General features: G+C 28.7%; 54 protein-coding genes and 1 tRNA gene (2 of these 55 only partly in view). 25 read left to right on the forward strand and 30 right to left on the reverse strand.

Annotation, left to right across the window (positions count from 1 at the left end):
- On the forward strand, positions 1–1,344 hold the 3' portion of the coding sequence (locus IEW75_RS09270; RefSeq protein WP_229714421.1) for a CocE/NonD family hydrolase. The gene continues 465 nt to the left of window position 1, outside the view; only the last 1,344 of its 1,809 coding nucleotides appear in the window; its start codon lies off the left edge, out of view; it ends in the stop codon at positions 1,342–1,344.
- 876 nt (positions 1,345–2,220) lie between these two features.
- Here IEW75_RS09270 and IEW75_RS09275 read toward each other — a convergent pair.
- Entirely contained in the window at positions 2,221–2,550 is a 330-nt protein-coding gene (locus tag IEW75_RS09275; protein ID WP_134246748.1) for a Dabb family protein, read from the reverse strand.
- Between the two features lie 7 nt (positions 2,551–2,557).
- Positions 2,558–3,160 carry a class I SAM-dependent methyltransferase gene (locus IEW75_RS09280; RefSeq protein ID WP_134246747.1) on the reverse strand — a complete coding sequence of 201 codons (603 nt, stop codon included), beginning with the start codon at positions 3,158–3,160 and terminating at the stop codon, positions 2,558–2,560.
- Positions 3,161–3,247: 87 nt separating this feature from the next.
- On the opposite strand from IEW75_RS09280, the gene IEW75_RS09285 reads away from it, so the two are divergent.
- Together IEW75_RS09285 and trxA are read left to right on the forward strand one after the other, a co-directional pair.
- Positions 3,248–4,486, forward strand: a complete 1,239-nt coding sequence (locus IEW75_RS09285; protein WP_229714422.1) for a multidrug effflux MFS transporter — start codon at positions 3,248–3,250, stop codon at positions 4,484–4,486.
- Positions 4,487–4,544: 58 nt separating this feature from the next.
- Positions 4,545–4,835 (forward strand): thioredoxin, encoded by a 291-nt coding sequence (trxA, locus tag IEW75_RS09290; RefSeq protein ID WP_134246746.1) that lies wholly within the window; start codon positions 4,545–4,547, stop codon positions 4,833–4,835.
- A gap of 124 nt (positions 4,836–4,959) precedes the next feature.
- Here the strand turns inward: trxA and IEW75_RS09295 are convergent, their stop codons facing one another.
- The 4 genes from IEW75_RS09295 to IEW75_RS09310 form a co-directional block, all read right to left on the reverse strand.
- A complete protein-coding gene (locus IEW75_RS09295; RefSeq protein ID WP_134246745.1) occupies positions 4,960–5,142 on the reverse strand; it encodes a CPXCG motif-containing cysteine-rich protein in 183 nt (60 codons plus the stop codon).
- 10 nt (positions 5,143–5,152) lie between these two features.
- Positions 5,153–5,920, reverse strand: a complete 768-nt coding sequence (locus IEW75_RS09300; protein ID WP_229714423.1) for a sulfite exporter TauE/SafE family protein — start codon at positions 5,918–5,920, stop codon at positions 5,153–5,155.
- A 63-nt stretch (positions 5,921–5,983) separates the two neighbouring features.
- Positions 5,984–6,691: a YiaD family glycine zipper/OmpA-like lipoprotein gene (locus tag IEW75_RS09305; protein ID WP_134246744.1), complete on the reverse strand. Its 708-nt coding sequence runs from the start codon at positions 6,689–6,691 to the stop codon at positions 5,984–5,986.
- Positions 6,691–7,170, reverse strand: a complete 480-nt coding sequence (locus IEW75_RS09310) for a lipocalin family protein (protein ID WP_134246743.1) — start codon at positions 7,168–7,170, stop codon at positions 6,691–6,693. The genes IEW75_RS09305 and IEW75_RS09310 overlap by 1 nt, the downstream gene beginning before the upstream one ends.
- A gap of 170 nt (positions 7,171–7,340) precedes the next feature.
- On the opposite strand from IEW75_RS09310, the gene IEW75_RS09315 reads away from it, so the two are divergent.
- Positions 7,341–8,033, forward strand: a complete 693-nt coding sequence (locus IEW75_RS09315) for a pseudouridine synthase (protein WP_134246742.1) — start codon at positions 7,341–7,343, stop codon at positions 8,031–8,033.
- A 215-nt stretch (positions 8,034–8,248) separates the two neighbouring features.
- Here the strand turns inward: IEW75_RS09315 and IEW75_RS09320 are convergent, their stop codons facing one another.
- The 3 genes from IEW75_RS09320 to IEW75_RS09330 form a co-directional block, all read right to left on the reverse strand.
- Positions 8,249–8,695: a hypothetical protein gene (locus IEW75_RS09320; protein ID WP_134246741.1), complete on the reverse strand. Its 447-nt coding sequence runs from the start codon at positions 8,693–8,695 to the stop codon at positions 8,249–8,251.
- A 168-nt stretch (positions 8,696–8,863) separates the two neighbouring features.
- Positions 8,864–10,024, reverse strand: a complete 1,161-nt coding sequence (locus tag IEW75_RS09325) for a PAS domain-containing sensor histidine kinase (RefSeq protein WP_134246740.1) — start codon at positions 10,022–10,024, stop codon at positions 8,864–8,866.
- 62 nt (positions 10,025–10,086) lie between these two features.
- Positions 10,087–12,093, reverse strand: coding sequence for an alpha-ketoacid dehydrogenase subunit alpha/beta (locus IEW75_RS09330; RefSeq protein WP_134246739.1), 2,007 nt, complete (start codon positions 12,091–12,093; stop codon positions 10,087–10,089).
- A gap of 193 nt (positions 12,094–12,286) precedes the next feature.
- Between IEW75_RS09330 and IEW75_RS09335 the strand changes: the two genes are divergently transcribed.
- A complete protein-coding gene (locus IEW75_RS09335; RefSeq protein ID WP_134246738.1) occupies positions 12,287–13,528 on the forward strand; it encodes a glycosyltransferase in 1,242 nt (413 codons plus the stop codon).
- On the opposite strand, the gene IEW75_RS09340 is transcribed toward IEW75_RS09335, so the two are convergent.
- Positions 13,491–14,072 (reverse strand): RNA polymerase sigma factor, encoded by a 582-nt coding sequence (locus IEW75_RS09340; protein ID WP_158283760.1) that lies wholly within the window; start codon positions 14,070–14,072, stop codon positions 13,491–13,493. The two genes, IEW75_RS09335 and IEW75_RS09340, sit on opposite strands and share 38 nt — an antisense overlap.
- 122 nt (positions 14,073–14,194) lie before the next feature.
- Here IEW75_RS09340 and IEW75_RS09345 point away from each other — a divergent pair, with 122 nt between their 5' ends.
- The 4 genes from IEW75_RS09345 to IEW75_RS09360 all read left to right on the forward strand — a co-directional run bounded on the left by IEW75_RS09345 (position 14,195) and on the right by IEW75_RS09360 (position 21,741).
- Positions 14,195–15,355 carry a FecR family protein gene (locus IEW75_RS09345; protein WP_134246736.1) on the forward strand — a complete coding sequence of 387 codons (1,161 nt, stop codon included), beginning with the start codon at positions 14,195–14,197 and terminating at the stop codon, positions 15,353–15,355.
- 152 nt (positions 15,356–15,507) lie between these two features.
- Positions 15,508–19,005: a SusC/RagA family TonB-linked outer membrane protein gene (locus tag IEW75_RS09350; protein WP_158283759.1), complete on the forward strand. Its 3,498-nt coding sequence runs from the start codon at positions 15,508–15,510 to the stop codon at positions 19,003–19,005.
- 10 nt (positions 19,006–19,015) lie between these two features.
- Positions 19,016–20,434, forward strand: a complete 1,419-nt coding sequence (locus tag IEW75_RS09355) for a RagB/SusD family nutrient uptake outer membrane protein (protein ID WP_134246734.1) — start codon at positions 19,016–19,018, stop codon at positions 20,432–20,434.
- A 155-nt stretch (positions 20,435–20,589) separates the two neighbouring features.
- The gene (locus tag IEW75_RS09360) at positions 20,590–21,741 is read left to right on the forward strand and encodes a TlpA disulfide reductase family protein (RefSeq protein ID WP_134246733.1); all 1,152 of its coding nucleotides are present in this window, start codon (positions 20,590–20,592) and stop codon (positions 21,739–21,741) included.
- Between the two features lie 117 nt (positions 21,742–21,858).
- On the opposite strand, the gene IEW75_RS09365 is transcribed toward IEW75_RS09360, so the two are convergent.
- The 7 genes from IEW75_RS09365 to IEW75_RS09395 all read right to left on the reverse strand — a co-directional run bounded on the left by IEW75_RS09365 (position 21,859) and on the right by IEW75_RS09395 (position 27,123).
- Positions 21,859–23,031: an MFS transporter gene (locus IEW75_RS09365; RefSeq protein WP_134246732.1), complete on the reverse strand. Its 1,173-nt coding sequence runs from the start codon at positions 23,029–23,031 to the stop codon at positions 21,859–21,861.
- A gap of 41 nt (positions 23,032–23,072) precedes the next feature.
- Positions 23,073–23,480: a hydroxyisourate hydrolase gene (gene uraH / locus IEW75_RS09370; RefSeq protein ID WP_134246731.1), complete on the reverse strand. Its 408-nt coding sequence runs from the start codon at positions 23,478–23,480 to the stop codon at positions 23,073–23,075.
- Between the two features lie 31 nt (positions 23,481–23,511).
- A complete protein-coding gene (locus IEW75_RS09375) occupies positions 23,512–24,036 on the reverse strand; it encodes a heme-binding protein (protein ID WP_134246730.1) in 525 nt (174 codons plus the stop codon).
- A 66-nt stretch (positions 24,037–24,102) separates the two neighbouring features.
- Entirely contained in the window at positions 24,103–24,669 is a 567-nt protein-coding gene (locus tag IEW75_RS09380) for a Crp/Fnr family transcriptional regulator (protein ID WP_134246729.1), read from the reverse strand.
- 53 nt (positions 24,670–24,722) lie between these two features.
- A complete protein-coding gene (locus tag IEW75_RS09385; protein ID WP_134246728.1) occupies positions 24,723–25,163 on the reverse strand; it encodes an acyl-CoA thioesterase in 441 nt (146 codons plus the stop codon).
- Between the two features lie 472 nt (positions 25,164–25,635).
- Entirely contained in the window at positions 25,636–26,130 is a 495-nt protein-coding gene (locus IEW75_RS09390; protein WP_134246727.1) for a CAP domain-containing protein, read from the reverse strand.
- Positions 26,131–26,673: 543 nt separating this feature from the next.
- On the reverse strand, positions 26,674–27,123 hold the full coding sequence (locus IEW75_RS09395; RefSeq protein WP_134246726.1) for a MarR family winged helix-turn-helix transcriptional regulator: 450 nt from the start codon (positions 27,121–27,123) through the stop codon (positions 26,674–26,676).
- Between the two features lie 546 nt (positions 27,124–27,669).
- Here IEW75_RS09395 and IEW75_RS09400 point away from each other — a divergent pair.
- On the forward strand, positions 27,670–28,068 hold the full coding sequence (locus IEW75_RS09400; RefSeq protein WP_134246725.1) for a NifB/NifX family molybdenum-iron cluster-binding protein: 399 nt from the start codon (positions 27,670–27,672) through the stop codon (positions 28,066–28,068).
- A 126-nt stretch (positions 28,069–28,194) separates the two neighbouring features.
- On the opposite strand, the gene IEW75_RS09405 is transcribed toward IEW75_RS09400, so the two are convergent.
- Positions 28,195–28,674, reverse strand: a complete 480-nt coding sequence (locus tag IEW75_RS09405) for an Lrp/AsnC family transcriptional regulator (RefSeq protein ID WP_134246724.1) — start codon at positions 28,672–28,674, stop codon at positions 28,195–28,197.
- Between the two features lie 72 nt (positions 28,675–28,746).
- Positions 28,747–29,865 carry a M14 family zinc carboxypeptidase gene (locus IEW75_RS09410; protein WP_134246723.1) on the reverse strand — a complete coding sequence of 373 codons (1,119 nt, stop codon included), beginning with the start codon at positions 29,863–29,865 and terminating at the stop codon, positions 28,747–28,749.
- Positions 29,866–30,229: 364 nt separating this feature from the next.
- On the opposite strand from IEW75_RS09410, the gene IEW75_RS09415 reads away from it, so the two are divergent.
- On the forward strand, positions 30,230–30,622 hold the full coding sequence (locus IEW75_RS09415) for a helix-turn-helix domain-containing protein (RefSeq protein ID WP_134246722.1): 393 nt from the start codon (positions 30,230–30,232) through the stop codon (positions 30,620–30,622).
- A 131-nt stretch (positions 30,623–30,753) separates the two neighbouring features.
- Here IEW75_RS09415 and IEW75_RS09420 read toward each other — a convergent pair whose 3' ends face one another.
- The 5 genes from IEW75_RS09420 to IEW75_RS09440 form a co-directional block, all read right to left on the reverse strand.
- Positions 30,754–33,192 (reverse strand): M1 family metallopeptidase, encoded by a 2,439-nt coding sequence (locus IEW75_RS09420; RefSeq protein WP_229714424.1) that lies wholly within the window; start codon positions 33,190–33,192, stop codon positions 30,754–30,756.
- Positions 33,193–33,312: 120 nt separating this feature from the next.
- Positions 33,313–33,861 (reverse strand): GFO_1091 family lipoprotein, encoded by a 549-nt coding sequence (locus IEW75_RS09425; protein WP_134246720.1) that lies wholly within the window; start codon positions 33,859–33,861, stop codon positions 33,313–33,315.
- Between the two features lie 12 nt (positions 33,862–33,873).
- On the reverse strand, positions 33,874–34,413 hold the full coding sequence (locus IEW75_RS09430) for a GFO_1090 family protein (protein WP_134246719.1): 540 nt from the start codon (positions 34,411–34,413) through the stop codon (positions 33,874–33,876).
- Between the two features lie 4 nt (positions 34,414–34,417).
- Complete coding sequence (locus tag IEW75_RS09435; RefSeq protein ID WP_134246718.1) at positions 34,418–34,843, reverse strand: PG0215 family putative anti-sigma factor; 426 nt, start codon at positions 34,841–34,843, stop codon at positions 34,418–34,420.
- A complete protein-coding gene (locus IEW75_RS09440) occupies positions 34,830–35,339 on the reverse strand; it encodes a GFO_1088 family ECF-type sigma factor (protein ID WP_134246717.1) in 510 nt (169 codons plus the stop codon). The genes IEW75_RS09435 and IEW75_RS09440 overlap by 14 nt, the downstream gene beginning before the upstream one ends.
- Before the next feature lie 136 nt (positions 35,340–35,475).
- Here IEW75_RS09440 and IEW75_RS09445 point away from each other — a divergent pair, with 136 nt between their 5' ends.
- A complete protein-coding gene (locus IEW75_RS09445) occupies positions 35,476–36,960 on the forward strand; it encodes a GFO_1087 family putative carboxy terminal peptidase (RefSeq protein ID WP_134246716.1) in 1,485 nt (494 codons plus the stop codon).
- Positions 36,961–37,096: 136 nt separating this feature from the next.
- Here IEW75_RS09445 and bcp read toward each other — a convergent pair whose 3' ends face one another.
- Complete coding sequence (gene bcp / locus IEW75_RS09450) at positions 37,097–37,558, reverse strand: thioredoxin-dependent thiol peroxidase (protein WP_134246715.1); 462 nt, start codon at positions 37,556–37,558, stop codon at positions 37,097–37,099.
- Positions 37,559–37,675: 117 nt separating this feature from the next.
- Here bcp and IEW75_RS09455 point away from each other — a divergent pair, with 117 nt between their 5' ends.
- Positions 37,676–38,332: an endonuclease III domain-containing protein gene (locus IEW75_RS09455; RefSeq protein ID WP_134246714.1), complete on the forward strand. Its 657-nt coding sequence runs from the start codon at positions 37,676–37,678 to the stop codon at positions 38,330–38,332.
- A gap of 8 nt (positions 38,333–38,340) precedes the next feature.
- On the forward strand, positions 38,341–38,490 hold the full coding sequence (locus IEW75_RS09460) for a hypothetical protein (protein ID WP_188704026.1): 150 nt from the start codon (positions 38,341–38,343) through the stop codon (positions 38,488–38,490).
- 529 nt (positions 38,491–39,019) lie between these two features.
- Here IEW75_RS09460 and IEW75_RS09465 read toward each other — a convergent pair.
- Positions 39,020–39,604, reverse strand: a complete 585-nt coding sequence (locus IEW75_RS09465) for an RNA polymerase sigma factor (protein WP_134246712.1) — start codon at positions 39,602–39,604, stop codon at positions 39,020–39,022.
- Positions 39,605–39,831: 227 nt separating this feature from the next.
- Between IEW75_RS09465 and uvrA the strand changes: the two genes are divergently transcribed.
- A complete protein-coding gene (gene uvrA / locus IEW75_RS09470; RefSeq protein ID WP_134246711.1) occupies positions 39,832–42,618 on the forward strand; it encodes an excinuclease ABC subunit UvrA in 2,787 nt (928 codons plus the stop codon).
- Positions 42,619–42,670: 52 nt separating this feature from the next.
- On the opposite strand, the gene IEW75_RS09475 is transcribed toward uvrA, so the two are convergent.
- The 3 genes from IEW75_RS09475 to bshB1 form a co-directional block, all read right to left on the reverse strand.
- The gene (locus IEW75_RS09475) at positions 42,671–43,360 is read right to left on the reverse strand and encodes a tetratricopeptide repeat protein (protein WP_134246710.1); all 690 of its coding nucleotides are present in this window, start codon (positions 43,358–43,360) and stop codon (positions 42,671–42,673) included.
- A gap of 119 nt (positions 43,361–43,479) precedes the next feature.
- Positions 43,480–43,555: transfer RNA gene (locus tag IEW75_RS09480), tRNA-His, on the reverse strand.
- A 54-nt stretch (positions 43,556–43,609) separates the two neighbouring features.
- A complete protein-coding gene (bshB1, locus tag IEW75_RS09485) occupies positions 43,610–44,332 on the reverse strand; it encodes a bacillithiol biosynthesis deacetylase BshB1 (protein ID WP_134246709.1) in 723 nt (240 codons plus the stop codon).
- A 103-nt stretch (positions 44,333–44,435) separates the two neighbouring features.
- On the opposite strand from bshB1, the gene IEW75_RS09490 reads away from it, so the two are divergent.
- The 8 genes from IEW75_RS09490 to IEW75_RS09525 all read left to right on the forward strand — a co-directional run bounded on the left by IEW75_RS09490 (position 44,436) and on the right by IEW75_RS09525 (position 55,596).
- The gene (locus IEW75_RS09490) at positions 44,436–44,957 is read left to right on the forward strand and encodes a MarR family winged helix-turn-helix transcriptional regulator (RefSeq protein WP_134246708.1); all 522 of its coding nucleotides are present in this window, start codon (positions 44,436–44,438) and stop codon (positions 44,955–44,957) included.
- Complete coding sequence (locus tag IEW75_RS09495; protein WP_134246707.1) at positions 44,954–46,075, forward strand: efflux RND transporter periplasmic adaptor subunit; 1,122 nt, start codon at positions 44,954–44,956, stop codon at positions 46,073–46,075. Before IEW75_RS09490 ends, IEW75_RS09495 begins: the two co-directional genes overlap by 4 nt.
- Positions 46,076–46,081: 6 nt before the next feature.
- A complete protein-coding gene (locus IEW75_RS09500; RefSeq protein WP_134246706.1) occupies positions 46,082–49,261 on the forward strand; it encodes an efflux RND transporter permease subunit in 3,180 nt (1,059 codons plus the stop codon).
- Complete coding sequence (locus IEW75_RS09505) at positions 49,248–50,564, forward strand: TolC family protein (RefSeq protein ID WP_134246705.1); 1,317 nt, start codon at positions 49,248–49,250, stop codon at positions 50,562–50,564. The genes IEW75_RS09500 and IEW75_RS09505 overlap by 14 nt, the downstream gene beginning before the upstream one ends.
- 375 nt (positions 50,565–50,939) lie before the next feature.
- Positions 50,940–53,669, forward strand: a complete 2,730-nt coding sequence (gene ppdK / locus IEW75_RS09510) for a pyruvate, phosphate dikinase (RefSeq protein ID WP_134246704.1) — start codon at positions 50,940–50,942, stop codon at positions 53,667–53,669.
- 87 nt (positions 53,670–53,756) lie between these two features.
- A complete protein-coding gene (locus tag IEW75_RS09515) occupies positions 53,757–54,521 on the forward strand; it encodes a Rossmann-like and DUF2520 domain-containing protein (protein WP_134246703.1) in 765 nt (254 codons plus the stop codon).
- Positions 54,505–55,032, forward strand: a complete 528-nt coding sequence (locus IEW75_RS09520) for a KdsC family phosphatase (RefSeq protein WP_134246702.1) — start codon at positions 54,505–54,507, stop codon at positions 55,030–55,032. The genes IEW75_RS09515 and IEW75_RS09520 overlap by 17 nt, the downstream gene beginning before the upstream one ends.
- Before the next feature lie 129 nt (positions 55,033–55,161).
- Positions 55,162–55,596 (forward strand): DUF2147 domain-containing protein, encoded by a 435-nt coding sequence (locus tag IEW75_RS09525; protein WP_134246701.1) that lies wholly within the window; start codon positions 55,162–55,164, stop codon positions 55,594–55,596.
- A gap of 159 nt (positions 55,597–55,755) precedes the next feature.
- On the opposite strand, the gene IEW75_RS09530 is transcribed toward IEW75_RS09525, so the two are convergent.
- Entirely contained in the window at positions 55,756–56,397 is a 642-nt protein-coding gene (locus IEW75_RS09530) for a protein-L-isoaspartate(D-aspartate) O-methyltransferase (RefSeq protein WP_134246700.1), read from the reverse strand.
- 86 nt (positions 56,398–56,483) lie between these two features.
- On the opposite strand from IEW75_RS09530, the gene IEW75_RS09535 reads away from it, so the two are divergent.
- Positions 56,484–57,443: a Gfo/Idh/MocA family protein gene (locus IEW75_RS09535; protein ID WP_134247191.1), complete on the forward strand. Its 960-nt coding sequence runs from the start codon at positions 56,484–56,486 to the stop codon at positions 57,441–57,443.
- Position 57,444: 1 nt separating this feature from the next.
- Positions 57,445–57,671: the 5' end (the start) of a PhzF family phenazine biosynthesis protein gene (locus IEW75_RS09540; protein ID WP_229714425.1), read on the forward strand. 550 nt of this gene lie beyond the right edge of the window; 227 of the gene's 777 nt are visible here — the first part of the coding sequence; the start codon lies at positions 57,445–57,447; its stop codon lies beyond the right edge, outside the window.

Consider the following 57,671-nt stretch of genomic DNA (forward strand, 5'->3'; position numbering starts at 1 on the left):
TCTATGAAAGAAAAAGTGCATCCAGCGTTAAAAACTATAGTACCATCTGTTGCTGCAGCTCCAGGTATTGCTGAACCTATGGAAAATGGTGTTTATTTTAACTTTCATTATCCTTGGTGGCATTACGTTACCAATAACAAAACACTTGATACAGTTTCTTATTATAATGGAAAACGTTGGAATGATTTGTATTTCGATTGGTATAAAAAAGGAGTGGCTTATAAAAATTTGGATAGTTTAGATGGTACACCAAATCCAGAATTCAATCAAAAATTAGAGCATCCAACATTTGATGCTTATTGGAAAAAAATGACACTGTTTAAACAGGATTTTTCTAAAATTAATATTCCTATCTTAAGTACTACAGGTTATTATGATGGTGGACAGTTTGGAACTATGCACTATTTAAAATCTCATTATCAGTACAATACAAATGCAGAGCATTATCTTTTGATTGGGCCTTATTCACATTTTGGAGCGCAAGAACTTCCAGAAAAGAATATTTTGGGTTATACCATAGACCCTATAGCACAGATAAATATTAAAAATTTAATTTTTGATTGGTTCGACTATATTTTTAAAAATGCCAAAAAGCCTGTTTTGTTAAAGAATAAAATCAATTATCAAGTGATGGGTGCAAATACTTGGAAGCATGTATCATCGCTAGATAAAATTACTACTGATACATTAAAGGTATATTTGAGTAAACAACGTTCTGGTGTGGCGTTTAAATCGACCTATAATACAGGAAATATGGGAGTAAACGAACACTTTAGTTTATCTAATATTTCTAATGAAACAAGTTATATAGAACAAGAGATTGATTTTTCTGATCGTAGTCAATTTTCTTGGAATTTAAGTGGAGATCGAAACATTATATCAGAAACTTTAACTGTTGGCCAAGGATTTTCATTTGTCACAGAACCCTTCGATGAAGATTTAGAACTTAGTGGTTCTGTAAGTGGAGTTTTAAATGTGTCCATCAATAAAAAAGATTTTGATTTTAACGTTTTACTATACGAACAAACGGCTAACGGATCTTTTTTTAGCTTGACACTACCATTTACAACAAGAGCAAGTATGTCTAAGGATATAGAAAACAGAAACTTATTGACTCCAAATAAAAAGACCTCAATTCCCATTCATAATTTTAGAATGACTAGTAAAAAAATTAAAAAGGGAAGTAGAATAGTTGTTCTATTAAATGGTATCAAACATCCTTTTTCACAATTAAACTACGGTACAGGAAAAGATGTGAGTGAAGAAAGCATTAATGATGCTGAAGAGCCTTTAAAAATTAAATGGTATACTGATAGCTATATTCATTTTCCGGTTAATATGTAAAATAGAATCTCGATGTTTAACTTGGCCTCATAAAATTTTGGTCAAAACAATAGGAGAAATAAGGGTCCATATTTTAGGGGTTTAGTAATACAGTTTCTTAAGAATTTCAATTATACAAGTGTCTTAAAAACAATCTTAATCAGTTACAATGTTTCCTAAAATATAGCGAATGAGCCGTTAATTGTTTCCAAAATTATATGCAGCCTTGAATTTTTGTTTCTTTTGTTTCAATACAAAAGATAATGAAACATTAAAAAAATGATTAATTTAAGTTCTAAAGTTAACAAGTGTATAGAAATTTATTTTTCTTAAATTTTATACTCTTGTGGCAATCCACGAGAATCGTCTAAAATTTTTTATTACGTACATTTTATCGAATACGCGATTTTTAAATATAGCAAAAAGGCAAGCTTTTATTTTGGCGTTGGCAAGCGGCTGCAAATTGTGGTTTAAAAATAATTGCATTAGCAATTTTGTTTTAAGCAAACAATAAAGTGGTTGGTAGCGGCTATTTTACATAATGGCAAATTATAGTTACAAATGACTTTCCTTATAAATCTAAAATCTTAATCCGTGAGAATTTCTTATTTGAATTTTTAATTACCCAAGTACTGAATATCGTTAAGAATAAATACAGTTTCTGGGATATTTTACATAATAGAGAATTATAGCTATCAAATAAAATTCTAGAACTTTAATCCGTAATTTCTTTTAACATAATTGTTGACGATATAGACCTAAAGGCACTATATCTACAATTATGTGTAAATAGCCTGAAAAACGGCTATACAGAAATTACTATATATTTGTACTATAATTTATATTATGTTAAATAGAGTTTTTATATAGCTCCTCTATTAAAACGAAAACTGCTAATTAACTTTCTGAATCGTAAATCAAAACACGTTCCCATAATTTAGAAGCTTCAGCTATAAATAATTTATGAGCAGGTTCAATTTGATAATTGTTATGTTCTTCCAAATTATTAAAAGTAACCTTTAAACAATATGTATAACTGTTATCAATAACTGGTCTGTTTGTATCTGCTGGTTGGCCAAAATGTTTATTTTTGGCATAAACAGATGAATTTAAAAATTTGTGCATTGCCGTTTCAAATTCATTTCTATCAGTTTTATTGTTTGGGTTTTTCAACCAAAAGAAAACTAAGTGAATAAATTGTTCTTCAATTGCATTCGTTGATTTCATAAAGTATTTATTTTTCTTTTTTAATAACTAATGTGGTGATACTTCTTTTATTGTGTACAATGGTTGTTTTTACATCCTCTAGCCAGCTAATACAATAATTAGCTTGTAAATCTGCAAGAATTTGAGGTGTTAACAAAAAACGTGTTGAACCATCAGGTAATTTATATACGCCACTTTTTATAGATTCTAACTGGTTTTCAATTCCGAAATTAGATGCAACTCTTATAAATAAACTTCCCTGAGGTTTTAATACCCGCAATAATTCTTCAAACATTTGTAAAAATTCATTTAAATCTTCGGCAAAATGCAATACAGCATTACAAATTAAATGATCAAAACTATCTGATGTATAAGGCATTTGCTTAATGGAACTTTGTATAAAGTTTGCTTGCTGTTCCACATACAATTCTTTACAAATTTGCAATTGATCCTGATTGGTATCTGTGCCATGGATTTCAAAACCGTTGTTATAAAACCATTTCAGGTTTCTACCGCTTCCACAACCGGCATCTAAAATTTTTGCTTTTGGCTGGTATCTTTCTTTTAAAATTTGATCTAAAATATAAATATCAATTCCTTCTATGTTTTTTTTTAAGGTTTGTAAATTCATAACCACACTTTTATAGTTGCAAATTACAAATTCTTATTGAACTATTACTTTTTACAATAGTAAAACACATTTACTAAAATACATTTAATGTACATTTGCAAAATGTTAAAAAAGAATTCCTCTCAATTAGAATTTATTGCATTAATGGCCTCTTTAATGTCCGTTGTGGCCTTAGCTATAGACGCTTTATTACCTGCACTGGATTTAATTGGAATTTCAATTGGTACAGAAAATATAGTTGATAATCAGCTATTAATTACTATGATTTTTTTAGGACTTGGACTTGGTCCGTTATTTTTTGGTCCTATTTCAGATAGTTTAGGTAGAAAACCCATTGTTTTTATGGGGTTTGGTATTTTTATTTTAGCCAGTTTTATTTGTGTGTATTCTGAAAGTTTAGAAATGATGGTTGCAGGTAGAATTTTACAGGGAATTGGCCTTTCCGCTCCAAGAACAATAAGTATTGCAATGGTGCGTGATACTTTTAATGGAGATTATATGGCGCGTATTATGTCGTTTATAACGGTAGTTTTTTTATTAATTCCTATTATTGCTCCTGCAATGGGTAAATTTGTACTGGACCATTATAATTGGCAAGCTATTTTTTATATTCAATTGATTTTTAGCTTAATAGTTTCGTTTTGGTTTTGGAAAAGACAACCTGAAACTTTATTAAAAGAGCAACGTTTAAAATTTACAAGTCATATATTTATAGATGGGGTAAAAGAAATTTTAAAAGCTAAAAGAACTATTGGTTTTACTGTAATTTCAGGATTTGTTACAGGCTCTTTTATGGTTTATTTAAGTACTGCCCAACAAATTTTTCAAATTCAGTACGATTTAAAAGAGCAATTTCCATATATTTTTGCTGGAATTGCAATAGCTATAGGTACAGCAACTTTTTTAAACGGAACCCTGGTTATAAAATTTGGAATGGAAAAAATGGTTACTGCCTCGCTGGTTGCATTTTTTGGGATTTCCTTAATTTATATCATTTTATTTTCTAGCTCAGCAAACCCAGAAATAGGTGTTTTATTAACTTTTTTAGGACTGCAGTTTTTCGCAATCGGATTTTTATTTGGAAATCTAAGAGCTTTAGCAATGGAACCAATTGGTCATATTGCTGGGATTGGTGCGGCAATTACAGGGTTTATTTCAACAATTATGGCTGTTCCGATAAGTACTATTATCGGTAGATTTGTGTCCAATACTGCCCTGCCTCTATTTATTGGATTTTTATTTTGTAGCTTTTTAGCGCTATTGATACTAATTTATTTGAAAGTATCTAAAAATAAAGCACAACTTTCACTTAAAGATTCTATATAAACAACCATCTTTTAATTGTTGATTTTGTAACTTTAAGTATCATTAAAAAAATATTAAAATGAAAAAATCATTCAACGATATTATAAATCAGAAAGTTCCTGTTTTGGTTGATTTTACTGCAGATTGGTGTGGACCTTGTAAATCTATGGCTCCTGTTTTAAAACAATTAAAGATTGAATTAAAAGATGCTGTTAGCATTATCAAGATAAATGTGGATAAAAATCAATCGTTAGCAGCTAAATATCAAGTACAGGGAGTTCCTACTTTTATAGTATTTAAACAAGGAAAACAAGTTTGGAGACAATCTGGAATGCAATCAATTTCTCAATTAAAACAGGCTGTTAAATAAATAGAAAGTTTGAGTATCGCGTTAAATTCCTACCTTCGAAATAATTGAAATTCTGCTTTAGATAAAGCTTGTAACATATTAATAAACAGCGTTAAACATTAGCAAGTTATTGCTAAATTTTAGGCTACTGCTCTATATTTGTAATATTCAAACCAATTAATTCAGAATTACTAAATATAGGATTTATTTCTATTGGATTGCAACATATTTCGCAATCTTCAATATATGTTTGGTTGTTTATTGAAGCATCAAACAACATAGAAATTTCTTCCCAACAATACGGACATTGAAAAAAATGTTCTTCCATAAAAGTATATTTATTTAAACAATAGAATTAATGCACCAATAGCTGTAACTATAATAATAAATTTTCTGTACAATTCATTATTAATCAATTTTACTACTTTAATTCCTATAAAAAAGCCTAAAATTATTGCAGGAACTAAAAATAGATTAATAGCTAAACTTTCAACAGAAATTGTTTTCCATACAAAAATATGAAATGGTAGTTTAAAAATATTTATGATAAAAAATAACCAAGCTGCAGTTCCAATAAATTCATTTTTTGGCAATCGCATTGCTAAAAAATAAATGTTTGAAAACGATCCAGCTAAATTTCCAATCATAGATGTAAAACCGGACAAAAGTCCCATTGAATTTGAGAAAAGTCGAGTTTTAGGAATTGCAGTTGATTTTCGCCTGTCCATAATAATCATAAACACTACAATACCTAATATTAAAAAAGCCATTAGGCGTTTAAAAAGTTCATCGGAAATATCATTACCCAACCACACTCCTATCAAAACACCTATTACCATGGTTGGCATCAGCTTTTTTAAATATTTCCATTGTGAATATCTGTGGTAGTAAATTACTGCCAAAAGATCCGCAAAAAGCATCATCGGAATCAATGTTCCAGTTGAAGATTTCCCTCCAAAAACAATTGCCATTAATGTTACAATTACAACTCCAATTCCTTTTATCCCAGCTTTACTGGTACCTAAAAGAAAGGCTGCTAAAAAAGCAAAAAACCAACTAACTAGTGTTAGTTGGTAGGTATTAATTAGTTCTATAAAATTTTGCAAAATTATTATGTATCGAAGATTTAAAAAAGACTACCTAAGTTTGGATAGTCTTTTTAGTTTTAATTAATTTCCGGCTTCATTTTTAGCGTCTTCCTTCATTTTTTCATTAGGAACAATTGCAATATTTACTCTTCTATTTTTAGAGCGACCTTCTACAGTTGAATTATCTGCAATTGGTTGTTCTTCTCCAAACCAGTTTGTTGTAAATCTTGTTGAATTTAATCCTTTACTAGTGAAAAAATTAGTAACGGCAAAGGCTCTATTTTTTGAAAGTGTCATATTATAAGCATCTGCTCCAGTGCTATCTGTATGTCCTACAACAATTACATTCGTATCTGGATATTCCATTAAAATACCCGCTAATTTGTTTAATAATGTTTCTGAAGCGCTATTAATATTGTATTTATTTGTATCAAAATACACGCCACTATTTTCATCAAAAGTAACTACAATTCCATCATCTACACGTTCAACAACAGCTCCAGGAATTTCCTCTTCAATTTGTTGAGCTTGTTTATCCATTTTTTTACCAATAAGAACTCCAGCAGTTCCTCCTACTACTCCACCAATAACGGCTCCTAACTCTCCACCACTACCCTTTTTACCTGTGTTATTTCCAATAATTGCTCCTAAAATCGCACCACCAGCAGCACCAATTGCACCACCTTTTTGTGTATTACTAGCATTTTTAGTAGCCTCGCAACCACTAATATTTAAAGCTAACATTATTGCTAATACTCCGAATCCTATTTTTTTAATCATTAATTTCATTATTCGTTATTTTTTAAAAAATTCATATAAATTTTAAATGGTTTTCCTTCTAAAATTACTGTTTGTTCCCATTGCATGTTTGTCTCTGACAACTGTGTTAAATTTAACCTAAAACCTTTATCGTCAGCTGATTTGTATTTTTTATCTGTAGGTTTTAATAAAAAGTCGTACAAACCTGTTGTTGGATCAACTTCTTGTATTGTAAATACAAAATTACGGTCACCAACCACACAGTCCTCATTGTTAATAGTGTAGATTCCAGTATTATTATTAGGTATAAATCTCCAAGTACTTCCTTCAAAACATACCGTAGGAGCGTCGTTTAATAGTATTACATGAAATGTACCTTTCTCACTGTAAGAAATTTCGTTTAAAGTCCAATAACCTTTAATTACTTTTTTTGATTGAATAACCGTTTTTGGAGTTCCACAAGAAAATAATGTGCACGCCAAAACAGTTAGCATTAGTAGTTTTTTCATTTTTTTTTAGCTTTTAGTTGTTATAAAAAAGTTAGTCTTAAATGTACTAAAAATTTTGCTCAAATTTATAAAAAAAAGAATATTTGATTGAAAAATATTTAAAGCTTTTAATTACTTTAAAATCTTAACTTCAAGATATAATATGTTTAATGAAAATGTATATTTACCCTATGAAAATTGAAATTCTTTTTGAAGATAATTATTGTGTTATTGTTAATAAACCAAATAATGTATTAATCCATAATTCCTATTATGCAAGAAATATTAAAGATGCTACTTTATTAAATTTATTAAAGGAACAATTAAATTTAGAGTTATTTCCAGTGCATAGATTGGATAGAAAAACCTCTGGCGTGTTGGTGTTAACAAAACAAAAAGAGTATGTTGCAGTTTTTCAAGAGTTATTTAATTCTAATGCTATTAAAAAAAGCTATTTAGGCATTGTTCGTGGCTTTGTTGAAGAGGAATTAAATATTACTTCTCCTGTTAAAAATCCAGATACTAAAGTTTATAAAGATGCCTCTACTATTTGTATTCCGTTGCAAAAAATTGAATTGAATATTGCGGTTCATCCTTATGAATTTTCCAGATATAGTTTGGTGAAATTACTTCCAGAAACTGGTAGAATGCATCAGCTTAGAATTCATATGAATAAAATTAGCCGTCCAATTATAGGAGATTATAAATATGGAGACAGGTTTCATAACAGAATGTTTGAAAATGAATTTAACTGTAATAATTTATTTTTACATGCAGACTCCATACAATTTTCACATCCTATTTTAAATAATAAAATTAATGTAAAAGCTACCTTACCAACTGATTGGAGCACAATTTTTAAAGATTTTAATTGGAAGTTTTAAAAAAACCGTTCTCAAATTAAAAGTTAACTTTTAAATCTGTATAAAAAATCATTATATATGTAAATTTTCACCCCAAATAAATCAACATATTTTTAATGGTTTTTAACAATTTTAAAGAATGAAAATCACGTTCATAATTATTCTTGTAATAAATTGTTGTCTACTATTTTACTATACAAATTTGCAAAGAACTAAAACCTGAAAACGGTTAATTTTTAAGATGTTAAAAATTTTTTTTGTTTGCCTTTTTTCATAATAAATAATACTAACTCATACACTTGCTCTTTGATATATTTAAAATTTTGAATATAATTTTTGACTTCTTCTTTTAAAAAATTGTGATCTTTTCTAAAATCAGCTTCTTTTTTTAAATAAATATGTTCCATTAATAATGACAAATTTACATTGTGATCTTTTATTGAAACAATTAACTCATCTCCTAAAATACTTTCGTGTTCTATACCTTTCAGTAATAATTTCGCTTGATTAAAATTATCGGATTTACACAATCCAATAATATGATCAGAAATTAATTCATTTAAAAATTTTTGTTCAATTTTTATAAATTCAATTTCTGAAATCCATTCTTGAGTTTTTTTGTGTAAATACTCAATACTACTTTTATACCTTTTTTCTGAATGGTTGGAGGTGTTATCTTTCATATTAGTAATTTTTATTATTTCATAGAAAATTAATCTTGATCTTTAATTGTTACTAAATTAATTTATGAAATCAATTTTAATGTTGATTTGTATCAGTTTTATTAATGATTGTTATCATATTTCAACACTTAATTGTTTTAGTTAAAATAATTATTGTTATAAAATTTGTTACTCTTCAATAGCTAATTTTGGTAGTGTTACATAAAAATTCGTACCTTTATTTTCAGTACTTTCAAAAGAAATATTACCATTTAATCTTTCTAAATACCCTTTAACAATATTTAACCCTATACCAGTACCTGGGTAAAAAACAGCATTCTTAGCTCTAAAAAAACGTTGAAAAATAAAGTTTTGTTCGTTCTTAGGAATTCCAATGCCTTTATCTTCTATATTAAAATAAATATTTTCAGCATCTGCACTAATTTTAATATGTATGTCTTTTTTTGAATATTTTATTGCGTTGAAGAGTAAGTTTTTTAAAATTATTTTTATAATCTTAGAATCCTGATGTATATAATCACTTATATTATTAGAAAATATAATTTGCTGTTTCTTCTTTAAAAATGGTGATGTATTGTTTATAATATCTTTAACTAAATCGCTAAATTTAAATCTTGTATATAATGGAGTAATGTTTCCCGTTTCTATAATTTCAAGTGTTAATAAGTTATCTATCATATTATTTAAAAAGATAATTTTAGATTTAACTTTTAAAAAATGTTCATCTCTTTTATCTATTCTATTTAAGTCGGCATATTTTATTATAAGTTCTGAAGAAGTAATAATTGCACTTAAAGGAGTTTTAAACTCATGGGAAGCTAATGTTATAAATTGAGTTTTAAGATTATTTAAGTCTTTCTCTTTATTTAAGGATTCTTTTAACTTTTTAATAACTTCTTCTAATTCAATAGTTCTAAGTCTAACTTCTTCTTCTAATTGATAATTTAAAATGTCCTTTTTTAATTCTATTTCTTTTCTAGCAGTAATGTTTGAAATTAATGCTTTATAATAGATTTGTCCCTCAAATTCCATTTTACCAAAACTCATTTCAATTGGAATTTCAAAACCTTCTTTTGTGATGCCAAAAGTTTCTATTAATGATTTAAATTTATTAGAATTTTTACCTTCTATAAATTCATTTATTAAACTAATAGATTTAAAAAGTACGTGGATGTTATTTTTGTAAATTTCTTCAGAAGTATAGTTAAAGATAGCCAATAAAGGAGTATTTGCTAGTACAATTTCTTTTTTTAAATTGAACACAATAATACCGATTTGCATCGAGTCAAAACAAACTTTAAAGAATGCTTTATTGTCCTTCAACAGCATACTAATAACATTTTATGCTAAAGTTAAAAATTACATTAAGTTAAATGTATGATTTTTGTCACTTAATAATTTAAGAGTTCCATTATTGCGTCAAAAAGTCTATTTTTTGGCAAGTAATTGTTTTCTAAAGAATTGGCAAAAGGAATAGGAGTTTCTATACTTCCTATTCTTTTAATTGGCGCATCTAAATACTTAAAGCAGTTTTCTGCTATTAATGCCGAAATATCAGATGCAATTCCTCCAAACAAAGTGTCTTCTTGTAAAATAAGTACTTTCCCTGTTTTTTTTACCGAAGCATAAATGGCTTCAACATCTAAAGGCTGTAAGGTTCTTAAATCTAAAATATCTGCAGAAATAGTATGTGTTTTTACAACTTCTAAAGCCCAGTGCACCCCTGCTCCATAGGTTATAATACTTATACTAATACCTTTATTTAGAAGTGCTGCTTTTCCAAAAGGAATTGTATAATAAGCTGTTGGAACGTCTTGATAGATTGTTCTATACAACAACTTATGCTCAAAAAATAGTATTGGATTTTCGTCTTCTACAGCTGTTGCAAGTAATCCTTTTGCATCATAAGGAAAAGCGGGATATACAACTTTTAATCCTGGTGTTTTAGTAAACCAGGCTTCGTTTGTTTGGCTATGGAAAGGACCTGCGTTCACACCAGCTCCACAAGGCATTCTTAACACAACTGAAGCTCCTTGCCCCCATCTATAAAACGATTTTGCTAATAAATTTATTACAGGGTTAAATCCAGAAGTAATAAAATCTGAAAATTGCAATTCAACAACAGCTTTTATATTACCGTTAATTGAGAGTCCGTATGCAGCCTCAATAATAGTAGATTCGCAAATTGGTGTATTTCTTATTCTCTCTGCTCCAAATTCTTCTAAAAATCCATCTGTTATTTTAAAAACACCTCCATATGCTGCAATATCTTGCCCCATTATAACAAGATTATTATGTTTGCGCATACATTGCTTTAAACTTAAAGAAATAGCGTCTATTAAGCGAATATTTTTAGTTTCAGATGAAGGTTTTGTTTCTATATAGTTTACGTGTTTGTAAACATCAGATAATTCATTTTCCACGGAAGAAGTAATTTTTTCTTCATTAAAAGCAATTTTTAAATGCTCATTAATTTCAAGTACTATATTTTCTTTAATTATAACATCTAATTTTTCGGAAAGAATATTTTCTTTTTTTAAAAACTCGTGAAAATTTTCAATTGGATCTTTTCTTGCCCATTTGTCCATTAAATCCTGAGGAACGTACTTTGTTCCACTCGCCTCTTCGTGTCCACGCATTCTAAAAGTTTTAAATTCTAATAAAATGGGACGTGGTTTTTTTCTAACACTTTTTGCTAATTTAGATACTTTTGTATGTACTTCTAATATATTGTTTCCATCTATTATATGGCTTTCCATACCATAACCAATACCTTTATCGGCTATATCTTTACATTTAAATTGTTGGCTCGATGGTGTTGATAATCCATAGCCATTATTTTCAATGCAAAATAATACAGGTAAGTTCCAAACAGCTGCAACATTTAGTGCTTCATGAAAATCACCTTCACTGGTACCTCCTTCACCGCAAAAAACGGCAGTTACTTTTGCTTCCTTTTTTAATAAACTTGCTAAAGCAATACCATTTGCAACACCTAATTGTGGTCCAAGATGAGAAATCATACCAACAATTTTAAACTCTTGTGTGCCAAAATGAAATGAACGATCTCGACCTTTTGTAAACCCACTTTTTTTACCTTGCCACTGCGAGAAAAGCCTGTGTAATGGTATTTCTCGAGATGTAAATACACCCAAATTTCGGTGCATAGGTAAAATATATTCATCTGAAGTTAAAGCACTGGCAACACCTACTGAAATTGCTTCTTGACCAATACCTGAAAACCATTTAGATATTTTGCCCTGACGCAATAAAATCAACATTTTTTCCTCAATTAAACGAGGTTTTAACATTGATTTGTACAATTCAATTAATTGTTTATTTGAATAGTTTTTTCTATCGTAAACTATTTTCTTGATTAAGTTATCTATTGGTCGCATTTAGTTGGTATCGTATTACCAAATGTAACAATAATGTTATTAATTAAAAAGAGACTTTTTAAAAGTATTTTAGTGAATGTTGTTTTGCTTTATCCATTAATTTATTTTAGTAATAAATGTTTACAAAATATTAAAAATAAACCTTTTTTATAAAATTAATTTTCAATCTAATTCTTATTAATACATTTGAAAAATGAAAAAAGCATTAATTATAGGATTTGTTTGGCCAGAACCCACCACTACAGCTGCTGGTGCTAGAATGTTACAACTAATATCTGTTTTTAAAAATTATGGATTAGATATTCATTTTGTAAGTACTGCGGCAAAAACACTACAATCTTATAATTTTGAAAAAGATGGAATTGAAACTTCGACTATTGAATTAAACAATAGTAGTTTTAATGATTTTATTATAAATTTTAATCCCGATATTGTATTGTTTGACAGGTATTTAACTGAAGAGCAATTTGGTTGGAGAGTTTCTGAAAATTGTCCAAATGCGTTAAAAATTCTTGATACTGAAGATTTACATTTTTTAAGATTTGCTAGAGAGAAAAGCTTTAAAAAAAGTATTGAATTGAATCATACCTTGCTAAATAATGATATTGCAAAAAGAGAAATAGCTAGTATCTATCGTTGTGATTTAACTTTAATAATTTCAAAATATGAGATGGAATTATTACAAGCTCAGTTTAAAATCGATTCAAATTTACTTTGCTATACTCCATTTTTATTAGAAAAAATACAAAAAGATAGCTTCAACAAATATCCTTCATTTAACCAGAGAGTTGATTTTATGACGATTGGTAATTTTAAACATAAACCTAATTTAGAAGCAGTTAAAACACTTAAAAAACACATCTGGCCAAAAATAAAATCAAAAATACCAAAAGCGAAAATTCATATTTATGGCGCTTATGGAAATAATGAAAGTATTACACAGTTACATAATAAAAATGAAGGATTTTTAATCGAAGGATGGGTTGATAATAAAGAAAAGGTATTTTCAAATGTCAGAATTTGTTTAGCTCCCCTACAATTTGGGGCAGGATTAAAAGGAAAACTTATAGATGCAATGCTTTATGGAACACCCTCTATAACAACTTCAATTGGTGCTGAAGGAATACTTGAAGATTTACCTTGGGCAGGTTTTATTGAAAACGATTTTAATAGTTTTATTGAAAAAGCGGTTACATTATATAAAACTGAAGAAACATGGTTAAAAAAACAGCAAAATGGTTTTGAAATTATTAATTCTAATTTTTCAAAAAGGAAATTTGGGAATGAATTAATATTAAAAATTGAAACTACATTTAATAATTTGAAAAACCATAGAGATAATAATTTTATTGGTGCTATGCTGCAATATCATACTTTAAAAAGTACAAAATATATGTCTAAATGGATTGAAGAAAAGAATAAAAAAGTAGACTAATAGTAGCTGAGTTAATATATTTTCTGATAATAGAAAATGCACGTCCCATTTGGTTTTCAACCGTTTTAACCGATAAATTTAGGTGTTCAGCAATTTCTTTATAACGATAACCTTCGTATTTATTCAACATAAAAATTTCTTTACACCTATTTGGCAATGTTTCTATTGCAGTATGTAAGATCTTCATCTGTTTTTCGTTATTTTCAGCAATTTCAGATTCAATCTCATTCACCAAAGAATATCTAATTTGTTCTAAATTTTCGTTTATGCGTTTATGCTTTCGGTAATAATCTAAAAATGAAAAATAAGCAGCTTTATACAAATAACTTTCTAATGAAGTGTTTATTTCAATTTCCCTTCTCTTAACCCATAATTTAATTAATACATCTTGCACTATATCTTCAACAATAGTTTTTTCTGAACAAAAATTTGAAAGATATCGACACAGTTTATTATAAAAAATACGATAAACACTTTCGTAAGCTTTTATATCATCGTTCTTTATTTTCGTAAATAACTCTGTATAGTTTTGATGTATGCTCAAAGACTGAAATTTATTTTTACAAATATTACATTAAAATTAACATAAAAAAAATAAAAATCTTTGGGGGTTTTAATTTTTACCCTCGTCTTAATTAAAGTGAAAGGATAAAATAAAGAGATATTATGGCTATTAGCGAAATACATAATTTAATAATAAAATATTTAAATGATGAACTAAATGATTCTGAAAGAGAAACTTTAGTTAATTGGTTAAATAATTCTGAAAACAAGGCAGTTTTTAAGAAATATATTGTCTTAAATAGATCGTTAAATTACAAATATCAAAAGTTTAATTATAAAGATCCTTTAGATAGTGCTTTAGAAGAGATTACAAAAAAGAACGCTAAAGCACCTAAAAAAATAATAAAATTAAGAAGCTTATTTAAATATGCGGCCATTTTTATTGTTGTAATTGGTACGGGTTTTTACTTTTTTAAAAATAATTTTAACAAATCAAACACTCCTAAAATTGTAAACGAAATTAAAATTGGTACAGATAAAGCTACCTTAACTCTTGAAAATGGTACAAATATTGCCTTAGAAAAAGGAAAAGTATTTAATTCTGGAACTGTTAATAGCGATGGTGAAAAAATAATTTACAATTCAAATTCAACAACTACTACAGAAGAAATTACGTATAATTATTTAACCATTCCTAGAGGTGGAGAGTTTTATATTGTACTAGAAGATAATACAAAAGTTTGGTTAAATTCAGAGTCTCAATTAAAGTATCCAGTTGCTTTTGTCAAAGGAAAAACCCGTGAAGTTGAATTATTATATGGTGAAGCATATTTTGAAGTTTCTCCTAGTACAAATCATAATGGCGATAAATTTAAAGTACACACACAACAGCAAACAATTGAAGTTTTAGGAACTCAATTTAATGTAAAAGCTTACAAAGAAAACAAAGAAATTTACACAACACTTGCCGAAGGAAAAGTAAAAGTTGAAATAGACGGTATTACCAAAATGTTAAAACCTTCTGAACAAACAACCTATAATAAAACAACAAAATCTATTAACGTTACAACTGTTGACGTTTCTTACGAAACTGCTTGGCGTACAGGGTATTTTAACTTTACAAATAAAGCTTTTGTTGAAGTTGCTGAAGTTTTAGCAAGATGGTATAATATTGAGTTTCATTTTGAAAATAAAACTTTAGAACAGTTTAAAATTAATGGAGTTATTAGTAAAAATCAAAATGTAGAATACTTTTTATTTACACTTAAAAATATTGAAAATATAAACTATAAAATAAAAGACAATCATATATATATAAAATAAAAAAGGGAGTGAAGTTCTCGTATCCTACCACTTAAACTTCATCCCTATTTAGCGATTAATTAACTAATTATTAACCAATCAATAGCAAATTTATGGAATTTAAATTTACCAATGTTCTTTTTTATTCAAAGAAGAACTTATTCAAAACAATTATGAGATTATCTATTTTCTTATTTTGTGCTTTTACTTTTGGATTTACTCCCAATAGTAGTTTTTCTCAAAATGCACAAATCAACATTAAATCAGATCTAAATTTAACTGTAGACGAAGTCTTTAATTTAATTAGACAACAAACAGATTACACGTTTGTATATTCTACAGATTTATTTAAAAATGCTTCAAAAATTGAATTAAAAAAAGGAAGTATTAACACTTCTAAACTATTAAATAAAAGTTTAGACAACCTTAATTTAACATATCTTTTTTTAGACAATAAAACTATTGTATTAACTAAGAAGGCTGTAAAAACTGCTGCAGCAGGAGTTGAAGAATTAGAAGAAATTCAGCAAAAAATAACAGGTACTGTTACTGATTCATCTAATCATCCGCTTCCAGGAGTTAATGTTTTGGTAGGTAAAAAAGGTAATAATATTGTTAAAGGTGTTGTAACAGATTTTGAAGGTAAATATACTATTGAAGGTGCTAAAGGAGAAATTATTAGGTTTTCATATATGGGTTTTGCTACACAAGAATTTGTTATTCAAAACCAAACGATAGTTAATGTAATTTTAAAAGAAGCTACAGGTAAATTAAACGAGGTTGTATTGGTAGGATACGGTTCTCAAAAACGAGAAGAAGTTTCAAGTGCAATTTCTTCTGTTAAAGCTAAAGAATTAACACAAAACATTGTTGGTGTAACAAGTTTTGATAACGCTCTAAGTGGTTTAATTAAAGGTGTTAATATTTCTCAAAGCACCGGAGAATTGGGTTCTGGTGTAGATATTAATATTAGAGGTATTACGTCTCCATTTGCCGGAGCAGATAACAATCCTTTATTTGTAATTGATGGTGTTCCAGTTCAAACAAACCCAAACATATTTGGTAGTAATGATAACACATCGTATGTAAATACTGCGAATCCTTTACAATCTATAAATCCAAGTGACATTGAAAGTATAGACGTTCTAAAAGATGCCGCTGCAACTGCAATTTATGGTTCTCGTGGTGCAAATGGTGTTATTATTGTAAATACTAAAAGAGGTACAAAAGGTGAAAAAATGAGTATTGCAGTAAATACTTCTACTACTTTTGCCAGACCAATAAAAACACATGATTATTTATCTACAGACCAATGGAAGTCTTTTAATGATGAGTTTTTTAAATATTCTGCACAAGCTGCAAATGAAAACCCATATATAGATTTATTTTTCTTAAGTGACTACTCATATATGGCTAATTTACCTATTGATTGGTGGACATATACTATTGGTTATGAAGGACCTAATGAAGATTATTATGGAACGGAAAATACAACATGGGCTGATGTAGTTTTTAGAGACCCAGCAATTACAAACCAATACAATGTATCTGTTTTAGGAGGTACCGATAAAACAAATTATTCTCTTTCTGCTGGATATACAGACCAAGAAGGATTAATTTTAGAAGAAAACTATAAACAGTATAGCTTTAAATTAGGTTTAGATTCTCAAATTAATAAGATAGTTAAAGTAGGAGCTACTGCTAATATTGGAGTTTCTAACATTAAATCTGGTTATAGAAGTTTAAATGGCGATTTAGGAAATGAATTATCTGCAAGACCTGATATTGCTCCAAGAGATGAAAATGGCGATTTTACGAGAGTAAAATCTGTTGAATATGGTTTTTTTGAAACTTTACAACCGAATCCATTAGCTTTAATGACAGGTAGTATAAATGAAACTAAAGGATTTACATTATTAGGAAATACCTATGCAGAATTTGAAGTTGTAAAAAATCTAAAAATTAAGTCAGATGTAAATGTTGCTTTATTTGCAACAGATGATTATAGTTTTAGACCAGTTTCTATTGTTGGAACTATTAGCGATCTTTATGGAGAAACTAGATCAAGTTTATCAACTAGTAATGTTGTTACTACTAACGTAGTTTCTAATTTAACAGCTAATTATACAGCTTCAATTAATGAGCACGATTTTAGTGTCTTAATTGGTGCTGCTTGGGATAGAAATTATTCAGATAGAGAAACTTTTAGATTAGAAGGTTTTCCTGATGATGAAGTATTAACTAATGTTACCTCTGGAGAATTAGTGACAAGTAAAGCAGGTACTAAATATGAAAGTGGTTTAAACTCTCTTTTTAGTCGTTTAACATATAGTTACGATGATAAATATTTTGCAACTGCAAATTTACGTACAGATAGATCAATTAAATTTGGACCAGAAAATCAACGTGCTTTTTTCCCATCGTTAGCGTTAAGTTGGAAAGTTTCAAACGAATCTTTTTTACAAAATAACACCACACTAAATAGCTTGCGTTTAAGAGCAAGTATTGGTAAAACAGGATCAAACAATGTTGGAGATTTTGCATACCTACAATTTTTTGCTCCAGGTATTAATAGCGATGCTAATTATGGCGGAAACCAAGCTATTGGACTTACAGGTGTTTTACCAAATGAAGCTATTAAATGGGAAACTACTAACGAAATGAATGTTGGTTTAAACTTTGGTTTATTCAACAATAGAATTAGAGGTAGCTTAGATTATTATAATAGAAAAACGACCGATGCGCTTATGCCCTCTCCTTTTCCTTTTGAAACTGGGGCTGATACCTATACAGCAAACTTTGCTGATTTAACAAATAAAGGATTTGAATTAGACTTAGGTGGAGATATTATTAGAACTGATGAATTACAATGGGCTGCTAACTTTAATATTTCTCAAAATAAAAATACCTTAGATAAATTCAATCAAAACGGAATCTCTTCGTTTTTAATCGATAGATATGAAATTGGTAGAGAAGTGAATATAATTAAAGGGTATGTTGTAGAAAAAATATTTCAAGATCAAACAGAATTAGATAACCTTAATGCTGGTTCTTCAACTGGTTTCTACCAAGAATATGGAACAGGTCTTGGAGATTATAAATATAAAGATCTTAATAATGATGGCAGAATTACTTCGGCCGATAGAGAATATTTAGGAAGTTCTCAACCAGATGTCTTTGGTGGTTTTAATACGGAAGTAAACTATAAAGGATTTTCTTTAGGAGCTTATTTTAATTATTCTTTAGGTGGTGAAAGTTTATGGGCTAGTTATGGAAATAAATTGTCTTACTCACCAAATATAAATACATATTCAATGTTTTATGAAAATACATGGACACCAGAAAGAATAGATGCTGAATATCCTAGATTTATAATTACAGATCCTAACTTTAATAGTAGAATTTCCAATAAAACGGTATATGACACTTCGTTTTTACGTTTAAAAACATTACAGTTTGGTTATCAATTCCCTCAACAAATAATTGAGAAATTTTCAGCTACAGGATTGTCAATATTTGTTACTGGCTCTAATTTATGGACTTTAACTGATTTCCCTGGATTAAATCCAGATTCTAAAGATGGTGGTTTCGCATCAGTAACTAGTACAGACAATAGAGATCCTTATCCGGTTGCTAAAACTTGGTCTTTGGGTGTTAATCTTAAATTTTAAAATTAAAATTATGAAACTAAAAAATATAAAATTTACAATCGTTTTATGTATTCTTATTAGTTCAGTTAGTTGTAGTATCGACAATATTGAACCAATAAATCAATTAACAGAAGAGAATGTAATTCATAACGAAAAATCAGCAGAAGCAATGTTAAACACCTCATATATAAAATTTAGAGAGTTCTTTTTCTCTAACTTTTATGCAGGTTTAATGGGTGCTGGAGGCGAACAAACCATTGGTAATTTCTATGGAAGCCAAGGGTTTAATCAAAATACCGTACAAGATGATAATATTCTTTTAGCAGATAATTATAATAATTTATACACTGCTATTAACAATGCAAATTTCGCAATTGATGGACTTGAAAAAGGTAAAGCTACTGATATTGGAGAAGTAAGAACAAACGAATTAATTTCTGAAGCAAAAACAATTCGTGCTTTCTCTCACTTTTTATTGTTACGTCAGTTTGGTCAGTTTTTCGATTTAAATTCTGATTATGGAATAGTTTTAAGATTAGAACCAGCTAGAAAGTTTGAGAGTTTACCAAGAAATACGGTACAAGAATGTTATGATGCTATTTTAGATGATTTAAAGTTTGCCTCTCAAAACGGCTCAAGCGGGGTTGCACATTATTATTTCTCTGCCGTTACAGCAAAAGCTTTACTTTCTAAAGTATATTTATACACGGGAGATTTTACAAATGCTGCAAGTACGGCCTTAGAAGTTATTAATAATGCTGATGGTTATAATTTAGCAGATGACTATGGTACAATTTTTACCTCTAATTTTGGAGAAGAAATATTGTTTTCAGTTTATGGAAATTCTGTAGAAGGAGAATATACATACGCTGATGTTTCTTTTGGAAGATATAACATTTCACCTAGCCCCTATTTTAGAGCTTTAGCAGATGCACAGGATGGAATCCCAGGTGATGGAGATCCAAGTTATAATACCGCTGGATACGATGCTCGCTTCTTATATGCTTACAATGCTTTTGACACTGCTGGTCCTAATTCAAACGGAAAAATTCCATTTTCAAGCAATAGTACCGAAGGAGTAAATACTATTATTTATTTACGTTTAGCAGAATTTTACTTGGTATATGCTGAAGCTGAAGCAAGACGTGCTGGAGGAGATTTAGATGATGCATTGGCTAAACTTAACATTTTAAGAGACAGAGTTGGAATGCCATTAAAAACACTTTCAACAAAAGAAATGTTGTTGCAAAATATTAGAGAAGAGAAAATGTTAGAATTATTTTCCGAAACAGGAGAAACTTGGTACGACCTAATTAGATATGATAGATTAGGAGATGTTGATGCTTCAACAATAAAATCAACATTAAACTCTGTTGAACAATATGTATTGCCAATTCCAAGAACAGCATTAGCTGGAAATTCAGAATTAATTCAAAATCCAGGATATTAATAAAATTAAAGCTGTTTAGAAAGTCTTTAAACCTTGCTCGTCATATTGAAAATTAATCTTTTTTAGAAACTGAAATAATAGTATGACAAAAATTTAACTTTCTAAACAGCCTTAGAATTAAATTTTATTTACAATATCTTAAAATCTCATAAAATATGAAAATTATAAAAAATAGTTATTTAGTATTATTACTTGCACTTGCAGTTACAAGCTGTACCCCAGAGAAAACAAGTTTTACCATCTCCGGAACTATCGAAAACACTAACAATGAAGAAGTTTCAATAGTACTATTTAATAATGAAACTAAGACAGATACTATTGCTATTTCAAATCTAGTAGATAGTAGTTTTCAGCTTACAGGAAATGTAGAAAAACCGACCAAAGTGTTATTATTTGTTGGGCACACAAATATTCCAATGATATTAGAAAATGATACGTACAATGTTGTTTTAAATGATACTCAAAAATATGTAAAAGGTGGTAATTTAAATCAAATTGTATATGGTTATTTGCAACAAACAGATTATCAGAATGCGAAAAGTGATGCCAAACAAACAGCTGAAATTGTTTTTAAAGATATCGACTGGCTAGATAAAGAAGCAGTTGAATTTGCACGTGCAAAAAATAATGAAAAAACAGCTATAACTTATAAAATTCAGAATAAGTATATGCAAACTATTTTAGAAGGTGACTATTCTGAATTGGCAAAAATCTATACATTAAGCGACAACTACGATTGGAAAAATTATGATGCTGATAAAAGAATTGAACTTTATAAAACATACAATGAGGCTTTAAGTCAATCACATCCTGTTGCAAATGAAATGATACAAACATTAACAGATTATAAAATTATCGAAGAAAAAAAATTATCTATAGCACCAGGAAAACCTTTTAAAGAAGTTATTGCAAAAGATATAAATAACGAAGAAATTGCGCTTTCTGAAACTATTAAAAATAATAAATATACCTTATTAGAGTTTTGGGCAAGTTGGTGTGGACCTTGTCGTGGTGAGTTTCCTCATCTTAAAAAAGCATACAAAACTTACAATTCTAAAGGATTTGAAATTTATGGTTTATCGCTTGACGATAAAGAAGATAGATGGTTGAAAGCACTTAAAGAAGAAGATACACCTTGGATAAATGTAGTAGATTTCAAACATTTTAAAAGTGATGCTGCTGTGGCCTATTTTGTGCAAGGAATTCCAGCGAGTTTTTTAATTGCAAACGATGGTACAATTGTAGCCTCTGGAGATGATATTAGAGGTTTTGCTTTAGATGAGAAATTAGAAGAATTATTTAAATAAAATTAATAAACATCTTAAATTAAACTTTGTTTTCATGAATTAATTAAAGGATCTTAATTAGATGTTTAAAAAGAGTTGATTTATTTCAACTCTTTTTTTATATAACAAATTAAGAACTTATAATAGTACTTTTCGTTTTAAAGAAATTAAATGTACCATTAGTATCATTAACGAAAAACTTAATCCAACTATTGATACACCATACCATTTAAAATAGCTCCAAGCAATAGCTCCTAAAAAGGTCCCGAGAGATCCACCAATAAAGAAACTAACCATGTAAATGGTGTTAATACGGTTTTTTGCTTCCAGGTTATTTGAAAAAATACAACTTTGATTAGTTATATGTAACGATTGAAACCCCATATCAATTAATAAAACACCAATTACTAAACCAATAATTGAAGTAGCAGAAACTAAAAAAACACACCAAGAAATTACAAGTATTATTGTAGCAATGGTAATAAGTTTGTTTTTATTATTATCAGTATTCCTTTTCCCTATGATATTAGCAGTTAAAGCACCAACAATGCCTAAAGCACCAAAAGAACCTGTTGCTGCACTTCCATAGTTAAAAGATTCTTCTAATAAAAAAACCAATGTTGCCCAAAAAGCACTTAAACCTGCAAATCCCAAAGCCCCTCTTAAGGCTGACAACCTTACATTTGTATCACTTTTAAAAATAACAAATATAGATTGCATTAATTTTAAATAATTAGATTTATAATCTGGTTTAATATTTGGCAACTTAAAACTAATAGTAATTAATAAAATGAGCATCATAAATGCTGCAGCAAAAAAAACAAATTGCCAACCCAAATATTCGCCCAAAAACCCACTAATAAATCTACTACCTAAAATTCCTATTAGTAATCCACTCATTACAACGCCGATAGCTCTTCCTCGTTTAGTTTTATCTGATAAATGAGCAGCCATAGGAACTAGCAATTGAGGAATCGAGGAAGAGAATCCAATAAAAAAGCTGCTAACAACAAATACCATTAAAGTAGTTGCTGTAGCAGCTGCTAGTAAAGAAACTATAATTAAAAAAAAATCTATTGTAATAATCTTTTTTGTGGCATATTTATCTCCTAAAGGAATCATAAATAACAACCCGGTAGCATAGCCTATTTGCGCAAATAAAGGAACATTACTAACCTCGATTTCACTTACATTAAAACCATTTGCTATAAGAGATAGTAGTGGCTGGCAATAATAAATATTAGCAACTACTAAACCAGCTGTAATCGCCATTAAATACAATAATGAATTTGATAATTTTTCTTGCTGCATTTTAAGCTAATTTAAAACCGGTATCTCGTAGTTAAATTTTTTTAATTTCCTCTATAAGTTGCATATCCAAATTCCGATAAGGTAATTGGCACATGATAATGTTGATTGTCTTTAATTTCAAAAACCACATCAATAAAAGGATAAAAAGAGTCCGTGTTTTTTTGTTTAAAATAATCGCTTACTAAAAAAGTAAGTTTGTAAATTCCTGTATTGTTTTTTGAACTTTCTAAGAACGAACCTACTCTACCGTTTTTGTCTGTTACCTTTTTATCTATTTGTGTCCATTTATTGTTTGTCACATTCAATTTTTCAAGTTGAATGGTTACTCCTGCCGCTGGAGTTCCTTTAGAAACATCTAGAATATGACTTGATAATTGATAATTAGTTGTTTGCGCATAAGCACCAATTGTAGATAATGATAATGCAAGGATAAAAATTAAATTTTTCATTTGTTTTGATTTATATTAATTAGTAATAATTTTATTTAGTTGTATTAATTCCAAACTCTAAGATTTGAGCTGATTTAGCTAATAAATCATCTTTTTCTGCACTTCCTCCTCCTGCAACTCCAATACTTCCTATAATATGTCCGTTCCAATATATTGGACTTCCGCCACTTAAAAGTAAAAGTTCAGGTAATTCCGCCAAGTTTTGAGAATCGCTACTTTTTTTAACTGCTCTTAAAAGTTGTAACGTTGGAGTTTTTGTAGATAATGAAGTGTACGCTTTTCTTCTTGCTGCTTCAGTATTATGAGGACCAACATTTTCTCCCTTAATTTGTAAAATTGTAATGCCAGCAGCATCAAGTATTGCTAAACTTACATTAGTGTTTAAAGAATCTGCAACACTTTGAACTCTTTTTGTTAATTCAAAAGCAGCCTTTAAGGTTAAATTAGGTTTTTGCGTAATAAACTCGTTTTCAACACTATTAGTATAAGTGTTTTTTGATTGTCCAATTAAAATAGTTGGAAATAATAAAATTAGTAGTAGTTTTTTTAAATTCATCGTATATATTTTTTATGCAAATTTAAATACGATTAATTCCTTAAACGTTGCCCTAAGTCAACGTTTTTATAATTTTGATTTCATTCTACTTAATGTTGAAGGTGACATTCCTAAATAGGATGCGGCCATTTTATTTGAAACTCGTAATAATAATTTCGGGTTGTTTTTAATAGTCCAACTTACCTTTTCAAGCGCATCTAATCCTTGAAAACCATAAATTCGCTGTTGGGCATTTATAAATCCTAATTCTAAAATCTCTCTATAAATTGCTGAAAACTCGGGTATAGAATGTACCAAAAAATAAAAATCATGGCGCGTAATTACCAATAATTCTGATTTTTCTATTGCTTGTAAATATTCTAAAGCAGGTTTTTGATCAATAAAACTGGGTAATGCTGTTCCAAAATTACCTTCAAAAGCAAAATAACGAGAATTCTCTAGACCTTCCTTATTGATAGTAAAAATTCTTAAGCAGCCTTTATTTACAAAGTAATAATGTTGACACACTTCATTATAATCAACTAAAATTTGGTTTCTATTAGTTTTCTTAAGTTTAAAAAAAGAACAAATTGTTTTTATTTTAGTTTCTTCTATATTCTTACTCTCCAAAAATAAAACTAAAGATTTATACATATGTGAAGTTTCTAAAACTGTTTATTTATCTAAAAATAATATTAATTATTTACCTAAGTTAATTTATTTGAGTCAAGAAGAGATGAAATTTCAATTGGTATTCTAACAGGTTTCATTGTAAATTTATCTAATAAACACCAAATAGTTTTTACCGAGCAGACTATCTTTTCATCCTTTATTATATTTACATATCTTTCAGATTTAACACCATAAGATTCTCCTATATAAGTATTTAAGGTGATTTCATCATTTAAAAATACTGGAAAAAAATAATCTATTTCGTGTCTCTTCACAACCCAAACATAATTATTGTTTATAAGTTTTTCACTTAATTGGTTCCAATGTTTTTCAGCAACTATTTGAGCCCAGTCTAAATAAACTACATTATTTACATGGTCTAAACCGTCTATTGAATTTTTGTCAACTTTAAAAGTATAGGTATAATTTTTTTTTAAATGCATTCCTTGAAATTGAAGAACAAATATACAGCTCATTTTTACTCAAAAAAAAAATTCTAAATAAAAGAAAAAAATATTGGAATTATTAATGTTAAATTATAAATTTACAGCACCTAAAAGTTCGAGAACATTTAAATTTTTAACTTTATTTTAAATAGTGTTAAAAATTTACAGTCGTGATACTTGTGCAAAAAAAATTATCGTGGGGACGACAGTTTTTCAAGATTTTGCGACTGTTTTTTTCTTTTAATCTAATAATAAAAACAGTTGTAATTTTTATATCTTACTAAACTACCGTTGTGGGGACGACAATTAAAGATACTACAACTGTTTTTTTTTGGGACGACATATCCACAATCTATAATTTTACGCAAGAATTACTCATATTTACTATCTTACCTATTTTATTTTTAAAATAAAATTTAGGTATAAGTGTATTTATGTAAATTCTATTTGTTGCTTTAAGTACTTTAAAGTCTTTTTTTTCTAAAACTAACATAATTATAATTTATTTATTAATAAAAATATGTGTGAAATAATTTCTTCCGTTGGCATCCTTTTCTGTAGATATACCAAAATGAGTAAATGTTTTATCTTCAATTATTTCTTTATGGCTAGGACTATTTAACCAGGCTTTAACAACACTTTCTCCCGAATTATATCCGTAAGCAACATTTTCTCCAACAGAAATTGCTTGAGCATTATTCACTAGTTTTTCATGTCTTTCAGGAAAATTATCATGGTTGACTTTTCCTACTTCAACCATATAGCTTGTATGTGTCTTTGCAACTGAAGAAATAAAATTCAACCTACTTAAAGTAGTTAAACCTTGTTCTTCTCTATATTGGTTGACAAGATTTAAAATCTCATCTTCAATAGGTGAATATGTTGCTTTAGTTTCTGTCGTTTTATTAAAATAAATACCATCGTCTTCAGTAGCACAGGAAATATAAAGTGTAGAGACAAATAACACTATTGCTAGTTTATTTAAAATAGTTTTCATAAAAGAGGGGTTTTTACAGGGGTTATTTTATAAGTATTAAAGACAGCCGCAAAATAATATTGTCAGCTACCGTTGTGGGAACTTTGATTAGGTGACAAATTGATTGCGACTGCTTTTAATAAGGTACATACGTTTCTTATAATTGTTTAAATTGGGATAAAACAATGTATTATAAAAAAATGTACTAAGGAAATTGGACTGGAAATAGCATAGAATACTTCCTCTAAAAATTCTACTATAGAGTTTGGTAGAAATACTTACTATTGAAGATGTTAAAATTGGGGTACTCATATTTTTGGGGTTTTGACTAGTTGGGGTTTGGGATTAATTTATTTCTATATACATAATTTTTTTAAAATAAGAGGTAGAATCAAAGTTCTTACTAACCATCTAACTTGTAAAAGCTTTTCGGATTGCTTCTTAAGTATGTGACTACAGTGAGACTACCTCTATTTTAGTTCATCAATATTTCAATTTTAAAATTATTTCTAAGAAGCAATTTGGGGTGCTAATTGCTTCCTAGCTCTAATTTTGGGTTTGGGGTCAATTTTTATTCCTAATTTTTATTAATAATTTATTTAAAATTAAAATTTCCTTTTCTGTTAAATTGCCAACAACTGCGGTTTCAAATTGATCTTGTATTTTTTCAATTTCTGCTAACAATTCTATACCTTGCTCAGTAATTCTAATCTCTACCTTCCTCCTATTTTCTTCATTTTGAAACCTTGTAATTAATCCTTTTAATCGTAATTTTTCAACTAATCTTGTTGTATTACTATTTTTACTTACCATTTCAGCTTGTAAAGATTGCAAATCGGCTGGTTGACCATTTAATTTTTTTAAAGAACGTAATACTTGGTATTGTTGAATAGATAAGGCAAATTGTTTGAGATGATCTGAAAATGTTTCATTCATCCAGTTACCTGTTTGCAATATATTTGCAATTGTTAAATCAGGTAAATTTAAATCTTCCTTTTTATCATTTTTATTCAACTTCGGGGGGACAACTTTTTTCTACACCATTATTGTATAGACAACAAATGTATATACAAATGTTTTATAAAACAAATAAAATTGTTAAAAACTTCTTTATTTTGCACGAAAATTTCATCTTTTTTGTGTTTTAAAGTAAAAATAAACTGGTGATTTCAAATATCCCACCTATTGAATCACCATTTTAAGCCCTGTAAACCAGTATTTTATAATTTTTATTTAGTTTATTAGTTTAAGAAATTAAACAATAGCTTAATTATTTAAAAAAAGTCGAAAATTTTTGATAATTATTTTAGAATTATTTAAAATATTGTTAATAACCACATCAATTTCTTAATGAATTTTACTTTTTCTTGCTTAATTAGGTGTTATAACAGAGAGTATTATAGAATATAATTTTACCCGATGGTTCAAAAAAAATTAAACAAATTTTTCAAATAAATAGTTGATTCCTAATTTTAACCACGTTTTAGAATGGTAACCTAAGTTGCAGTCCCCCACTCTATTTAGTTTTAAATTTGAATAAATGATTAATAAAAAGAAATTATGAAAACCATAGTAGCAGTTACTTTTCAAAATAAAAAAACCATATTTAATCATACTGGAAAATGCAGGAACTATTTAATATATACTATAAAAGATTCAACTATCGAAAGTAAAAGATTACTAAATCTATCTATTAATGAAACATTGCATTCCTTTTTTCACGAAGAAAATGGTATAAAAAATAGCATTTTATTTGAATCTGATATATTATTAACTAAAGGTATTGGTAATGGAGCCATAGATAAATTAGCTAAATATGGGATTGCTTGTTATAAAATTGAGGAGTCTGATCCAGATCTAGCTATTAATAAATTAATAAATGGAACTTTGGAGGCAATGTCACCTATTTCAAATTCGGTATCTGGCTGCAACTGTAATTGTGGAAAAAAGGAGCACTAAAAGCCTATAATCTTATAATAAATCAGAATTACGCAAAAAGAAAGGCTGCCTAAAAATAAAATCCCTTCTCGATAATGAAAATTGATCTAACTTTTAGGCAGTCTCTATATAATAAGTACTTGTATCTTAAATTTCTCTAAAAATAGAGTGCATTAATCTAGTTTTATCATTGATGCTTTCTTCTAAAGAAATCATTGTTTCTGTTCTTGAAACACCATCGATATCATCAATTTCAAAAATAATTTCTTTTGCGTGTGTTGTGTCTTTAGCTCTAATTTTACAGAAAACATTGTATTTTCCTGCAGTTATATAAGCAATAGTAATATTAGGAATCTTCTTTAAATCGTTTATAACTTGCTTAGTTTTAGAAGTTTTTGCTAAATAAATACCCACGTGCGAAATAAATGAATAACCCATTTTTTCGTAATCTAATGTTAATGTAGAACCTTTAATAATTCCTTCATCTTCCATTTTTTTAACCCTCACATGTATTGTACCTGCCGAAACAACTAGTTTTTTTGCAATATCAGTAAATGGCGTTCTCGCATTTTCGATAAGAATATCTAATATTTGATGATCTATTTCGTCTAAAATAAATTTTTTCATGACTTGTTTTTAATAATAATATAGAAATATATGACAAATTTATTAAAAAAAACTGATATTTAACTAAAATATTTACGAATTTGATAATTTTAATTCCTCAAAATTCATATTTGTTGCATTTATTTTGTTGTAGCTAAAATATTTAGATAAATCTCCTTGTTTTTCAATCGATTTATACATTACAAATTTATCGTCTTCTACTTTAAATTTAAATTGTATTCCAACATCTTCAATAGTTACTATGTCATTATTTTTAATTTTTAAATCGGTATAAATAATGTCTAAAAATAAAGTATCATTATTAGGAATATTAAAATACGGTGTGTAATTTAAAAAATTATCAGCCATCGCCATATAAAATAACCCCTGTAAAATAGCATAAAAATTATACTTTCTTGTAATTTCTCGGTCATAATCATTTTTAAAATGGCCAGCTTCAATTAAAATAGTATTATGTCCTAATTTCTGAAAATTATCTCCAGTCGCTGTTGGGTAAAACTCATCTGTATACCTGCCAATATGATCAGGGATAAACTTTTGAAGCAGCGCATTCATTGCAACAATAACACTCATAGTTTCTTTGCGACCTTTTGTTAAAGTACGCTCAACATCTTCGGATGGAGCTAAAAATGATATTGTTGCGGGGTTTGAAGTACCTTCTACATTAAAGATAGACCGCTGATCATGCAGATTAAAACAGAACTTAGGATTAAACTCATCTAAAACTGAGCGTAACAATTTACTTTCAACTGCTTTTATAGCGACGGCATCTCTATTTAAATCAATATTATTAATATTTTCACGAGTAAATTTTATAGCACCATCTGGATTCAATAAAACTATAAATTGAAGCGTACAATTTTTTATTATCACATCAGATATACGTTTTAGAGTGGTGTCACTATCACTTCTTTCAAAAAAGCTGAATAAGTCAAATAACGCTTTTGTCCCAGTACTTTCATTACCATGCATTTGCGACCAGGATAGTATTTTTATAGCACCTGTGCCAATAGAAATTTTATAAATGGGAATATTATTTTCAGAATATCCTATAATTTCTGTTTTAAATTTTGATGATAAACTTTTTATTAATGGCTCAATATCATCAAATAAAATTCTTCTACCTTTTAATTTAGATTCAAAATTAGCGTTATACCAATTTTCTAAAATGGTTGTATCTATTAATTTCATGTGACAAAAATAAGCATATATTTTTTTAATTCCATCAACACATTTTATTTTCAAAACTCACACTAATTACAATTGTAAATACTAGTTAATTTACAATTGTAATTATACCATTCGACGTTTAATTATACAATTGTAATTCGCTTCTACACGAATAGACTACTGTATTTTAATTTCTTAAAAGTAACTATAAATATTTGTTATTGACAAAACATATGCAGCTGTTAATAAATCACTTGAGCAGAGTAGCATAAACATTAAGTTTAACCATAAAGACGCTAAATATTAGATCTTCAAGTGTATTTTTGCTTCCTAGTCTTAATTTGATTACATTTGTAATATACTTTTTGATTTACAATTGTAACTTATGATAAACGTAGAAGAATTTGCCAAACGCTTAAATATTATTATGGATTTTTATCAATTATCTGCCGCATCGTTGGCAGATAAAATAGAGGTTCAACGCTCAAGTATATCTCACCTATTGTCTGGTCGAAATAAACCAAGCTTAGAGTTTGTTTTAAAAATTTTAAAAACATTTCCTGAAGTTGAATTGTATTGGTTATTAAATGGAGTTGGAAATTTTCCAAAAACAACAACTACAAAAAGTAATCAGGATACTCCTACTCTTTTTTCAATTGAAAAAAACAATACCATTGAAAAAACAGCTCCGATTAAAACGACAGAAGAAAATAATACTGAAATTGAAAGGATTGTTATTTTTTTTAAAGATGGTAGCTTTAAAAATTATTCGTCGTAAAATAGTAATAGAAATGTAGTACTAATGTAATGCTGAAATAAACTGGGTTGTTCGGCAAACATGCTCAAACTGACACTGACGTCTAAGTATTATTAATCTTAAAGTTTATAAAAAATTCCCTATGCTCTTTCTTACTCAATAAGTTTAGACATTCCAATCTTCAAAATTAAAATCAATTCGTTTTTATTAATGTTTGTAGATTGCTGTTGCATATACACCATTTGATTTAGCATATTTACAGCCATTTTATCAAAATTGTATTTTTTATATTTAAGTCCTAATTCTACAAAATTATTGGTTAAATTAGTAATTGCCTCCTTATTATCGCTTTCAGCTATCCATTTAAAAGCCTCACTATATAATTGCTGAGTTCTAGTGTTTTCAGTTAAAAACATTCCATTTAATACATGGTTTGCTATAAAAGGTAAATTTGATTTGTCTTTTTCTTGAATATAAATACTTGTTATGGCATCAGCTAAACTTTCTTTTATAGTTTCGTTTAGAGTATTAATTTTATTTAGGGTACTCTCTTTATCAATTTGATATAATGATGTTAATGAACTTCCTGTTATTGCATATGATTCGCTTTCTAACCCTCTCTCAAATAAAGGTTTATAGATAGGCTCTATTAATTTTCCTAAAACGCTAATTGCCGCAGCTCTAACTAAGGTTTTTTTATCATTTTGAGCTATTTTCTCAACTTTTGAAATAATATCTCTTTTGGTATATTTTTGAAACAAATCTAAATTCTCTAATGCAAAAACTCTTATTTCATAATAAGGATCATCAAAAGCTTTAACAACTGTATTTAATGCTGTTTTGCTATCCTTTTGATGTTTCACAATTTCTTCTAATGCCAATCTCCTATCTAAATAATGGGGTGCATTATTAAATTGATATATATAATTATCTAGTGTTTTATTTTCTGAAAATTCAGCTAACAATACATGTTTGGCATCGATATTTATTAAACTTGGAAGTTTTCTAAATGGAAATGTAAATGAATTTTGTTTGCTATTTACCCACACATTATGTCTAGTTTTTAAACCACTTTCATAAATATCTATAGATAAAGGAAACGTAAAAACCTTATCTTGTTGATTTATGTTTACGGTAACAGTATTATTTATGGTATTGTAATCGTATGTCAAAACAGCTTTTATATGTCCGTTGCCATAATACCACTGATTAAAAAACCAATTTAAATCTTTACCACTTACTTTTTCCAATGCCAATCGCAACTCGTGTGCTTCTGCTGTTCCAAATTTATGATCGTTTAAATACTTCCTTAAACCTTCAAAAAAAGCTTCATCGCCCAAAACATCTCTCAACATATGCAAAATAGCATTTCCTTTATGGTAACTTACGGTGTCAAACATATCTTCTTTGTCGTGGTAATGAAAACGCACTAATATTTTATCTTCACTTTCACTTTGCAAATACGTTTGTACATCTTTAAACATATGAGCAGCAGCTTTGTCTTTTCCATATTTATGTTCAAACCATAAATAAACGCTATACGTAGCAAAAGATTCGTTTACTGTTAAGTTTGCCCAACTCTCAGTTGTTACTAAATCTCCAAACCAGTGATGAAATAACTCGTGTGCAATAGTACCTTCCCATTCATTTTCATCAATTAATTGTCCTTTCTTTTGTTGCGCATCTTCAGCATGAACAACAGCAGTAGTATTTTCCATAGCACCACTAACATAATCTCTAACTACTATCTGACTGTATTTATCCCAAGGGTAAGAAATACCAGTTAAATCTGAAAAGAAAGTTAGCATTTCAGGAGTTGTTCCAAATATATCTTTCGCTACTGATTCATATTCTGGTTCAACATAATAATCAACTTTTTTTCCATTCCAAGTATCATTTACAATACTAAATTCTCCTGCACCCATAAAAAATAAATACGGTGCATGTTTTTGATCCATTTTCCAATAATCAGTTCTAGTGCCATTATTGTTTTCTATTTGAGATTGTAATGTTCCATTAGAAAGTGTTACAAATTTACTTGGAACTGTCATATAAATTTCTTGTGAAGTTTTTTGATTTGGAGCATCTATAGTAGGAAACCAACAGCTGCTTGCCTCGGTCTCTCCTTGAGTCCAAATTTGGGTAGGCTTTTTAGGATCTTCCTCTAAAGGATCTATAAAATACAATCCTTTTGCATCTTTAATACTTTCGCTTCCTTTTTGGGTAACTTCTTCAGGTCTAGCTATATAATTTACATAAACGATGTACTCTTCTCCTTTAGTATAAGTTTTATTGAGCTCTATGGTAAGCTCGTTGTCGGAGTAGTTATATGCTGCATTTGTGTTATTTACTTTTACTTCATTTATTTTAAACGCTTTAGCATCTAAGGTTACTTTATTTGTTGGATAAAAGTGCGGTGTTAATGTAATCCAGGCTTCACCATTTAACTGACTTTTTTCAAAATTAAAATCGACTTTTAATTTCGTATGTACCAGATTGTTGATTTTATCTCTTTCTGGTTGGTATATTTTATCTTGAGCTTTTAAAGCAATTGTAAAAAGTAAAATAAGTACTACAAATATATTCTTCATTTTCAAAAACTAAATTAAAACGTCAAAAATAATGTTTTTCTTTTTTTAAGAAGTTAATAGATAGTTAAAAAGCCATACTTTAATAAAGTATGGCTTTTATAATTTATTTTATTGAAATTTTTATTTTAAACTACTAAACAAACCTCCTAGTTGCTTTAGTTGTTCAGAATCTCCATCCATCTTAATTTCTTGAGCTATTTTCATTATATCACTCGGGTTCATGTTTTCTCCAATAACTCTTACTACAGCAAATCCTTTTGAAGCATCCGATCCAAAAATAACAATCTCATCTATTGCGTCCTCTTCACCTAAATAATTTACACTAACGCTTCCTTTCCCCATATTCATTCGCATTAATTGCTTGTATTTCGGATTTTTAAGAATTGCATTTACCTTAACTTTTTCTGAAGTATATAATTCTTCATTAGTTTCAGTTATTTGCAATGCTAAAAAATTTACTTTTTTAATTGTTTCTAATGTGTTTTTAACATCTTCTGAAACATTTTCATCTTTTAGTTGCAGAATGTTTGCAGGTAAATCAACAGAAATAAAAGCATTATTTTCTTTACTATCTACATAATATTTCTGTAAAGACGGATTATTATCACAAGAAACAAATGAGAGTATTGCAATAAAAGCTATTCCTAAAAATTTTATAATTGATTTCATAAGGTTACTTTTTTATTGTTTTTTTAAATGCTTACTACTTCCTGGCACATGAGATTCTGTTAATTCAGATATTTTGTTTAAATCAATTTCACCGGTTAACGTAAGTATTACAGATTCTGCCTTTACAGGACTATCAGAATTTTTCGTGTACTTTCCAGCACCACTTACAAACATTAACAATTCACTTACATGATCTTCGTCTTTTCCTTGACGCACATAAATTTTAACGTTAGTATCTTCATCCTTTACTCTCATTAATTCAATTAGTTTAGAAGATTTTAAATACTTAGAAACTAATGTATTCATATCTTGAGCAATTGTTGGGTTTTCAGTTGTAAATACTCTAAAGGAAGATAACCCTTTTACCATATCTAAATATTCTTGTCCTTCTTCTCCTCCACCTTTAAATTTTGCAAGCATTCTAAATGCTTCTTTATTTACAATTACAGATGAAACTTCATCCATTTCTTCAAATTTGTCAAATATCGAATTTTGAGCATACGTGCCAAAAGATATTAAGGTTACTGCTAATAATGCTATTAAATTTTTCATTTTTTTACTTTTTAGGTTGTTTAAAAATTTTATTTTTTGTGTCTTCAAAATGTTGCAGTTGTAAAATTGCTTCATTTCCTTTGTTTAAATTTGCTGCCAACATACCAAAAGCCATTTGGGTTTTTGCATATATTTTTTCAGCCTTTTTTTGTTGGTTATCTTGATAACCAGTGTAAACACTTACTAATAAAACTACTGAAGCTGCTACGGATAACCATTTCCAATTCACCTTTTGACTTTTTAATTGGATGGTTTTTGTAAACCGTTCATTTTTATTAGTTGAAAAATATCCGAACATCGCTTGATATTCTTGTAAATGTGGCGCTACATTGTCTCCTGAGAAATAAGTTTTTAACTCTTTTTCTTCTGCAACGGTAGTTTCTGCATCTAGATACTTTTCCAACAACTCTTCTATGTTAGCTAATTCCATAATTATGTTGTTTTGTTAATTGTTCTCTAATTGTTTTTCTTGCTCTTGATAATGTTACTCTAACAGCTGTTGGTTGTAAATCCAACATTTTAGCTATCTCATCAAATTCATATTCTTCAACATCTCTAAGCTGTATTACTAATTTTTGTTGCTCTGGTAAGTTTTCAATTAATTTATGAACCAAACTTACACTGTCATTAAGTTCCACTCGCCTTTGTAATGGCGTATCTTTTTCTTGATAATTGCTATGAATTAACTTTAAATTACTGGCTTGTTTCGATTTTAATCTGTCAAAACAATAATTTTTAGTCATCGTCATTGCAAACGCTTCAATACTTTTATAGTCTTTTAATTTAGACCTATTTCTCCATAACTTAAAATAAAGCTCTTGAGTGGCATCTTCAGCCTCTTCAGTAGAAACAAGTAGTCTTTTTGCTACTCGAAACACTTTATCTTTAAAAGGCATTACAGTTTTTAAAAACTCTGACTGCTTCATTTTAAGTTTGATTTATTGTTTTTTTATGTGTTGTTACAATTATGACGAACATACTTCGTTATTGTTACACTTTGGTTTAATTTTTGTAATTAAATTTTTATCTTGCGACAAAATACACATATTATAATACAGATATATGAAAAAAATAAATACCTTTTTAGCATTCTTTTTAGCCTTAACTTTCGCTTTTGTTAGTTGTACTAAAGATGATGACCCGCCGAGACGTATTCTTGATAAAACAAAAATTGACAATCCAATTAATCATTTTGTCTGGCAAGCAATGAATTCTTGGTATAATTGGCAACCAAACGTCTCAAATTTAGCTGATTCTAAAGATGACAATCTAGAATCATATTACGATTATTTGAATAGTTACGGTACTCCTGAAAGTTTATTTGAAACCTTATTATATGACAAAGGTAATACAGATAGATTCTCTTGGTTTATTGAAGATTTTAATAAACAAGGTGCATCATTTAGAGGTGTTAATGATACTTACGGCTTTGAGTTTGGTGTTGCAAGATTATGTGGAGATTGTTCCGAAATTATTGGATTTGTAACCTACGTTGTTCCAAATTCTCCGGCTGCAGACGCAGGAATCCAGCGTGGAGATTTATTTTATAAATTTGATGGAGTTGAACTGAATATTGATAATTATGGAGTTGTAAATAATTATTATGATGATGAAATTACATCCATTTCAATGGAATTTAATACATTAGAAAATGGAACTATTGTGCCTAATAATGTGGAAAAAACATTAACTATTAGAGAAGTAGTAGAAAATCCAGTACTTTATTCAGATATAATTACAAATAATGTTGGAACAAAAATTGGCTACTTGGTCTACAATGGTTTTAAATATACATTTCACGAAGAGTTAAATAATGTTTTTGCAGATTTTAAAGGTGCAGGAATTACAGAATTAGTGTTAGACTTACGTTATAATGGTGGTGGCTCTGTGTTAACTTCAGCTTATTTAGCAAGTATGATTTATGGTGGAGCCTCAGAAAACGAAGTATTTGCCAAATTAATTTATAATTCGAAACACTCAGGTGAAGGAGGATATTATTCATTTTTTAACAAAGCATATATTTATGATAAAGATGGAGAATATTCTGGAAATGAGGCTACTATTAATAGGTTAAATTCTCTTACGAAATTATATGTAATAACTTCTAAAAGTACGGCCTCTGCTAGTGAAATGATAATTAATGGGTTAACACCTTATATGTCCGTAATAAAAGTAGGAACTACTACCTATGGTAAAAATGTTGGTTCTATTACTTTATATGATTCTTCAGATTTTAAAAAGGAAGGCGCTAATACTACTCATACAAATGCTTTACAACCTATTGTGTTTCAAATTTATAATAAATTTGATGAAAGTGATTATACGTTAGGTTTTACTCCAGATTATGAAGTTGTTGAATTTGCTTCCCAAATAAAACCTTTTGGAGATGTTGAAGAACCTTTATTAAAAACAGCATTAGATCATATATCTGGTATAATTTCTAAACCTAGTTTAGCAAAGAAAAATATGTTTGAAACTGGTCCATCTTTATTTAATTCTCTGGATAAAAAGAAATATGCTAAAGAAATGTATATTATTCCTGAATAATTTATTTAAATTATATTTAAGAAAGTTGTAATACGCCTTCTAATAGAGTTTTATTTTAAACTAAAAAAACCTAACGAATTATGCCATTTGTTAGGTTTTTTTAATGCAGTTTTAATAAAAAATTAATTTGGAATAATTAATTCATTTCTTCTAAAATCTGACTCGTATGTTGTTTTGTTTTTACTTTTAAAATAATATCCTCAATAACCCCTTTTTCATCAATAACAAATGTTGTTCTGTGAATTCCGTCATATTCCCTTCCCATAAATTTCTTAGGTCCCCAAACTCCAAAAGCATTAATTACCGCTTTATCTTCATCAGCTAATAAAGGAAAAGGAAGTTCGTTTTTATTAATAAAATTTTGTTGACGTTTTGCAGAATCAGCACTAACTCCTAAAACATCATATCCTTTAGCTAAAAACGATTTGTAATTATCTCTTAGGTTACAGGCTTCCATTGTACAGCCCGGTGTACTTGCCTTTGGATAAAAAAATAACACTAATTTTTTTCCAGTATAATCAGATAATTTTATGGTATTTCCTTGTTCATCTAATGCTTCAAAATTTGGTGCTTTATCACCTACTTTTAATGTTGTCATGTATAAATTATTTTAAAGTTGTAAGATAAAAAGTTATTATAACAATTAAAACTTTTTTAAGAATTATATCTTTAAGTTTTAAGAAACTTTGTATTTTAGTTTTTCAACAAATAAATAATGACAAAAAAAGAAAAAGTTCAATTTGTAATTAATACACTTGAAAAATTATATCCCGAAGTTCCTATTCCTTTAGATCATAAAGACCCTTATACTCTTTTAATTGCTGTATTAATGTCAGCTCAAAGTACCGATGTTGGTGTTAATAAAATTACACCAATATTATTTAAAAAAGCTGACAACCCTTACGATATGGTAAAACTTTCTGTTGAAGAAATTAGAGAAATCATAAAACCTGTTGGTTTATCTCCTATGAAATCTAAAGGGATTTATGGATTGTCAAAAATACTAATTGAAAAACACCATGGAAAAGTGCCACAAAATTATAAGGATTTAGAAGAATTGCCTGCAGTTGGCCATAAAACAGCAAGTGTTGTTATGAGTCAGGCATTTGGAATTCCAGCTTTTCCTGTAGACACCCATATTCATAGATTGCTTTATAGATGGGGTTTAAGCAATGGAAAAAATGTTGTACAAACTGAAAAAGATGCTAAAAGATTATTTCCGATAGTATTATGGAATAAGCTGCACTTACAAATTATTTTTTATGGAAGAGAATATTCTCCATCAAGAGGTTGGGATCTTGATAAGGATATAATTACTAAAACAATTGGAAGAAAATCTGTTTTAAATAAAATTATTAAGGACACTAAATAATAGTTGAAATGGCTAAAAAAGGAAGTGTAAAAAACACTAAAAATAAAGCTTTACATTCTAAATTAATGAACCAGAAAAAAAGTAAATTAAAAGCTTCAAAAATTGCAACCAAAGAACGATTAAAAACAATTGTTAAAAGGTCTCAGGAAAATAAATGATTGTAATTATTTTAGTTAAAGAATAAGTCTATTTATAAACAAAATATAAATTCTCAAATAATTTAGCTTTTTAATCCTTAAAAACAATAAATGCACTATCTTCATATTTAATAGCTTTTATAAATTAATATAAAATAGTTATTATTTAACTTTTAAAACTAAAACAATGGCAAAAAGTCAGGATGCAAAAAAAAATGTCAAAAAAGAGCCTTTAAAAACTACAAAAGAAAAAAAGGCTGCAAAAAGGGATAAAAAACCTAAATATGATTAACAAAAAATCATGTTTTAAATAAAAAAAATCTAAAAAGCCCATTTTTGGTTAAAAATGGGCTTAAAGAACATTAATTCAAATGTAACTCAATATAATTGTTTTTGTTGGTTTTAATTACCCTCATTTGTTTAGAGTAATTAAGTAAATATTGAATTATTTCAGGTCTTGGTTGCTCCACTAATGGAGACTTTTCAGAGTAAAGTTTCATCATATTTAACTGGTTTATATTAAAGTAACGATGAAAACTTACTTTTAGTATTAATTAACCAAAATTATATTATGTTTTTCTATTAACTTTCTTAAATTAATGAGTGCATATCGCATTCTTCCTAAGGCTGTATTTATACTTACATCTGTATTTTCTGCAATTTCTTTAAAACTCATGTCTTTATACATACGCATAATTAACACTTCTTTTTGATCTTCAGGCAATTCAACAATTAACTCTCTAATATCATTTAAAATCTGATCTTTAATTAACTGTTTTTCAACATTTAAAACTTCATCACTAATTACTGTAAAAATATCAAATTCATCTGTATTTCTAAATGTTGGAATTCGTTTATTTCTTCTAAAATGATCAATAACCAAATTATGAGCTATACGCATAACCCAAGGTAAAAATTTACCTTCTTCATTATACTTCCCTTTTTTTAAAGTATTTATAACTTTAATAAAAGTATCTTGAAAAATATCTTCGGCAATTTCTCTATCCAAAATCTTAGACAATACAAAACTAAAAATTCGTTGTTTATGACGAATGATTAAAATTTCTAAAGATTTTTCGTTTCCGTTTATGTAGTCGCTTACTAGAACGCTATCGGCAATAACTTTACTTTGCATAATTTAAATACATTTATGGGGTTAAACTTGTATTTTATAATTTTATAAAAGTAAATATGTTATATAAGCGTTCGTTTTTAGAATTATTATTCAAATATGCAGCATATTTTTAACATTTACAAATAAAACTTAAAGAACTATGTGTATTTTTTAAATTATGTTTTCCAAAGCTCTTAAAATTCTCATTAATTGTAATTATCTTTGCTTTTATTTATTTTTTCAAAAGTATGACGAAAAACCTTGCCGCATTAAATCCAAAAGAAAACATTTTAATTAAAGGTGCTAAACTTCATAATTTAAAAAATATTGATGTTGCAATCCCAAGAAATAAATTGGTTGTAATTACGGGTCTTTCTGGATCTGGAAAATCTAGTTTAGCTTTTGATACGTTATTTGCTGAAGGTCAGCGTAGATATGTAGAAAGTTTATCGTCTTATGCTCGTCAATTTTTGGGAAGACTAAACAAACCAAAAGTTGATTATATAAAAGGAATTGCACCCGCTATTGCAATTGAACAAAAGGTAAATTCTACAAATCCACGATCAACCGTTGGAACTTCAACAGAAATTTATGATTATTTAAAATTATTATTCGCCAGAATAGGTAAAACCTACTCTCCTATTTCAGAAAATGAAGTAAAAAAACATACGGTTAGTGATGTTATCAATCACATTAAAACAATAGAGTTAAACACAAAATTACTATTGCTCTCGCCTGTTCATATTCCAGATGAAAGAAGTGTCCTTCAAACATTAAAAATATTAGCGCAACAAGGGTATGCAAGAATAAAGTATAAAGAAAAAATTATTAGAATTGAAGAAATAACAGCAGAAATTGAACACGATTTTCACCTTGTTATAGATAGAATTGTTGTAAAAGATGATGAAGATTTTTTTAATCGTTTGGGTGATGCCATTCAAACTGCCTTTTTCGAAGGAAAAGGCGAGTGTATAATTCAAAATCTAAAAACAAAAAAGGAAATCCTTTTTAATAATAAATTTGAATTAGATGGCATTCAATTTTTAGAGCCAAACACGCATTTGTTCAGTTTTAACAATCCGTATGGTGCTTGTCCAAATTGTGAAGGCTATGGAAATGTTATTGGTGTTGATGAAGATTTGGTAATTCCAAACACCGGACTATCAATTTATGAAGATGTTATTTTACCTTGGAAAACAGATTCCTTTAATCATTATAAAAACGAATTAATTACACACGCTTATAAGTTTGACATTCCTATTCACAAACCTTGGTTTGAACTAACAGAAACTCAAAAAACACTTATCTGGGATGGAAATAGTTCCTTTAATGGATTAAACCATTTTTTCAAACATTTAGAAGAAAAAAGCTATAAAATTCAATATAGAGTAATGCTTTCTCGCTATAGAGGAAAAACTAAATGTACAACGTGTAAAGGCAAAAGATTACGAGAAGAAACCAACTATGTGAAAATTAATACTAAAAATATTAGTGAATTGGTTGATGTACCTTTAAATGAATTAGCTGATTTCTTTAAAAACCTAAAACTTGATGTTTATGAAGAAAAAATAGCAAAACGTTTATTGGTTGAAATTAACAACAGATTACAGTTTTTAAATGATGTTGGCTTAAACTATTTAACCTTAAACAGAACTTCAAATACTTTATCTGGTGGTGAAAGTCAGCGTATTAATTTAGCAACTTCTTTAGGAAGTAGTTTGGTGGGTTCTATGTATATTTTAGATGAACCAAGTATTGGTTTGCATCCAAAAGACACAGGACGTTTAATTAAAGTATTAAAAGATTTGCGCAACTTAGGGAATACAGTTATTGTAGTTGAACATGATGAAGATATTATGAAAGCTGCAGATCTAATAATTGATATTGGTCCTGAGGCTGGTACTTTTGGTGGAGAAATTGTTGCAGAAGGCACTTTTAAAGAGATTTTAAAATCTGACTCATTAACAGCACAATATTTAAATAATACACAGCAAATTGAAATTCCAAAAACAAGAAGAATTTCAAAAAATGCAATAACAGTTATTGGAGCGAGAGAAAATAATTTAAAAAATATTGATGTTACATTTCCTTTAAATTGCTTAACTGTAATTACAGGTGTTTCTGGAAGTGGTAAAAGTACCTTGGTAAGCAAAATATTGTTTCCTGCTGTTCAAAAAAAAATTGGTGGATATGGAGAAAAAGTTGGACAATTCACCGAAATTAAAGGTGATTTTAAAGCTATAGAACATATAGAATTTATCAATCAAAACCCAATTGGTAGATCAAGCAGGTCAAACCCTGTAACATATATTAAAGCTTATGACGACATTAGAGCTTTGTTTGCTTCAGAAAAACTATCAAAAATTAGAAATTACCAACCAAAACATTTTTCATTTAATGTAGAAGGCGGACGTTGTGAGGTTTGTAAAGGTGAAGGTGAAGTTACCATAGAAATGCAATTTATGGCTGATGTACATTTAGAATGTGAAGCCTGTAAAGGAATGCGTTTTAAAAAGGAAGTTTTAGAAGTTAAATTCTACAAAAAATCAATAAATGATATTTTAAATAGCACTATTGATGATGCTATTGCATTTTTTAAAGAATACAACGAAACTAAAATTGTAAAAAAACTACAACCTTTACAAGATGTTGGTTTAGGTTATGTAACATTAGGACAATCTTCTTCTACACTTTCTGGAGGTGAAGCGCAACGTATTAAATTAGCTTCATTTTTAGTAAAAGGAACGCGACAAAGCAAATCTTTGTTTATTTTTGATGAACCTACAACTGGATTACATTTTCACGATATTAAAAAATTATTAAAGTCGTTTAACGCTTTAATAAAAAATGGACATTCAATAATTGTAATTGAACATAATATTGATTTAATAAAATGTGCAGATTATATTATAGATTTGGGTAAAGAAGGTGGTAAAAATGGCGGTTCACTCCTATTTCAAGGAACTCCTGAAGATCTTATAAAATGTAAAGATTCTTTAACAGCACCTTATTTAGCTGAAAAATTAAATTCGTAAAAAATTGAAATCTATTCGTGTTTTCGACTTTGATGATTCGTAATTAAAGACCCTATTCTTCTTTTTTCTCTGAATTTTCTATGGTCGATATTTTACTTTTAGCAAGCACAAAATCTGGAAATAAATTTACAGCACGCATAAAACTTAGCTTAGCTTCTGTTTGTTTATTTAAATTAAGTAAAATAATACCTTCTAAATAAGCAATAGCAGCTTTTAAATCTACACTTTGGTTATAATTTTTATTTACTTGAAAATTCACTTTTATTTCCCCTGTATCTTCAAGTAAATCAGCTCCCTTAATAGATTTATAGGCATCAACAAATTTTTTGGTTGCAACTTGTAAAGTTGCTAATTTATACGCGTGATAATTATTTTTAGTTTTAGCTAATAAATTAGAATATACTTCAACGGCTTTTTCTAAAGCACCCATATTTTCTATAGAAATGGCATTCATTTCTAATAATTCTAAATTATCAGGTTTGTTTTTTAAAATATCGTTGGTTACTAAAAAACTAGAAATATATTTAGCATCATTAAAATACATATAAGCCAAACTATCTTTATAAGTGCTTTGCTCGCCTTCAATTGCAATAATAGAATACATTGCAGCTGCTGCAGCATCTTTATCATTATAACTTAAAGCCAATTTTATTTTTTGCTGTTGCAATTCAATATTACTTGTAGTTTGAGCCAAAATGGAAGTTGTAATTAATAAAGCAACAATGTAGATATAATTTTTCATTTTAATAATTTAATTTATAGTTTGTAAAACTATTAAAATAATTATTAGAAATTGTATTATTTATCATAAAAAGAAAGATTAAAAACAAAAAAAGGTCTGAAAAACAGACCTTTTAATATGGGTGGAAGACCGGGTTCGAACCGGCGACCTCCGGAACCACAATCCGGCGCTCTAACCAGCTGAGCTACAACCACCATTTAATCGCGGATGCAAATGTAAAACATTGTTCAATTTTATACAAACATTTTATTAAATTAATTTATCTAAATTTTCTACAGCTACATAACGCTCTGTATTAAAACCTTCTGCGTGCGATGTGCCAATCAACCTACCTAAATCTTGCGCTCTATAAACAATACTATCTAAAAAATTCTTACTTGAAATTGGAGAACTTGGCTCCTTGCTATTTGGATCATAAAATTGTGAGCTATAAGCTTTTACCGCTGATAATTTAGTCTCAACAAACCCAGACACATCAACAACAAAATCAGGTTCTAAATTTTTCCATTGAATATAATGATATACTTGTTTCGGCCTCCAAGCATCTTGTATATCACCATTCAAATGTGTTTCAATTTTAACCAAACCTGATAAAAAACAAGCGTCAGACACTACTTTACTGCCTTTTGAATGATCTATATGCCGATCGTCAAAAGCATTACATAACACAATATTTGGTTTGTATTTTCGTATTATTTTAATAATTTCAAGCTGATGTGCTTTATCATTACTAAAAAAACCATCAGAAAAAGCTAAATTTTCTCTAATTTCGACACCTAAAATAGTTGCTGCATTTTTAGCTTCTTGATCTCTAATTTCAGCAGAACCCCTTGTACCTAATTCTCCACGTGTTAAATCTAAAATTCCAACTTTTTTTCCTAATGAAATCTCTTTAGCCAAGGTAGCTCCACAGCCTAGTTCCACATCATCTGGGTGCGCTCCCACAGCTAAAACATCTAATTTTAAATCCATAAATTTTTATTTAAAGCAAATATATAACATTTTTATTTTTGAAAATTTATGCTAATTATTCAGACAACTATTTAATTAATTAAAATACTTAAAAATTAGTGCTTTGTTAACATTTATTAACATAGTTGTAGGTGCAACTATGTTAATAAATATTATATTTGCTAAAATTAAAAATATATTGTTCTTAGAAACCTCAATTTTCCCTTGGATTGGTATTATTGCCAAAATGCAAGCTTGTTTTATTAATAAAACCTTTAAAGATCATTCTATTGATCTAAGTATAGAGCAATTTATAGTTTTAAATGTATTAACAAAGAACAACGGTAAAACTCAAAACGATTTGGCGCTTATTACAGAAAGTGATAAAACATCATTATCTCGACTTATTAAAACTATGGAAAAAAAAGGGCTTATTTCTAGAAAATCCATAAAAACAGACAAACGAGTTAAAACTATTTATTTAACTAACTACGGAGAAAAAATATACTTAACTACCTTACCTCTCTTAAAAAAAACTATTAAAAAATTTCAAAAAGGAATTTCTGATACTGAAATTTTTCAAGCAATTGATACTATTAAAAAAATTCAACTAAATATTTCTAAAGTACATTCATTTAAATTATGAGAAAAATAATTATTACAATTTTAAGCCTTTTACTTATTGCGCTGTCAATTATTGGCGGTATGGCTATTGCAAACAGCAACAAAAAAGGAAAACCAACCTTTAATAAAATAGTAAGTACTGTTTATACAACTACAATTGAAAACAAAGCTATTCCTGTTATTATAACAGCAAGTGGTAGTTTAACCGCAAAAAACAAAATTGAGTTATTTTCTGAAGTTCAAGGAATTTTAAAACAGACTTCAAAAAATTATAAAACAGGAACTCAATATGTAAAAAACGAAACTATTATAGCCATAAATAGTGACGAGTTTTATGCAAACTTAAAAGCACAAAAAAGTAATTTATTTAATGCTATTACTGCAATAATGCCAGATATTCAATTAGATTATCCAAATGAATATTTAAAGTGGAAATCATATTTAAATAATTTCGATATCAATAAAACTACTTCTAAACTTCCTGAAACAAATTCTGAAAAAGAAAAGTTCTTTATTTCTGGAAGAGGCATTATTACAAATTATTATAATGTTAAAAATTTAGAAGTTAAACATGCTAAATATACCTTAAAAGCTCCTTTTAATGGCGTTTTAACAGAGGCAATGGTAACTCAAGGCTCTTTGGTTAGAATAGGTCAAAAATTAGGAGAATATATTGACCCATCGGTTTATGAAATGGAAGTAAACATTAATGAATCTAGTGCTAACTTACTTAAAAAGGGAATCAAAGTTACTATTTACAATCTTAATAAAACTAGTAGCTGGGAAGCAACAGTTGTAAGAGTAAATGGAAAAATTGACCAAGCTACACAAACTGTAAAAACCTATTTACAAGTTACAGGAAATCAACTTAGAGAAGGTATGTATTTAACTGCTGATTTAGAATCTAAATCAATTAAAAATGCAATAGAAATATCTCGAAAGTTATTAGTTGATGACACCAAAGTATTCATAGTAAAAGATTCAAGCCTAAACTTAGTTTCCGTAAACCCTGTATACTTTAATGATAATACTGTAATTATACAAGGACTAGAAAATGGAACAACTATTTTATCCAAGCCTCTTCCTGGAGCTTATAATGGCATGTTAGTTAAAACAATTAATGAAACTAACAACAACTAATTTACTATGAAAAAAGTAATTACTTATTTTATAAAATACCCGGTTGCAGTTAATATTTTTATTATTGCATTTATAATTTTTGGAATATTTGGGGTACTTTCAATGAAATCTTCCTTTTTTCCATTAACGGATTCAGATAGCATAAGTGTAAGTGTATCTTACCCTGGAGCATCACCTGAAGAAATGGAAGAAGGTATTGTGCTTAAAATTGAAGATAATTTAAAAGGTATTGTTGGTGTTGATAGAGTTACTTCAGTTTCTAGAGAAAATTCAGCTTCTATTAGTATTGAAGTTGAAAAAGGAAAAGATATTGATGTTGTTTTAGCGGATGTAAAAAATGCAGTTGATAGAGTTCCCTCCTTTCCTTCTGGAATGGAACCTGCTGTTATTTCAAAAATTGAAAGTGTAAGGCAAACCATTTCATTTACAGTAAGTGGGGACAATTTACCTTTGGCAACTTTAAAACAATATGGTAGAACCATAGAAAATGATATTAGAGCAATGGAAGGCATTTCTCAAGTAGCTTTAACTGGTTTTCCCGCTGAAGAAATTGATATAGCAATAAAGGAAAGTGATTTAAGAGCTTATAATATTTCATTTCAAGAAGTTGCTCAGGCAGTTTCAAATGCAAATATTTTAATTTCTGGTGGAAACATAAAAACAACTGATGAGGATTATTTAATTAGAGCGCGTAATAAAAAATACCAAGGATTAGAATTATTAAATATTCCTGTAAAAAGTGATAATTCCGGCAATATTATTAGATTAAGCGATGTTGCAACAGTAAAAGATACTTGGTCTGAAACTCCAGATAGAAGTTACTTTAATGGTGAAGCTGCTTTAAATATTTCTATTACAAATACTAACAATGAAGACTTGATTAAATCTGCTAGTATCGTAAATGAATATATCGATAAATTTAACCAACAATACAATAATGTTAAAATTAATGTTGCCAGCGATAGCTCTGTAACATTAATTCAAAGAACTGAATTACTTGTAAAAAATGGTGTTATAGGTATTTTACTGGTACTCTTTTTTTTATCACTATTTCTTAATCCAAGATTAGCATTTTGGGTAGCAGCTGGATTACCAATTTCGTTTTTTGGAATGTTTGTTTTTGCTCCAATCTTAGATATTACAATAAATGTATTATCACTTTTTGGAATGATTATCGTTATAGGTATTTTGGTTGATGATGGTATTGTTATTGGTGAAAATATTTACAATCACTACGAAAAAGGCAAATCTCCAATTAGAGCAGCCATTGACGGTACCTTAGAAGTAATACCTCCTATTGTTTCTGCAATTATAACAACAATATTAGCTTTTTCAACATTTTATTTTCTAGATGGAAGAATAGGTAAATTTTTTGGTGAAGTTTCGTCAGTAGTAATACTCACGCTCGCTATTTCTTTAATAGAAGCTCTAATTATTTTACCCGCACATATTGCACATTCTAAGGCATTGGTTCGAAAAGAAAAAAAGAAAACAAAAATCAATCAAATTTTCTCAGCTATTAATAGAAAATCTGAAAGTTTTTTATTTTTAATTCGAGATAAGCTCTATGCTCCTTTTTTAAAATTCTTTTTACGAAATAAAATTGCTGGGTTTGCAATTCCAATAGCATTATTAATTTTTACAATTTTTAGTATAAAAGGAGGTATTATTAAAACTGACTTTTTCCCTAAAATAGCAAGTGATAGAGTCGCAATTAACTTAACAATGCCGCAAGGAACTAATGAAAAAATTACAGATTCTATAATTTCTGAAATTGAAAAAGCTGTGTGGTTAGTAAGCGAAGAATATACCGAAAAACAATCTGATAATCAGCGAGTTGTTCAAAATGTAATTAAACGTATTGGTCCTGGAACTTCAAATGCTTCATTAACCGTAAATCTATTACCTGGTGAATCTAGAGAGTTTTCTTCACCTGAAATTACAAATTCAATTAGAGAAAAAGCTGGAACTTTTTATGGTACAGAAAGTTTAACCTACGGTTCTGGTGGTCGTTTTGGAGGAAGTCCTGTTGCTGTTTCTCTTTTAGGAAATAATATTAAGGAGTTAAAAGCTGCAAAAGAAGAGCTTAAAACTGCTTTAAGTTTAGACCCTGAATTAAAAGATATTTCGGATAATGATCCTCAAGGTATTAAAGAAGTACAAATCAAATTAAAAAACGATGCATATATATTAGGCCTAAATCTACAAACAGTAATGAGCCAAGTTAGAGCAGGTTTTTTTGGATATCAAGCACAACGTTTTCAACGTGGACAAGATGAAATTAAGGTTTGGGTACGTTATCTAAAAGAGGATAGATCTTCTATAAAAGATTTAGATAATATGTGGATTATAACACCCACAGGAAATCGCGTTCCTTTTGGAGAAATTGCTACTTATACTATTCAAAGAGGTGAAGTTGCTATAAATCACCTTGCTGGAAAAAGAGAAATTCAAGTAAATGCAGATTTAAAAGATCCAGAAGGTAGTGCCGTAGATGCAATTGAAAATATTAAAACTACTGTTATTCCAGAAATTTTATCAAAATATCCAACAGTATCAGCTATTTATGAAGGACAAAATAGAGAGGCTCAAAAAACTTCTAGTTCAGCATCAAAAACATTTCCTATCATACTATTGTTAATTTATATAACAATTGCATTTACATTTAGGTCTTATGATCAGCCCTTATTATTAATGATTATGATACCTTTTAGTTTAATTGGTGTAGGTTGGGGACATTGGATTCACGGATTCCCCATAAATGTGCTATCTGCGTTGGGAATAATTGCATTAATTGGAATTTTAGTGAACGATGGGTTAGTTCTAATTGGAAAGGTAAATTCAAATTTAAAACAAGGACTAAAATATGATCAGGCATTATTTAAAGCTGGAATTTCTAGATTTAGAGCAATATTTTTAACATCATTAACAACAATTGCTGGTTTAGCTCCTCTTTTATTAGAGAAGAGCAGACAAGCACAATTTTTAAAACCAATGGCACTATCCATTTCTTACGGTATCGGAATCGCTACCATTTTAACTTTAGTTATGCTACCCTTATTATTATCGTTAGGTAATTCTATAAAAGTATTTTTAAAATGGTTAAGAACTGGTGAAAAAGTTACAAAAGAAGAAGTTGAAAGAGCAATTATTGAATCAAATATTAAGGAAGATGAATTATATTAATAAGATAGTAATTATATTTTTACTTTGTTTTACAAGCAGTTTTGCTCAAGAAAAACTAACTAAAGAAGACGCCGTTAAGTTAGCTTTAGAAAATAATTATGGCATTTTAATTGCAAAAAATAATGTTAAAATTGCTGAAAACAATTCAAACTTAAATAATAGTGGTTATTTACCTCGAATAACTGCAAATGCAGGTGCTAACTATAATTTAAATGATACTGAAAACACATTACAAAACGGCACTATTTCAGAAAACAATGGCGCAGAATCTAAATCTTACAACGCATCAATTGGCTTAAATTACACACTTTTTGATGGTTTAGGAAGATCTTACAATTATAAAAAATTAAAAGAAATCCATAATTTATCTAAACTAGAAGCACAAACTGTAATTGAAAACTCATTATTACAAATTTTTTCAATTTACTATAATGTAGCACAATTGACTGAGGATAGTAGAAATATTAGTGAATCTTTAAACGTTTCTAAACAACGTTTATTAAGAGCAAACTATGGCTTTGAATATGGTCAAAACACAAAACTTCAAGTGTTAAATGCAGAAGTTGATGTTAATAACGACAGTATTAGATACATAAATACACGTCGTTTATTAGCAAATTCTAAAAGAGATTTGAATTTAGCATTAGCAAGAAATGTTTATACAGATTTTTCAGTAGAAACAAATATTGAATTTAATTTAGATTTTGACTTAAATACACTTTTAGAAAAAGCTAAAAATTACAATATTGAAATTCAAAAAGTCAATAAAAACTTAGAGTTAAGTGAATTTGATATAAAAATTAACAAATCTACTTTATTACCAACTTTAAACTTAAATAGTTCTTATGGTTTTAATAAATTTGATAACGATGCTAGTTTTAATTACGCAACACAATTTTCTCAGGGTTTAAATGCCGGTTTGAGTTTAAATTGGAATTTATTTGATGGCGGAGCTTCAAAAACACGAATCCAAAATGCAAAGATTTATGAAGATAATTTAAAAGTCCAAAAAGAAAAAGTATTAAATGAACTAGAACGAAACGTAGCAAATGCTTTAGAGGTTTATAATAATTCTTTGTTTATTTTAAATGCTGAAGAAAAAAATGTTGAAACCAATAAAAACAATTTTTCAAGAACTGAAGAAAAATTTAAGTTAGGACAAGCAACTTCTATAGAGTTTAGACAAGCTCAAATAAACCTATTAAACGCACAATCTAATTTAAATGCTGCGAAATACGACGCTAAAAATGCAGAATTAATATTATTACAAATTTCTGGAGAATTGCTTAATACCAGTTTTTAACTAGCTTTTATTAATTCAAAGTATCTAGGAATTCATCACAAAACATTTTAAAAAATTTAAGAAAGATACGTTCTAACCTTAATATTTAATACATTTCTATGTTTTATTCAAAATTTTTATTTCAAACCTTTTGACTATTTCTATGCTATTTTTTTAATAAATTTCTTTTTTATATACAGCAGGTTAAATAAAAATCTTAAAAATCATCAGGAATTGATAATTCCAGCAAATACTTTCTATTTTAAAAGTAACAAAAATTACTTTGTGTTGAAAACCGAAAAATATGATGACAAAAATCATATTATACTTTATAGACTGTGCTTAAATTTGTAGCCATTATAACAAGAAGATTAATAAATAAACAAATAAAATAAGATGGAGACGCTACAAGAAGTGAAAACCAGAGTTTACAAGTTTGGAAATAAAACTGCAGACGGTAATAGTACAATGAAAAACCTTTTAGGAGGTAAAGGAGCTAACTTAGCTGAAATGGGATTAATAGGAATACCTGTTCCTCCTGGATTTACAATTACAACAGAAGTTTGTACAGAATACAACAAGTTTGGACAAGATGCGGTTGTTAAAATGATAACTAGGGAAGTTGAAGATGCTATAGAAAATATAGAAAATATAATGGGATCTAAATTTGGAGACAAAGAAGATCCGTTATTAGTTTCTGTGCGTTCTGGTGCAAGAGTTTCAATGCCAGGAATGATGGATACAGTATTAAACTTAGGTTTAAATGATGAAGTTGTTGTTGGTTTGGCTGAAAAATCTGGAAACGAGCGTTTCGCTTGGGATTCTTACAGAAGATTTATTCAAATGTATGGTGATGTTGTTTTAGGTATGAAACCAGAATCAAAAGAAGATATAGATCCTTTTGAAGAAATCATGGAAGCTTTAAAACATAAACGTAATATAGAGTTAGATACAGATTTTACAGTTCAAGATTTAAAAGACCTTTGTTACGATTTTAAAGATGCTGTAAAAAAACGTACTGGACACGATTTTCCAACAAACCCTTGGGATCAACTTTGGGGAGCTGTTGTAGCTGTATTTAATAGCTGGAACGGTGATAGAGCCGTATATTATAGAAACATGAATGGTTATCCAAGTGAATGGGGTACTGCTGTAAATGTTCAAGCAATGGTTTATGGAAATATGGGTGATAACTCTGGTACCGGTGTTTGTTTTACACGTGATGCAGGAACAGGTGAAAACCTTTTTAATGGTGAATATTTAATTAATGCACAAGGTGAAGATGTAGTTGCTGGAACAAGAACTCCACAACAAATTACAAAAATTGGTTCTTTGCGTTGGGCTGAATTAGCAAAAGTTGAAGAAGCTGAAAGAGCTGAATTATACCCTTCATTAGAAGAGTTAATGCCAGAAATTTATAATGAATTAAATGAATACCAACAAAAATTAGAATTACATTACAAAGATATGCAAGATATGGAGTTCACCATGCAAGATGGTAAACTTTGGATTCTTCAAACTCGTAATGGAAAACGTACTGGTGCGGCAATGGTTAAAATTGCAATGGATTCATTAAAAGAAGGACTTATAACTGAAGAACAAGCAATATTGCAAATTGAGCCTAATAAATTAGATGAATTATTGCATCCAGTATTCGACCCTAAAGCTTTAAAATCTGCAAACGTAATTGCTCAAGGATTACCTGCATCTCCTGGAGCTGCAACTGGTCAAATTGTATTTTTTGCTGATGAAGCAGACAAATTTAAAAAGAGCATCTTAGTTCGTATTGAAACATCTCCTGAAGATTTAGAAGGTATGAATATTGCAACAGGTATTTTAACTGCACGTGGAGGTATGACTTCTCACGCAGCTGTTGTTGCACGTGGAATGGGTAAATGTTGTGTATCTGGTGCAGGAGCATTAAAAATTAATTATAAAAACAGAACATTAATAGTTGATGGACATGAATATCACGAAGGTGATTGGATTTCTTTAAATGGTTCTACAGGAAATATTATTGAAGGAAAAGTTGCAACTATTGAGCCAGAATTAAGTGGTGAATTTGCAGAAATAATGGAATTATCAGACAAGTTTGCAACTATGAAGGTTAGAACAAATGCTGATTCTCCAAAAGATGCAAAAGTTGCTGTTAAGTTTGGTGCACAAGGTATTGGTTTAACAAGAACTGAACATATGTTCTTTGAAGTTGACCGTATTAAAGCAATGCGTGAAATGATTTTATCTGACACTGTTAAAGGTAGAAAAGAAGCTTTAGACCAATTATTACCTATGCAACGTGAAGATTTTGAAGGAATTTTTGAAGCAATGGCCGGACTACCTGTTACAGTACGTTTATTAGATCCACCTTTACACGAATTTGTTCCTCACGCTTTAGCACAACAAAAAGAACTAGCAGAAGAAATGCACATTTCTTTAGAAGCTGTTAAAAATAAAATTGCTGAGTTAGAAGAATTTAACCCAATGTTAGGTCATAGAGGTTGTAGATTAGGAATTACGTATCCTGAAATTACAGAAATGCAAGCAAGAGCAATAATTGAAGCTGCTTTAAACTTAAAAGAAAGAGGTATTGAAGCGAAACCAGAAATTATGATTCCATTAATTGGAACAATAGCTGAGTTTGAAAATCAAGAAGCTGTTATTAGAGCAACTGCAAACAAAGTATTTGAAGAAAGAAATGATACTATTGAGTATTTAGTTGGAACAATGATTGAAATTCCAAGAGCAGCTTTAACTGCTGATTTAATTGCTAAGAAAGCTGAATTCTTCTCTTTTGGAACAAACGATTTAACACAAATGGCATTTGGTTATTCTCGTGATGATGCAGGTAAATTCTTACCAATTTACATTGAACACGGAATTCTTAAAGTTGATCCTTTTGAAGTATTAGATCAAGAAGGTGTTGGGCAATTAGTAAAAATGGGTACAGAAAAAGGTAGAAGTACAAAACCAAATTTAAAAGTTGGTATTTGTGGTGAACACGGAGGTGAACCAAGTTCTGTAGAATTTTGTTTTAATACAGGGATGAATTATGTAAGTTGTTCTCCATATAGAGTGCCAATTGCTAGAATTGCTTCAGCGCAAGCAGCAATTAAAAAACAAGCCTAATATAGTAGTTTTTAGTTAATAGATAAAAAACTCCAACTTTTAAAAGTTGGAGTTTTTTTTGTTCTTCATTTAAAGTATCTTCGTGATATGATAAAAATTAGTATAATTGGTGGTGGTGGCAATGTTGGTTATCATTTAGCAGCTATTTTGTTAAAATCAAAAAATATTGAACTAATTGAGGTTTATAACAGAACGCTTGACAAAATTCAGTATTTAAAAAATGTTACTTCAGTAACAACTAATTTAAATCAATTAAAAGAAGCTGATATTTATATAATTTGTGTTGCAGATGATGCTATTTCAGAAGTTTCAGAAAAGCTGAATTTCAACAATAAATTAATCGTTCACACTTCGGGAAGTGTAGCAATGAAAGAATTAAAATGCAAAGCAAACAAGGGTGTCTTTTACTTACTTCAATCTTTTTCAAAAGATAAAAAAATTGATTTTTTTAATATCCCAATTTGTATTGAAGCTACATCTAAACCAGATTTAAAATTACTGGAAAATTTGGCTAAAACTATTTCGAAAAACTGTTATAGTATTAATTCTGAACAACGTAAAAAATTACATGTAGCAGCGGTTTTTGTCAATAATTTTGTAAATCATTTATATTTTATTGGCAATCAAATTTGTGAAGAAAATAACATTCCTTTTGAAATCTTACACCCTATAATTAAAGAAACTGCTTCAAAAATTGAAACTTTAACTCCTTTTGATGCTCAAACGGGTCCAGCAAAGAGAAACGACAAAAAAACACTCAAAAAACACGAAGCTATGTTGACTAAAAATCAAAAAGAAATTTATAAATTGCTCACCCAATCTATTTACAACACTTATGGAAAAAAGTTATAAAGAAATAATGCCACAAATTGACACATTTATTTTTGATGTTGATGGTGTTTTAACCAATGGTATTATTACCATAACTACAAACGGAGAATTGATTAGAAATATGAGTATTAAGGACGGTTATGCACTAAAAACTGCTGTAAATGCTGGTTATAATGTGTGTATTATTTCTGGTGGAAGCAATGAAGGTGTTCGTAAGCGTTTAGAAGGTTTAGGAATCACTGATATCTACTTAGGAACACATACCAAAACCATTCAATTAGAAGACTATTTTACCAAAAACAATATCAATCCCAAAAATGTGTTGTATATGGGTGATGATATTCCAGATTTTCCTGTTATGAAAATCGTAGGATTGCCTTGTTGTCCAAAAGATGCAGTACCTGAAATTCAAGATATTTCAAAATATATTTCACAAAAAAAAGGAGGAACAGGTTGTGTACGTGATGTTATTGAACAGGTTTTAAAAGTTCAAGGAAAATGGATGCAACAATTTGATGCACAAACAGATTAATAATAAATTTACTTTATAAACAACATTTATTTAACCAAATATGAAATGAGCATGCTAAAAAGTTTATCGACTAATGAAATGACGAATAGCGAGTAGCATGTGACTATTAAACCAAAATAACACAAACACATGAAAAAAACAATCTCAATTCTTAGCTGCCTATTTTTTATAGGAATTCTTTCCGTGCAATCTCAATCTATTTTTGGAAAATGGAAAACTATTGATGATGAAACAGGAAATGAAAAATCTATTGTAGAAATCTATCAAAAAGATGGAAAAGCCTATGCAAAAATTGTTGAACTCCTTGAAAAAGGAAAAGAAGATAAAGTTTGTGAAGAATGTAAGGGTGCTAAGAAAAACAAACCTATTAAAGGAATGGAAATAATTAATGGCCTTTCTAAAGACGGTGATGAATGGAATGACGCCAAAATATTAGATCCTAAAACTGGAAAAGAGTATAAATGTTATATAACTCTAGATGGGACAAACAAACTTAAGGTAAGAGGTTATGTAGGTTTTGCTTTACTTGGAAGAACACAATTTTGGCATAAAGTTGAAGAATAAAATTAAAAACTTACTTGAAAATTCTATGCACAAATCCAATACTAAATTCGGTATCATATGCCTAACTTAGATTGGATTTTATATGTTCACCTATATTAAAAATTACTTTTAGGTTTTTTTAACGTATTTATAGCGTAAAGTTTTAAACCAATTTTACAGTTAATTACGCTCTTTTAACATTGGAACAAATCTAAAATTGCCGAATTCATGTTTTTCAAAGTCTTTTTCACCAGTTCGAACAAATAACGTCATCGTTTGCACTTCATCTCCAACAGGGATTACCAACCTACCTCCTATTTTTAATTGTGCTAATAAGGGTTTTGGTACAAATGGAGCACCAGCTGTTACAATAATTCCATCAAAAGGCGCTTCTTCTGGTAATCCTTTATAGCCATCCCCAAAAATAATTTTTTTTGGTTTGTAATTTAATTTAGGTAAAAATAATTTGGTCTTTTTAAAGAGCTCTTTCTGGCGTTCAATAGTATAAACTCGTATACCAATTTCCAGTAAAACTGCCGTTTGATAACCAGATCCAGTACCAATCTCTAAAACCTTATCATTTGGTTTCACCTGCAATAATTCAGTTTGAAAGGCTACAGTATAAGGCTGCGAGATTGTTTGTTCTGCAGCAATAGGAAATGCTTTATCTTGGTAAGCAAAATCAACAAACCCAGAATCCATAAATAAATGTCGTGGTACAGCGGCAATAGCGTTTAAAACATTCTTATCAATAATACCTTTCTCATTAATTGTGGTGACTAATTGATTTCTAAGTCCTTGATGTTTGTGAGTATCTTTCACTTTTATTTAAAATTTGAAAGGCTAAAAATAGGAATAAATGCATAAAGATTGTTACTTTTGTTTACATAAAATTATACATTCTTATGATACTAAAAGCAGGCGTTTTAGGAGCTGGTCATCTCGGCAAGATTCATTTAAAATTATTAAACCAATCAAAAAAATACGAATTAGTTGGATTTTATGATCCAATTGAGGAAAATGCACAGAAAGTTGCGGAAGAATTTGGGTATAAAAAATTCAATTCCGTCCAAGAATTAATTGATGCTGTTGATGTAGTTGATATTGTAACTCCTACGCTTTCACATTTCGATTGCGCTAAAGAGTCAATAGAAAAAGGAAAACATATTTTTATTGAAAAACCGATTACAAAAACTGTTGAAGAAGCTGACGCCATTATTAAATTAGCTGAAAAACATACTGTTAAAGGACAAGTTGGACACGTAGAACGATTTAATCCAGCTTTTATCGCTGTTAAAGATACCATTGTAAATCCAATGTTTATTGAAACACATAGGTTGGCAGAATTTAATCCAAGAGGTACGGATGTTCCTGTTGTTTTAGACTTAATGATTCATGATATTGATATTATTTTAAGTGTCGTAAAATCAAAAGTTAAAAGTGTACATGCAAGCGGCGTTTCTGTAATTAGTGATACTCCAGACATTGCAAATGCACGTATAGAGTTTGAAAATGGCTGTGTCGCCAATTTAACTGCTAGTAGAATTTCATTAAAAAATATGCGTAAATCTCGTTTCTTTCAAAAAGATGCGTACATAGCTGTTGACTTTTTTGAAAAAGCTACTGAGGTTGTTAAAATGAAAGATGCTCCAAAAGTACCTGGAGATTTTGATATGATTTTACAAAATGCTGAAGGAATTAAAAAACAAATCTATTTTGAAAATCCTACAATAGCTACAAACAATGCGATTTTAGATGAATTGGAAACTTTTGCTGATGCAATTGTAACTAATACAGCACCAATTGTTACTTTAGAACAAGGTACAGAAGCATTGCGTGTTGCACACATGATTATTAATGATTTCTAGTATGAAAATTTATCAAGTTGATGCTTTTACAAATGAAACTTTTAAAGGAAACCCAGCTGCGGTTTGTCCTTTAGAAGAGTGGATTTCAGATGATTTAATGCAACATATTGCAGAAGAAAATAATGTATCTGAAACAGTTTTTTTTGTTAATAAAAACACTCAATTTGAGCTTAGGTGGTTTACCCCTACTTGCGAAGTAGATTTATGTGGACATGCAACTTTAGCAGC

The sequence above is a fragment of the Lutibacter litoralis genome (assembly GCF_014646675.1).
Taxonomy (GTDB): Bacteria; Bacteroidota; Bacteroidia; order Flavobacteriales; family Flavobacteriaceae; genus Lutibacter; species Lutibacter litoralis.

Bases quoted from the DNA above. Each gene is read 5' to 3' on its own strand.
- IEW75_RS09365 (WP_134246732.1), bottom strand. From the start codon at position 23,031: ATGCAGCAAGAAAAATTATCAAATTCATTATTGTATTTAATGGCGATT.
- IEW75_RS09310 (WP_134246743.1), bottom strand. From the start codon at position 7,170: ATGAAAAAACTACTAATGCTAACTGTTTTGGCGTGCACATTATTTTCT.
- IEW75_RS09305 (WP_134246744.1), bottom strand. From the start codon at position 6,691: ATGAAATTAATGATTAAAAAAATAGGATTCGGAGTATTAGCAATAATG.
- IEW75_RS09360 (WP_134246733.1), top strand. From the start codon at position 20,590: ATGAAAATTATAAAAAATAGTTATTTAGTATTATTACTTGCACTTGCA.
- IEW75_RS09355 (WP_134246734.1), top strand. From the start codon at position 19,016: ATGAAACTAAAAAATATAAAATTTACAATCGTTTTATGTATTCTTATT.
- uvrA (WP_134246711.1), top strand. From the start codon at position 39,832: ATGACGAAAAACCTTGCCGCATTAAATCCAAAAGAAAACATTTTAATT.
- uraH (WP_134246731.1), bottom strand. From the start codon at position 23,480: ATGAAAAATTTAATTTTTATCCTTGCATTATCATTATCTACAATTGGT.
- IEW75_RS09380 (WP_134246729.1), bottom strand. From the start codon at position 24,669: ATGTATAAATCTTTAGTTTTATTTTTGGAGAGTAAGAATATAGAAGAA.
- IEW75_RS09475 (WP_134246710.1), bottom strand. From the start codon at position 43,360: ATGAAAAATTATATCTACATTGTTGCTTTATTAATTACAACTTCCATT.
- IEW75_RS09275 (WP_134246748.1), bottom strand. From the start codon at position 2,550: ATGAAATCAACGAATGCAATTGAAGAACAATTTATTCACTTAGTTTTC.
- IEW75_RS09520 (WP_134246702.1), top strand. From the start codon at position 54,505: ATGGAAAAAAGTTATAAAGAAATAATGCCACAAATTGACACATTTATT.
- IEW75_RS09420 (WP_229714424.1), bottom strand. From the start codon at position 33,192: ATGAAGAATATATTTGTAGTACTTATTTTACTTTTTACAATTGCTTTA.
- IEW75_RS09405 (WP_134246724.1), bottom strand. From the start codon at position 28,674: ATGAAAAAATTTATTTTAGACGAAATAGATCATCAAATATTAGATATT.
- IEW75_RS09455 (WP_134246714.1), top strand. From the start codon at position 37,676: ATGACAAAAAAAGAAAAAGTTCAATTTGTAATTAATACACTTGAAAAA.
- IEW75_RS09435 (WP_134246718.1), bottom strand. From the start codon at position 34,843: ATGGAATTAGCTAACATAGAAGAGTTGTTGGAAAAGTATCTAGATGCA.
- IEW75_RS09400 (WP_134246725.1), top strand. From the start codon at position 27,670: ATGAAAACCATAGTAGCAGTTACTTTTCAAAATAAAAAAACCATATTT.
- IEW75_RS09460 (WP_188704026.1), top strand. From the start codon at position 38,341: ATGGCTAAAAAAGGAAGTGTAAAAAACACTAAAAATAAAGCTTTACAT.
- IEW75_RS09505 (WP_134246705.1), top strand. From the start codon at position 49,248: ATGAATTATATTAATAAGATAGTAATTATATTTTTACTTTGTTTTACA.
- IEW75_RS09515 (WP_134246703.1), top strand. From the start codon at position 53,757: ATGATAAAAATTAGTATAATTGGTGGTGGTGGCAATGTTGGTTATCAT.
- IEW75_RS09385 (WP_134246728.1), bottom strand. From the start codon at position 25,163: ATGAGCTGTATATTTGTTCTTCAATTTCAAGGAATGCATTTAAAAAAA.
- IEW75_RS09410 (WP_134246723.1), bottom strand. From the start codon at position 29,865: ATGAAATTAATAGATACAACCATTTTAGAAAATTGGTATAACGCTAAT.
- IEW75_RS09445 (WP_134246716.1), top strand. From the start codon at position 35,476: ATGAAAAAAATAAATACCTTTTTAGCATTCTTTTTAGCCTTAACTTTC.
- IEW75_RS09320 (WP_134246741.1), bottom strand. From the start codon at position 8,695: ATGAAAGATAACACCTCCAACCATTCAGAAAAAAGGTATAAAAGTAGT.
- IEW75_RS09465 (WP_134246712.1), bottom strand. From the start codon at position 39,604: ATGCAAAGTAAAGTTATTGCCGATAGCGTTCTAGTAAGCGACTACATA.
- IEW75_RS09525 (WP_134246701.1), top strand. From the start codon at position 55,162: ATGAAAAAAACAATCTCAATTCTTAGCTGCCTATTTTTTATAGGAATT.
- IEW75_RS09345 (WP_134246736.1), top strand. From the start codon at position 14,195: ATGGCTATTAGCGAAATACATAATTTAATAATAAAATATTTAAATGAT.
- IEW75_RS09295 (WP_134246745.1), bottom strand. From the start codon at position 5,142: ATGGAAGAACATTTTTTTCAATGTCCGTATTGTTGGGAAGAAATTTCT.
- IEW75_RS09425 (WP_134246720.1), bottom strand. From the start codon at position 33,861: ATGAAATCAATTATAAAATTTTTAGGAATAGCTTTTATTGCAATACTC.
- ppdK (WP_134246704.1), top strand. From the start codon at position 50,940: ATGGAGACGCTACAAGAAGTGAAAACCAGAGTTTACAAGTTTGGAAAT.
- IEW75_RS09430 (WP_134246719.1), bottom strand. From the start codon at position 34,413: ATGAAAAATTTAATAGCATTATTAGCAGTAACCTTAATATCTTTTGGC.
- IEW75_RS09390 (WP_134246727.1), bottom strand. From the start codon at position 26,130: ATGAAAACTATTTTAAATAAACTAGCAATAGTGTTATTTGTCTCTACA.
- bcp (WP_134246715.1), bottom strand. From the start codon at position 37,558: ATGACAACATTAAAAGTAGGTGATAAAGCACCAAATTTTGAAGCATTA.
- IEW75_RS09375 (WP_134246730.1), bottom strand. From the start codon at position 24,036: ATGAATTTAAAAAAACTACTACTAATTTTATTATTTCCAACTATTTTA.
- bshB1 (WP_134246709.1), bottom strand. From the start codon at position 44,332: ATGGATTTAAAATTAGATGTTTTAGCTGTGGGAGCGCACCCAGATGAT.
- IEW75_RS09285 (WP_229714422.1), top strand. From the start codon at position 3,248: ATGTACATTTGCAAAATGTTAAAAAAGAATTCCTCTCAATTAGAATTT.
- IEW75_RS09280 (WP_134246747.1), bottom strand. From the start codon at position 3,160: ATGAATTTACAAACCTTAAAAAAAAACATAGAAGGAATTGATATTTAT.
- IEW75_RS09330 (WP_134246739.1), bottom strand. From the start codon at position 12,093: ATGCGACCAATAGATAACTTAATCAAGAAAATAGTTTACGATAGAAAA.
- IEW75_RS09500 (WP_134246706.1), top strand. From the start codon at position 46,082: ATGAAAAAAGTAATTACTTATTTTATAAAATACCCGGTTGCAGTTAAT.
- IEW75_RS09325 (WP_134246740.1), bottom strand. From the start codon at position 10,024: ATGCTGTTGAAGGACAATAAAGCATTCTTTAAAGTTTGTTTTGACTCG.
- IEW75_RS09335 (WP_134246738.1), top strand. From the start codon at position 12,287: ATGAAAAAAGCATTAATTATAGGATTTGTTTGGCCAGAACCCACCACT.
- trxA (WP_134246746.1), top strand. From the start codon at position 4,545: ATGAAAAAATCATTCAACGATATTATAAATCAGAAAGTTCCTGTTTTG.
- IEW75_RS09350 (WP_158283759.1), top strand. From the start codon at position 15,508: ATGAGATTATCTATTTTCTTATTTTGTGCTTTTACTTTTGGATTTACT.
- IEW75_RS09315 (WP_134246742.1), top strand. From the start codon at position 7,341: ATGAAAATTGAAATTCTTTTTGAAGATAATTATTGTGTTATTGTTAAT.
- IEW75_RS09495 (WP_134246707.1), top strand. From the start codon at position 44,954: ATGAGAAAAATAATTATTACAATTTTAAGCCTTTTACTTATTGCGCTG.
- IEW75_RS09440 (WP_134246717.1), bottom strand. From the start codon at position 35,339: ATGAAGCAGTCAGAGTTTTTAAAAACTGTAATGCCTTTTAAAGATAAA.
- IEW75_RS09415 (WP_134246722.1), top strand. From the start codon at position 30,230: ATGATAAACGTAGAAGAATTTGCCAAACGCTTAAATATTATTATGGAT.